This window comes from Paludibacterium purpuratum (genome assembly GCF_004363805.1).
In the GTDB taxonomy this organism is placed as follows: Bacteria; Pseudomonadota; Gammaproteobacteria; order Burkholderiales; family Chromobacteriaceae; genus Paludibacterium; species Paludibacterium purpuratum.
This window is the reverse complement of the sequence record NZ_SNZP01000020.1, coordinates 1-56,730: the sequence shown is the minus strand read 5'-3', so window position 1 is coordinate 56,730 and position 56,730 is coordinate 1. Positions and strand designations below refer to the sequence as shown.

Here is a 56,730-nt window from a genome sequence, read left to right as displayed (position 1 = left end):
TATGAAGACACAACTACGCAAGGGCACGCTGGAGATGTGCGTGCTGGCGCTACTGTCCCGGCAGGACAGCTATGTGTACGAAATCGTCGGACGGCTGGCGCAAAGCATGGAGATCGGCGAAGGCACGATCTATCCGCTGATGCGCCGTCTGCAAGCCGACGAGTGGGTGAGCACCTATCTGACCGAGTCGAACAGCGGGCCGGCGCGCAAGTATTACACCTTGACCGCTTCGGGCCGAAGCACGCTGGCGAGCATGCGCGGCGAATGGGACAGTTTCGTGGCGGAAATCAACGATGTGCTGGCGCAAAGCGGCGCACAAACTGGAGAAAACGAGCATGAAGCGTGATGAATTTCTCGAGCGGTTGGCACACGCGCTGGCGGGGCTGCCGCAATCGGAACGCGAAGAGATCCTGGCCGACTATCGGGCATACTTCGACGACGCCCTGGCCGACGGTCGCGATGAGGAGGCGGTTTGCCGGGCGCTGGGCGAACCCACGCGTTTGGCGCGCGAGTTGTGTGCCGAGCGCAAGCTCAAGCAGTGGGAGGCGCATAAGACGCCCGGTAATCTCGGGCAGGTGCTGTCGGCGTTGGCGGGCTTAAGCGTGCTCAACCTGCTGCTGGCATTCCCCTATCTGGTGGTGATGACGGTGTTGACCAGCCTGTGGCTGGGCGCTTTGATGCTGCTGTTGGCCGGCGTGCTGTGCACCGGCGCGTGGCTTAGCCATACGCTGACCGGTTGGCCGGCATTCAATCACATGATGTTCAATGACAGCATGACCGGGCCGATGATGATCGCCGGCAATACCAATATCACCATTGACGGCGACGGCGAAAACCGCGGTCATGTGTCGATTCGTACCGATGCCAGCACGGGGTCGGTGCAGATCGCCGTGCGCGACGACAACGGTAGTTTCGTGCTGCAGAACGCCTCCGACGGCTCGATCGCCCGGATGATGTCGAGCGATGCGCACGGCCGTGTCGTGTTGGGGCACATGCGGCCTGAGACGCCGTTCGGCATCCTGGTGGTCGGCCTGGTGCTGATGCTGATCGGCGGCCTGGGCAGTTTCTTCGGTTGGAAGGTGATCGTGGCGGTTTGGCGCGGCACCGGACAATGGTTGCGTTGGCAGTGGCGCTTGCTGCATGGAGAAAGCCGTCCATAATCAGCGGGATAGCTTGGCGTCGCGCGCCGGACACGGTTAAAGTCAAGATATTTTGAAGTAAAGATATTATTCGTTTATGATTCGATTTACTTCATATAAACATTATCTGATTTTGACAGTGTCCGCGCCGCGCGCGGCCAACCGGGTACCGCTCTCATGACTCAATCCTCCCCCGCTACCGTGCCGGGTTATCGTATCGCGCTGATTATTCTCGGTATTGCCATGTCGCCGGTGTTGTTGGCGGCTTCCACCCTCGGCAGTCATCTGGTGATGGGCGATGCGCTACGCGCCATCCTCAGCGGTTCGCTGGTGCTGTGCACCATCGGCTGCCTGACGGGGTGGGTCGGTGTCAGCGCGCGCATGAACACTTATCAGATCGTGCGTTTCGCCTTCGGTACCCAAGGTAGCAAAGCGATCAACGCGCTGTTCGCGCTGGCGCTGTTCGGCTGGACCTGCGTAACGGCCAATAGCTGTGGCCACGCACTGCAGGAGTTGTTGGCGATGTTCGGTTGGCAGGTGCCGATGTTGCCGCTGGTGCTGTTCGGCGGGGTGTTGTTCATCGGCGCGACGGCATTCGGTTTCGAGGTGCTGGACAATATCGCGCTGGTGGCGATTCCGGTGTTGATCCTGCTGCTGTCGTGGAATCTGCAGCGTTTCTTCAATGTGGCGCCGTTCTCCGGACGTAGCCACGTCGATACCATGAGCATGGGCGTGGCGACGTCTTCGGTGGTGGGCACCTTCATGATTCTGGCGACCACCATGCCGGACTTCGCCTCCATGGTGCACAACCGTCGCCATGCCCTGATCGGCGCGATTTTGGCGCTAGGCGTCGCGTATCCGGCGCTGTTCGTCGCCGGTGCCGTGCCGTGCGCGCTCAGCGGCAAGGTGACGTTGGCCGCCGCCATGGCACTGGCCGGCGCCGCGATGCCGGCGGTACTGATGCTGCTGATCGCCACGATCACCGGCAATGCCGGCAATCTGTTCCAGGCGACGCTGGTCACCTCGACCTTCGTCAAACTGCTGTCGCGGCCGAAGATCACCTTGCTGCTCGGTGTGCTGGCTTGCCTGATCGGCAGCCTGGACATCTTGTCGTGGTTCATTCCCTTCCTGGTATTCCTCGGCATCGCCGTGCCGCCGATCGCCGGTATCTATTTGACCGACTACGCGCTCTCGCGCCGCGGCGGTTACGACGAGGCCGTCCTGGCGCATCAGCCGGCCGTGCCGGTCGGTACCTTCGTGATCTGGGGCGTGGCCACGCTGATCGGCTTCCTGGCTTCGCGCCAATTGCTGACGTTGACGGCGATTCCCTCGCTGGATGCCCTGCTCACGGCGGCGGCGCTGTATGCGCTTAAAAGCAAAGTGGGGGTGCATCGGCGCGCCATGGCGCATTAAGCCGATACGGTGAGGGATGACAGGCCCCGGCCATTTGGCCGGGGCCTGCTCGTTTCAGGGGCCCGTCATCCGCGTCTGGAGCCAGACACCGGCCGGCCCCGGCGGCCGGTCGCGCGACCAGACCACGTCGACGGTCACTAGGCGCGGCCAACCGGCCAGGGGCAAGCGTTGCAGGCTCTCCGCGCCATAGCGCTCGACCAGCCAGCAGGGCAGCTCTGCCCAACCGAAGCCGCCTTGCGCCATTTCCATCAACATCAGATAGCTCGGCGCCGACCAGCTGTGTCCGCGCGGCCGTTGCGGCGTTTGCTGCTGTACCGTGGTCAGTCGTAGCGCGCGATAGTCGTCCAACTGTGCCAGCTCGACATGCGAACGTTGCGCCAGCGGGTGCCGGCGCGAGACGTAGACGTCCATGGCGCTGGGCTCGGCCGCCGGTGCGTACGCCAGTCCCGGCGGGTAGTCCGGCTGGCGTTCGACGAAGCCTAACTGGGCGCGGCCGCTCTCGATCAATGCCAGCAGGTCGGCGCACTCGGCGATCAGACACTCCAGCTCGATCTCCGGGTAGCGCGCGTCGAACTCGGCCTGCAAGGCTTCCAGCCGATCCGGTTGGTAAGTGTCGGATAAAGCGATGCTCAAGCGCGGTTCATAACCGCTCGCCAGTCCAGCGGCGGCGCGCAGCAGTCGATCCTGCGCCGTCAGCACCTGTTCCGCATTGGCCAGCAGGTGCTGGCCGGCGCCGGTCAGCACGGGCAGACGCGCATGGCGATCGAACAGCGCCACGCCCAGATCGATTTCCAGGTTGGCGATGCTGGCGCTGACGGTGGATTGGCTTTTGTGCAGGCGGCGTGCCGCTTCGGAGAAGGAACCGTGAACCGCCGCTTCGACAAAAATGCGTAGCGCTTCGATGGAAGGCATGATCTATCGCTTTTATCGATGGTATCTAATTTCATCATATCGGTTTTTGTCGCGAGAATGGGGGCATTCGAACGGGGTTGGCAAGGAGTTTGTCCATGATGGCGCACAAATCGACGCTGGAACGCAGCCTGCAGGCAATCGGTTTCGAAATGTTGGCGCTGGTGCTGGTCACGCCGCTGTTTGCCTGGCTGATGGGCACATCGCTGACCAGCATGGGGGGGCTGGCGCTGGCCAACTGCCTGGTGGCGCTGGCCTGGAACGTATTGTTCAACGCCGGATTCGATCGGGTGCTGTCGGCGTTGGGGTGGGAGAAGACCGCGCGCGTCAGGGTCGGGCACGCGGTCCTGTTCGAGGGGGGATTGGTGCTGGTCTGCATCCCGCTTGCCATGGCTTGGCTCTCGCTCGACCTGTGGGCCGCGCTGAAGCTGGACGTGGGGCTCAACTTGTTTTTCCTGCCCTATACCTACCTCTACCACTGGCTGTACGACGTTTGCCGGCAGCGGCTGGCCGGGCAGGCCTGATCGCCCGCCGCTTACGCCTGGGCGCAATACATCCTGGGTTGTGCGCCGCTTTGCTGCGGGAACGGGATATCGATACTGAACCGCTCGTTTTCCAGCCGTAAGCGGCCATCGCGCGAGGGCGACAGTTCCTCGGGCGTCAGCGCGATCGCATAAAACCGGTCGCTGCCGGGTGCGCAGTCGAAGGCGGCGCCGATCTGCGCCACGGTGGCGGACTTGATCCGGGCTCGGCCTCCGCTCAGCGCGAGGGTGGCGTCGAATCGATGGATCAACGTCCTGGGCCCATGGCTCAAGCTGAAAAACCCGGCTGACTGATAACTGCCGCGCAAGGCCGAGTCCGGGAGCAGCAAGATTCGACTATCGCTCGCTTGCCAAGTCTGGACGAATGGAGAAATCGCCAGACCGATCCAACCCAGCCGGCGTTGCACGACTTGGCGAATCCGCTCGTTCAGCGCCTGATCCGCGTCATTGACGATGGGTGGCTCGCCCTGTAACAACAGGTCCAGCGGCGTCGCTCCCGCGGCAACGCGCTGCCACCAGGAAACGCCGCGCCGATCCAGCAGGGCGCTGGCAAGCGCCCCCAGCGTATAGCTTTCTTCGTCCACGGAGATGCCCACTCGGTATTCCAGATCGTGATCGGCTTGCTTCAGCAGGATCCGCCGCCATTGCGCCGAGTAACGCGGGGCCCGGTTGGCGAGCAAGACGGCTAGCCTATCCACATACATGGCCACGCCTTCCATGCGGTCGGTGTCGGCGATGTTGCGCGCCTCTTCCGGATATTCCGCCTGCCAGCGCTTGAGCCAGTAACTCGCCTGGCCCAACGCCTGGGGCTTGCCGTCGATGGCATCGCGTAACCGTAACAGCAACTGGCCGCGGTATTGCCTGGGCGTCGTTTCGATGGGAAAGGGCGTGGCGCGCGATGTCTCCGCCTGTTCGTGCCAGTTATTCTGGCCGTAGAAGTGCAGGGCTTCGTGGGTGGCGAGCGAAAATAGGTCTTCCCAGGTATGACATGGCTCACGGGTCGGGCAGCGGTTTTTTGCGTCGGCGAGATCGCCGGCCATACCGAGATACACCGTGGGTTTCCCCTGCCACTCAAGCGGAGCGTACGTTCCGCCGTCAGGAGGGAGATCCAGGGCGCGCACCGCTTTGGCATCGATGGCCCGGTGGCCGTGCGCATCGATCAGCCAGGCGCGCCGGCCATCGCTGGCCAGTATCTGCGCCGAGCGATAAAAAGCCATATCCAGCTTTTCATCCGCCAGCGCCGGCCATGCCGCCGCGGTCGCCTTGGCGATTTGCTCGATCGTCCAGTCGGTTCGCACGCGGGGGGTATCGACGGCGGCTTGCGCCGTCAAGGGGGACAAGGCCGCGATCAGGCCAGCATAGGCCAAGAGATGTCTGGGCATATCCGTTCTCCTCTGCACATTCAAAGGTGGTGGATTGCGCGCCGCGTAGCGTGGCGCCGCGCGAGACAACATATAAGCGGTTTTCCCGCTTGTCACGGCATGGCGGTATTCGCCCCGCAGGGGGAAAAAATAAAACCCCGGCCAATGGGCCGGGGCAAGAGGGGGTGCGAGGGTGAATCGATTTAGAAGAAGCCCAGCTTGTCTTCCGAATAGCTGACCAGCAGGTTCTTGGTCTGTTGATAATGTTCCAGCATCATTTTGTGGGTTTCGCGACCGATGCCGGACTGTTTGTAGCCGCCGAAGGCTGCGTGCGCCGGGTAGGCGTGGTAGCAGTTGGTCCAGACACGGCCGGCCTCGATGTGGCGCCCCATGTGGAAGGCGGTGTTGATGTTGCGCGTCCATACGCCGGAACCCAGGCCGTATAGCGTGTCGTTGGCGATATGCAGCGCTTCCTCCATGTCCTTGAAGGTGGTGACCGAAACCACCGGCCCGAAGATCTCTTCTTGGAAGATCCGCATCTTGTTATTGCCGTGGAACACGGTCGGCTGGATGTAGTAGCCGTCCTCCAGCCCGCCGCCAAGGTGGGCGCGGCTGCCGCCGGCCAGCAGTTGCGCGCCTTCGTCGCGGCCGATCTGCAAGTAGCCCTCGATCTTGTCCATTTGTTCCCGCGAGGCCTGGGCGCCGATCATGGTCGACGGGTCGAGCGGGTTGCCCTGCTTGATGGCGGCCACGCGCTTCAAGGCGCGATCCATGAAGCGGTCGTAGATCGATTCGGCGATCAGTGCGCGGCTGGGGCAGGTGCAGACCTCGCCCTGGTTGAGCGCGAACATGACGAAGCCCTCGATGGCCTTATCGAAGAAGGCATCGTCGCGTTCGGCGACGTCGGCAAAGAAAATATTGGGCGATTTTCCGCCCAGCTCCAGCGTAACCGGAATCAGGTTTTGGCTGGCGTATTGCATGATCAGGCGGCCGGTGCCGGTTTCGCCGGTAAAGGCGATCTTGGCGATGCGCTTGGAGCTGGCCAGCGGCTTGCCGGCTTCCAGGCCGAAGCCGTTGACGATATTGAGCACACCCGGCGGCAGCAGATCGCCGATGAGTTCAGCCAGCACCAGGATCGACAGCGGCGTCTGTTCGGCCGGTTTGAGTACCACGCAATTGCCGGCCGCCAGTGCCGGCGCCACCTTCCAGGCCGCCATCAGAATCGGGAAGTTCCACGGGATGATCTGGCCCACCACGCCCAGCGGTTCGTGGAAATGATAGGACATGGTGTGTTGATCGATTTCGCCCAGCGTGCCTTCCTGGGCGCGGATGCAGGCGGCGAAGTAGCGGAAATGGTCGATGGCGAGCGGAATGTCGGCGGCGCGGGTTTCGCGGATCGGTTTGCCGTTATCCCAGGTTTCCACCTCGGCCAGGCGGGCCAGGTTGGCCTCCATGCGGTCGGCGATCTGGTTGAGGATGATGGCGCGCTCGGTCACCGGGGTGTGGCCCCATTTGAAGCGCGCGGCATGCGCGGCATCCAGCGCCAGTTCGACATCTTGTTCGTCCGAGCGTGCCACTTCGCACAAGACCTTGCCGGTGACCGGCGTCAGGTTCTCGAAGTAGCGGCCGTTGACCGGCGGCACCCACTTGCCGCCGATGAAGTTGTTGTAGCGGGACTTGATATCGATGCCGGGTTGCAACTGTGTCATGCCATTCTCCTTTGTGTCGCTTGTTGTCTTCGGTCCCGTCGGGACGTGCGCTTACTACTGCACAAGCCGTGCCAGAAATTTTCGTTCTTGCGGCGCAGCATGCGACGAAGCGCGTCATTTAAGCATTTACTCTAATTGTTTTTGCATAGCAGCACACCTGCCAAGCCTGACAGGGCTTGCGGCCACGACAACAGCATGCATACTCAAGCAAACAAACGGCCGATGACTGTGCCGACGTGCGACAACTGTCGCGCGACAATGACACATGGGAGGAATCATGAGCCTGACCCCGTCTTTGCCGTTGGCCGAGGCGCGCAAGCGCTTCTTCGATGGCGACGCGTTGCCGGAGGGGTGCGTGCCGGCGTCGATCCTGCATTCGTGGCGTCGCTGCCTGGGGCTCGGCCTGCCGCTCATCGGCCGCGGCGGCGAGCGGCTGACGGCCACGGCGCTCGCCGAGCGACGCGAGGCCAATGCCGACTGGCTGCATTTGGCGCGTCCGCAGATCGACACCTTGTTCGAAAGCGTGGTGGATGAGGGCCTGGTGGTGATCGTGGCCGACCGGCAAGGTGTGATTCTGGACGAGATAGGGCACCCGGCGTTTCTCGATAAGGCCGAGCGTGTGGCGTTGACGCCGGGCATGGATTGGAGCGAGACGCAACGCGGCACCAATGCCATCGGCACCGCGCTGTTGGCCGACCAGCCGACCCGGGTACGTGGCGGCGAGCACTATCTGGAGCGTAATCGGCTGCTGTCCTGCCACGCGAGTCCGATACGCGATCCGTTCGGCCAGGTCATTGGCGTGCTGGACGTGTCCGGCCCGCCACGCAAGCTCGGCGCGCCGCAAGCGGCCGGGGTGGAGGCGGCGGCACGGCTGATCGAACAGCGGCTGTTCGCGCAGGCTGCCGGCCATGCCCGCACATTGCTGTTTCATAGCGATCCGGCGCAATTGGCCACGCCGCGTGCCGCAAGGCTGGCATTCGACGAAGCCGAACGGCTATTGGCCGCCGACCGGCTGGCGTTGGCGACCTTGCGTTTGGGCTGGGATGCGCTGGGCAGGGTGACCTTCGGCGAGCTGTTCGGGGAGACGTTGGCGCACTGGCAGGCGCGTGCCGACGTGCATCGTGCGTTATTGGCGCACGGCGAGCGGCTGTTTTCAGCCCGCCTGCTGTCGCCTAGGCCGCCATCGCCTTCGCCTTCGCGCCCGGCAACCATAGCACCGCCGGTGCGTTTAACCCAGGTGGAGCCTTCGCCGCTTGACGCCGGCGGCTTGCCGTCCGAGTTGTTGACGACCGCCGGCAAACTGCTGCAAGCGGATATCCCGGTGCTGATTTTAGGTGAAACCGGTACCGGCAAGGATCAGTTCGCCCGGGCCTTGCACGCCAGAAGCAGCCGTCGCGGCGCGCCGTTCGTGGCGGTCAACTGCGCCGCCATTCCCGAAGGGCTGATCGAGGCCGAATTGTTCGGCTATGAGGAAGGCGCCTTTACCGGTGCGCGCCGCCAGGGCAGCCGCGGCCGCTTGCGCGAGGCGCATGGCGGCGTGTTGTTTCTCGACGAAATCGGCGATATGCCGCACGCCATGCAGGCCCGTCTGCTACGCGTGCTGCAAGACCGGGTGGTGATGCCGTTGGGCGGCGGCAGCGCCCACCCGATCGATATCCGCTTGGTGTGCGCCACCCACCGCGATCTGCGCGCCATGGTGCAGGCCGGGGCTTTTCGCGCCGACCTGTATTACCGACTGTGCCATTTCCCGCTGTGTCTGCCGCCGCTGCGCGAGCGTGGCGATGTGGCGCGGGTGGCGCAGCGGATCTTGGACGAGGCCGGCGCGGCAACGCGCGGCATCACCTTGTCGCCCGAGCTCGCGTCGGCGATCCGGCGCTACCGCTGGCCTGGCAATTTACGCGAGTTGGCCAACCTGCTGCAGACATTGCTGGCCTTGGTCGATGATGGCAGCGTGCTGACGCTTGCGCATTTGCCGGTCACCTTGCGTGAAGAGATGTCGGCGGCGCGCGCCGAAACGCCGCAAGCCGGTGCCGTGGCCAGCTTGCTGGCGCAGTTTGGCGGGAATGCCAGTGCCGCCGCGCGGGCTCTGGGTATCAGCCGCAGTACGCTGTATCGCAAATTGCGCCAGGGGGCGGAAACAGGCGATCCGTCCTCGACGCGACGGCCCCGCTGAACGGCGCTCAGGCAGGTCTGAATCCGCGATGCGATGTTGGCTGGGTATATATGAATATTATGTTATGATATAAAGATATTATTGATATAGGCATATGGCATAAATATATTCAAGACTCCTTGTTCGTATCTTGAAGGAGTCGATATGTCGATGAAAGCGTTGTTCAGATTGCTATGTGCCGCCGCAATCTCCATGCTGCTATCCCCTATGGCCCAGGCCGCCGGCGATGTGCATCGAGGTGTTGTGACCCTGCCGTTGCGCACCATCACCGCGCTTAACGAAACCGGCGCCCCGGACCCCGCCATGAATGCGGCCTGCCAGAAGGAGTTTCAGCCACTGCTCGGCAAGAAGGTCAGGACCGAGTATGTGATCAACACCAAAACGTTGATGATGAGCGCCAAGTCGTACTTCGAAGGCCATAGCTATCCGTTGTCCGCCCTGGGTATCGCCGGCGTCTACGCTTTCGCGAAGTATTTCAATCCGCCGCCGGCCTACCTGCCGTTGTATAGCGTGCAGTTCATGATTTCGACGCAGTTCACCCAGGCGCGTAGCCGCTTGGCGCTGCATCTGGCGCAGGATCCGAAGACGATGTGTCTGGTGAGCAGCATGGGGATGATGATGCCGCTCGATGCTTCCGTGCCGCTGCAAGCACCGGCCAAGTAATTCCCACGCAATGGCATAGGGGCGGCCTAGTGGCCGTTTCTATGCCCCGGGTCGATTCGCTTTCTGCCGTTCCAGCGGAATCGCCCGGCGGACATAGGCAATCAGCTTATCCAGGCTTTGCGCAATCGATTCATCCGAGGTGTCGATTGTGAGCTCGCAGCTTTCGGGCTGCTCGTATGGCGCATCGATGCCGGTGAAATCCGGCAGTTCACCCATTCTCGCCTTTCGGTACAACCCTTTCGGATCCCTCGATTCGCACACCGCCAAGTCGGTGGCGATATGCACCTCGTGAAATGTCTGACGGCAAGCGCCGCGGGCGCGCTCCCGGTCGGCGCGGTAGGGGGAGATGAAGGCGGTGATGCAGACGAGGCCGGCGTCGGCGAACAGTGCCGCGACCTCGCCGACCCGTCGGATGTTCTCGCTACGATCCTCGGGGCTGAAGCCCAGATTGGCATTGAGGCCATGGCGGAGATTGTCGCCATCGAGAACGTAGCAGGAATAGCCGTTACGCGTCAGTTCCTGCTCCAGAGCCATGGATAGCGTCGATTTGCCGGAGGCGGAGAGGCCGGTGAGCCAGACGACTGCGCCGGCATGGCCGTAATGGCGCAGCCGGTCTTCGGCGCCGAGCCGGTGGGTGACGTAGGTAAGATGCTGGGTCATGGGCGGTCGAAATCCAAACGCGGCCAAAGGCTGCTCCACTGTGCCGCCCAGCAGCAGCGATGGTCGAATAGCGGTTCGATGATCACGGTCGGGCGGCGACCGGGCGGAAAACGAGCGACAAAGGCGGTGACGAGATCCGGTGGGACGATCGTATCCTGCGCGCCGACAAAATGCCATTGCCTCACGCGCTGCAATGCGGCGACCTCGTCGACCGGATTGAGCGATCCCTCCAGAGGCTGGACGCGATGCTGAGCCGTCCAGGCCGAATGATCCAGGTTGCCTGCCACGGTCACCAGGCGATCGACATCGTTGCGCCGCGCCGCCACCAGCGCCGCAATCGCTCCGCCGCCGGAATAGCCCACCAAGGTGAGGTCGGTGGCGCCGGCTTCCTGCTTCAGCACGCCGATGGCTCGATCGGTGGCTGCGACGACCTCCTCGGAGAATCGCCGGTCAGTCCAATAGGCCACTGCGCAGTGTGTCGCTTCGGCATCGATGAACTGGCACGGGCGGGCCAGGTAGGCGACATTGCCGTTCGGTTGGGCGAGCGCCAGCTTGAGTGCGATCGGATCGAGCGGCGTGGGGTCGATGGCGGGCTGGGACGGGCTGGCCCAGGCGAAGCCATCGCCTTCGATGTAAATGGTGAGCCTAACATTGTTCGGCATCGGCGCCGGGCGCCAGGCCGCGAGCCGGAAGCGGCCTGCATCGATGTATCGGATTTCCCAGTTCTTGGCCCGAGCCAGTTGATCGGCCGCCGCCCGCCGCTCGGTCGGCGTCGGCATCGTCGAACAGGCGGCCAAGACCGCTGCAGCCAGGAGCAACGGAATCCGTGTCATCGCGGCGCCAACTCGCCGAGTGCGTCGAGCAATGGACCCAGGTGGCTTTGGTAATGGCGCCAGCGTTCGATCGAGCTCGAATAGATCGGCTGGCGAACCTGGGCGATGCTTGCCGTACGGACGGTGCGCTTCGTCGTGTGAAATGCCAGGCAGGCATCGTCCCATGGCAGGCCGATGAATTCGACCAGCCGTCGTGCCTGTCCTGCCATATCGGCCACGATGTCTTCGTATTGGACTTCGAGGAAACTATCCGATGGCAAGACCGCTCGCCAATGGTTCATGAGGCGAGCGTAATCGACATAGTGGCGCCCCAGTTCGGTCAGATCGTAGGTGGCGTCCTGGTATCGGTTGAACAGCCTCGTGAAGCAGGAGACGCAGGTATCGATCGGGTTGCGCCGCACATGGATGATTTTGGCGCGGGGCAACATGAGTGGAATCAGCCCAAGCGCCAGATAGTTGATCGGCATCTTGTCGGTGATGCGTTTTGCTTTCTGTGCGCGCCGACGCACGCCGGCCACATAGTCGCGTCCCCAAGCACTCAGCGTTTGGCTATCGAGGTCGATCAGATTTTCCGGGAAAGTCCGCCATTCCCCGCCCGCGCCTTGGCGCTGGCAGAGATCCATCAGGTCAGGCAATTCGCCGGCCCCATGCACGGCCGGGTGGCTGGCGAGAATCTGCTCGGTGAGCGTCGTGCCCGAGCGCGGCATGCCGAGAATGAAGACCGGCACGTCGGATGGATCGCCGGCGTGCCCGTGGCGTTCGATGAAGCGCTGATCGACCACATCGATGATGCGTTGGGTGCGGGCTGCCGCCAGCCCTGCGTCGTAGTCGAGTTGGGCGCGTTTCAGACGGGCGCCCGCCAGGAAGTGGGGGAAGGCGCGATCCCACTCCTCGAGATCGTCGTAGGCTTTGCCGAGCGCGTAGTGCAGGGAGATCAGGTGCTTGGTGTCGGATTCGCCGGCCAAGCGGGCTTCCAAGGCGGCGACATTTTCATCCCGGGAAGCCACTTTTCTAGCCTGAACCAGGTGGAACCGGGCATCGAGTTGATCGGGGTCGAGCGCAAGCGCCTCGCGCAAGATCGCCTCGGCCTCTTCGGTTCGGCCTAGCGCCATAGACAGATACCCCAGGCCGGTCAAGGCACCTGTGGCTTCCCGGTCGATGTCGAGCGCGCGGCGGTATGCCGCCTCGGCCTCGTCGGGCGCATCGCGTTCGACACAGACGGTGCCCAACAGCGTCCAGGCATCCTGCTTGTCGGGGGCGACGGCAATGGCCTCTTGGAGCAAATCGAAGGCGGCGGTCAGCTCACCTTGTTCATGGCGCACCGTGGCGAGCCCGATCAGTGCCTCGGGGTAATCCGGGCGAAGCTGCAGCGAACGTCGCAGGAGGGCCGCGGCGTCCCCTGGCCGATCCTGTTTGAATCGGGCCAGACCTAGATTGCACAGGGCTTCCGGATAGGCGGGCTGTAACTGCAACGCTCGTTCCAGCGGCGCGACCGCGTCATTGTATTGCTCGTTTTCCACCAGCGCCGCCCCCAGATTGGACAGCGCTTCCAGATAGTCGGGAGCGCTCGCCAGCGCTTTGCGGTACCAGTCGATGGCCGCGCGTTTGTCTTTGCGCGCCCGGGCGATGCTGCCCAGGTTGTTGAGCGACTGGACGAGCCTTGGCGCTAGGGCCAAGGCTGTTTGATGGCAGCGTTCGGCCCGCGCATAGTCGCCGGCGTCGTAATAGGCGATACCCAGGTTCGAGACCGCCGAAGCCATCGAGGGGTCGAGCGCGACCGCCCGTTCGCCATGGCGGATGGCCTCGTCAAGCCGGCCGGCTTGACGGCGCATTTCAGCCAGGTTGCTGTGGAATAGGGCGACATTCGGTTCGATCTCCATCGCCTGTCCGATGAGGCCGATCCCTTGTTCGCTGTTTCCCGCCTGGTAGGCGACCACGCCCAGCAGATGGAGGGCATGGGCATGACGCGGCTGGATCTGCAGTATTTGCCGCAAGACTTGCTCCGCTTCCATCAGGCGTCCGGCGCTCTGATGTTGTCCGGCCACGTGTAGAGCGGTCTCCGCCGTCATGCTGGCGGGTGGCGCAGCGCTGGACGGCACGCGTTGCCGGTTCGCCTTGGACGAAGAAGCGCGCTTCCCCGATTTTCGTGATCGGATGGGGCGGGATGATGCTAACTGGGCCAGTGCATCGGCCGCGTCGGCCAATGGCGTTGCCCAGTCGCCGAACTCGCTCTGCCGGAAGATGCGCAGGCTCGGATACCAGGGGCTGTGCGCGCGATGGTGCAGCCAGCGCCACTCGTTGTCGAAGCGGTCGAGCATCCATATCGGTCGGCCCAGCGCCCCGGCCAGATGTACCATGGCCGAGTCGATGGAAATGATCAGATCCAGGTTTCCGACCAGCGCGGCCGTGTCGGCGAAGTCCGTCAGCTCGTCGGTCCAGTCCAGCCAGTCGATGGCCTGCGGGATGTCCGGGCGCATGGCTTGCGGCGCCCACTTTTGCAGGCTGACCCAGGTGACGCGCTTGTTGTCGAAGAGGGGCGCGAGTTGTTCCAAACGCAGGCTGCGCCGCTGGTCGCACTGGTGGCCCTGGCGTCCGGCCCAGGCGATGCCGACGCGGAACCGTCCGGGCGCGGCTTGTTCCAGGCGTTCCCGCCAGTATGCCAAGGCCTTCTCCGGAATCCGTAAATAGGGTGTGTCCGCGGGGATGCTGTCGAGCCGGGTTCCGAATGCCCGCGGCAGCGACATCAGCGGGCACTGCAGATCCCAGGACTGCCAGGCATCCGGTGTCGCCGGCAGCCGTGTCAGCGTGATCAGCTCTTCGCCGAAGCTCCATTCCATCAAACGTTGGGTCGGCAGCGAGCAGGCGAAACCGAGTTTGGCGAAACGCCGGGCGGCTAGCGGCAGGTAGCGCGCCATCTGGAGGGTATCGCCAAAACCCTGCTCGGTGATCACGAGGAGCCGCAGCCCAGCGGTATCGGCTTCGCCGTTCCATTGCGGCAAAGGGCAAACGTGGGCTGCCAACTTGCCGGAATTCGCCTCGGCGGAGCCCGACCAGCGCGCCTCGTAGTTGTCCCAGCCCGAGGTGAAATCGCCGAGCTTCAACTGCGCCATGCCCAAATTGAGGCGGGCCATGGCCATTTCCGGCGCCAGCGTCACCGCGCGCGAGAAGTCCGTCAGCGCCTCATCCATCCGGTCGAGATCCTGCAACAGGAAACCCCGGCTATTCAGGGCCGCCGCGAAATCCGGCTTGATCGCCAGCGCTCGGTCGTAGCAGGCGAGTGCCTCGGCGAAACGGTTCTGGCGATAGAGGGCGATGCCGGTGGCGTGAACTTCTTCCGCGGTGGCGGGCGGTACTTCGCAGGCCGAGATTTCGGCTCCGTCTGCGGGACGGTGGTCGCGGACGATATCGAGCAGGGGTTGCAGGTGACGGGCGAAGTGCTTCCAGCGCGCGACCGAGCTCTGGTAGATGGGTTTGCGAACCTGGGCCACGCTGGCCGTTTTGACCAGGCGCTTGTTCTCATGGAACTTCAGGCAATTCTCGTCCCAGGGCAAGCCGATGAACGCCAGGACGCGGCGTGCCTGTCCTTCGGTATCCGCCACCATGTCTTCGTAAGGGAGGTCGAGAATGGTGCCCGGAGGCAAAACCCGGTGCCAATGCTTCATCAAGGTGATGTAGCGCAGGTAATAGCGCCCCAGTGTCCCCTGATCGTAGGCGAACTCCATGGTTTCGTTGAAGAGACGGGAGTAGCACGAGAAGCACGAGTCCATGGGGTCGCGCATGGCGTGAATGATCTTTGCCTGCGGCAGCGCCAGGTGGATGAGTCCCAGGTAGAAGAAATTGGCCGGCATCTTGTCGGTGATGTAAGCGCTTTCCGGCGAAAGCGCCCATACCCGCCGAAGGTAGTCGTCGCCGATGCGCTTCATTTCGGCTTCGGACAGCAACCGAACCCCCTCGGTAAACGAACGGTCGCCACCTGCGCCGGTTGCGGCGCCCACGCTCTCGCTCAGTTCGGTCAGCTCCCCGGCGCCGTGAACCGAAGCGTGGCTCGACAGGATCTGCTCCAGCAGGGAGGTGCCGGAGCGCGGCATGCCGACGATGAAGATGGGGGTGCGACTGGCATCGACGGCGCCTTGCCAGTGACGCCGTTCGGCGAAAAAGTCGGCGTCGAATACCGTCATGATCGCCCGCATCAGCCGATCGGCCCGGGACTCGTCCATCGGTAGCCCGGCGTGCTGGATGCGATTGCCTTCCTCGTAGGCCGCAAAGGCCCGGTCGTATTCCCCGATATCGTCCAGCGCCTTGCCCAGGGCGAAGCCATAGCGGATGCGGGCATGCTCGCTGAGTTGATTCCGCCGCGCATAGAGCTGTTCCAGCAAGGCCAGATGCGGGTCGTCGGGCGTATAGCTTTTCAAGGAAGAAAGGTTGTAATGCGCCTCGACGAAGTCCGGCCGGGCGGCGATGGCGGCGATGAAATGCGCGCGGGCCTCTTCCAACCTTCCCGCTTCGAAGCAGAGCGCGCCGGCGTTGTTCTGTGCTTCGGCGTGGCCGGGGTCGATGGCGATGGCCTGCTCGTAGGCCGCCAGCGCAGCAGTCTTGTCGCCTTTTTTCTCCAGGGTACTGCCGAGGTTGTTCCAGGAAAGGTTGTGCCGTTGGTCGATTTTTAGCGCTTTGCGGTACGAGACGATGGCATGCGGATAATCGCCGGCATCGGTGTAGGCCAGTCCAAGGTTGTAATGGGCGTCCAGGTCGCCCGGGGCCAGCCGTACCGCCCGGCGCCCGGCACGGATCGCACGGTCGAATTGTCCCTGGCGGCGATACAACTCGCCGATATTGCGCAGGTAGATCGCCACCTTGCCGTCGATGGCAATGGCGGCCTCGAGGCAGCGCACGGCCAGCGGCAGGTTGGCGGCCTGGAACGCGAGTAGCCCCAGGGCATGCCAGGCCGAGTGATGGTTGGGCGACTGCTGGAGCAGGCGGCGGTAGATGGCCTCGGCCTGTGCCAGGTCTCCCCGCTGCTCATAGGCTTGGGCCAAGGCCATGTCGTTTTCAGGACGTGTGGCAAGTGTCATGGACATTCAGGTGGCATCCTGTCGCTTGCGACGATAATACCTATAAGACTGCCAGATTTCCGGCTTGCAAAAAACTCCCGCGTATCGCCGATCAGAACGCCCAACGGACACGGGCCGAGACCGTTTGGTTGAGGTAGCCGGAGGTGCGGCCCTCGACGTCGTAGCGCAAGGAGTATTCCCATCCCTTGCGGTCTTCCTTGATCAAACCGAAACCGGCGCGGTATACCCATGGAGAGACCGACAAGCCATTGGTGACGAAGGCGGGCCCGCCGCCGGTAAAGGTCGAGGCGGTCTGCGCCTGCTTGTTGATGAAGTCGTAGCCGACGCTGATGTTGCCCACCAGTTTCAGCGCTGTCGACAGCTGGTGGGTTCCCTTCATGTCGCCGGTCAGCAGGAATTCGCGGTAGGTATTGCTCTGCACCTGCAGATTCATCGGGCCGGCGCCGCTTTCGCTATACCCATCCGTCTCCATCTGTGTGTAGTCCAGGCGGATCGATGGGGTGACAGTGGTTTGCGGGGAGAGGGTCAGCGTCCGCCCGATGCCGAGGCTACCGTGCCAGGCCAGGCTGTCAATGTCGGCCGAGGCGGTGGTGCCCATAAAATCGATCTGCCGGCGACTGGTCGCCTTGTTCTGACCGACGTCCAGCTGGGCATTGATATCGGTCGCTTGATCGAGGTTGTAGCTGGCGTATCCCGCCAATTCGTAAGTATCGACATCGGCATGGTTTTGCGCGGTGCCGGAATTGCCGGTGATGGTACTTCGCGCGTAAGTGAACGCGCCGCCCGCCCGTAGGCGGTCGGTCACCGGCGCATCGGCCCCGATGACCAGACCCCCGGTATTCGATTTGAAGCCGGGGACACCATTGCGGTCATCCTGGTCGCCGTGGTTGCCGAAGGCTCGCACCCACAGATATTTGTCCGGCACCGCGTCGCCCGAGGATAGGCCGTGGTTCGACTCGATCCTGGACTGGATGATCTTGTTCATGCTATGCAGCGCGCTCATGCCTGCCTGCGGCATGGCGCCCTGCAGCGCCGGCAGCATCTGGGAGACGGCATTGGACACCTGGGACGAGGTCATGGTGCTCAGGCGATCGAACACAGGTTGCATGCCCGTGGGGATGCCGGTGTTCAGCATGGTCTGCAGCGCCCCTGCCGCCCCGCCGCCCGCCGAATTGTTGTTGCTATCGACCGCCCCCGAGAAGGCGGTTGGATTCACGGCGGCGACCAGATCCACCTCCTTGGCGTTGCGTGTCGTGGACGCTGTAAAGTTATAAAGGGCGCTGTTGTCGGTGACGGTAATGTTGGCCGGCGTCGCCGTCAGTGTCCCTCCCGCCACCAGTACCCCTTGTACCGTGGTGCCGCTGGTGATCGCGGGGGATCCCGCGATGTTCACGTCGATGGTGGTACCGCTGGCCAGTGTCGCGTTGCCGGTGACGTGCAGTTTGCCGTAGTTGCTCGTGGGATCGACCAGGCCGATGCGATAGGCGCCGCCCGCGGCCTGGCTATAGGCGCCGGTGATGGTTTGGGACGTGGTGCCGACGTTAAGCACGCCGCTGTTGTTGAAGTGGCCGCCGCCGACGGTCACGCCGTTGGCGATGTTGAACAGGCCGCCGCTGGCGATGTTGAAGGTGTTGACGTTGAACGTGCCTTCGCTGGTGAATGTGCCGTTGACATTGACCGTACCGCTGGCCCCGGTGACATTGCCGATCACGCGGGCGCTCGTCCCATTCAGATTCAGGCTGTTGATGCCGATATTGGCGTCGCCCTGCAGCATGCCGCTGTTGGCGACGACAAAGCCGCTGACGGTGTTGTTCAGATCCAGGGATCTGGTCGTACCGGAGATCAGGCCGGCATTACTGATGCCGTCGGACAGGTGACTGCCGGTTTCGACATAAATGCCATTGGTGCCGCTGATGGTTCCGCCCGACAGGTTGGTGATGCCGCCGGATGTCAAGGTGGCCGTTCCGCTGAGGCGTATGCCGTCGCCGGACGTCGTATGGATGAACCCGCTGTTGGTGATGCCGCCGGTGAGCGTGGTGGTGTCGACCTCGAGCGCGTAGTAGTTGGCGCCCAGAATCGTACCATCGTTGCTGATGCCGCCAGTGATGGTGGATTGATAGATATCCAGCCCCGCACCCGCGGCGGAGGAAATCAGCCCGCTGTTATGGATGCCGCCATTGATGGTTCCCGCTTGTATCGACAGGCCGGACCCGCCGCCGGTGGCGATGATCTGTCCTTGGCGTTGATTGAAGATGCCGTCGTTGATCGACCCGCCCGTCAGCAGTTGAATCGCCGCGGTGGCGGACTGAATCGTGCCGGCATTGGTCAGGCCGCCACTGATCGTGGCATTTCCCTGAACCGTCACCCCGGCCTGGCCGCCGTTGACTGTACCGGTATTCGTGACGCCGCCGGCTATCGTTCCATGGCTGATGACGGCAATGCCATACGCACCGCCAGTCAGGGAGCCGCTATTGGTGACGCCGTCGGCAATGGCACTGTGGTTGACCACGCCGATCCCGACCGTCGTCCCCGAGATTAAACCGCTGTTGGCGATCCCCCCGGCAATGCTGCTGGCCGTGCTTCCCCCCACGGTCCCGGGGACATTGCCCACGCCAATACCCGCCGCTGCGCCGGTGACGGTGCCATGGTTGACGATGCCGCCGCTGATGGTGCTGTTTCTGTCGGCTTCGATGCCGGAGAACGTTCCGCCGCCCATGAGCGTGCCGTCGTTGACGATGCCGCCGGAAATACTGCTACCTACGGAGGCGTAGATGCTGTATTTCACCCCTGTAATGTTGCCGCCGGACAGGTTGTGGATGCCGCCGACCACCGTCGATGCCGTCAGGAGGACGCCGGAGCTGCTGCTGCTGGAGATGGTGCCGGCGTTCGTGATGCCGCCCGATACCGTGTCGTGGCTTCTGAGGAAGATGCCCGCCTGTACGCCGGCAATCGAACCGGAATTGGTAATGCCGCCTGCGATGCTCGAATAGGAACGCACCCTGATGCCCGTCGCGCCCGACAGATGCCCGGTATTCGCGACCCCTCCCGTGACCGTGCTGTGATTCTCGACATCGACCGCCGCGACGGTCGTCGACGTAATGGTACCGGTATTGAGGATATTCCCGACAACCGTCGAGGTGCGAAGGTTGATGCCATCGTGTTGGCCTTGAATCAGCCCGCTATTGACGATATCCCCGCTCACGGCCGAATGGAATTGCAGATAGATGCCATCGATCCCGGTGCCGACGATGGTGCCGCTGTTGGTAATACCGCCGCTTAGCGAGCCGCCGGAGCTGGTGATGCCGTAGGAAGCGCCGTTGATCGAACCGGCGTTGTTGATCGCGCCGAAAGACAAACCGTCCAAGCCGTCGGTACCGCCGGTGATCGATCCGCTGCCCGAGACGGTGACGCTGGCACCGTTGCTGACGGTGCACGGGCCGGTCACGGCGGAACTGATCGTCGTGTTGCTGCTGATGGGGCTACACACGGCCAAGGCATCGGATGCCCCGAGCGCGAGCAGCGCGGCGGTCACCGCCTGGAGGGCGGCTTTGTGCGTGTGCGAAGGTTTACCGCGTGTGGCGGCGTTTTCGTGAGTAACGACAAAGGACTGGCGTGCCTCGTTCCATACGGTACGATGGATGCGATTCATTCATTTCCCCCAGTGCTGGCACACGAAATGCTGGCATCTCATCCAGCAGTCCACAGCGTCGGAATAAACTCATTTATTTGGAATGCTTCATCATCGTAGTTGCCGACCGACTGGCATGGCCGCTGTACTTTAGGAGGGTTGAAATTCCAGGAATCCATTTTTGAACGCTGGCAAGCAGAAGGGCACCCGGGGCATTGCCTGCCTGGCTTTCAGCACTGCTTCATTGCAATGGGAAATTGGGGCCGGAGGCCGCCGGGCGACTCAGGGCCTTCACTAAGGCCGCCAGCGCGTTGCGAATGGTTTGGCTGATCTCGGGGGTGGCGAGCATGTCCTCTTCGGTCGTGCAGGCACCCAGTAAGGGTAGGGTGATCGAAGCTTCGGGGATAATGCGGGTCGACATGGTCAGCAAGACTTCCCGTAGCGCCTGATAGCCATGTTGCGCGCGCGGCGAGGTGTTGATCAGCGCGATGGGTTTGCCGACCGTGCCTTCGAAACTGACCAGCCAATCCAACGCATTCTTCATGACGCCGGAAATCCCGTGCGCGTACTCCGGGCTGGCAATGATCATGGCGTCCGCCTGTGCCACCGCGCGACGAAAATCCAAGACGGCCCTGGCAGGGGATGTTTCCAAGTCGGGATTGAATAGCGGCAGGTCGTTTAATCCCGTAAACACCTCGACCTGCAACGGTGGCGAGGCGAGGCGCGCCGCCGCGCGGCAGAAGGCCGAGTTGATCGAGGCCGCGCGTAGGCTGCCGGAGAGCGCAAGAATATTCATGGATGCTTGCGGCACGCGCACGCGAAATGCTGAAATCCCATCCTGCAGTCCGCTGCGTCGGAACCAACTTATTTGTTCGAAACTTTTATTATCGTAGTTTTCGAGAGTTGGCTATGACTCTGTACTTTTGTGCGGTTGAAAAACCAGAAATTGATATCGTTAATGGTATAACCTTGTGTCGGTCGAAGTACGAAAAAGCCCGCAAATGATTGCGGGCTTGAAGGGGCTGGCTACGGTAGGCGGCAGTTCAGCATCCACTGAACGCCGAACCGGTCGGTCAGTTTCCCGTAGTAATCGCCCCACGGCTGCATCCCGAGCGCAGTCGTCACCACGCCCCCCGATCCCAGCGCGCCAAACAGCCGATCCGTCGATTGCCTGTCGTCCATGGCCAGATGGTGCGCGGATCCTCTCATCGGTTCGGCGTCGTCGTTGTCGGAGGCGTAGAAGGCTACCCCGACTCCTTCAAACTTTGCGTGCCTGACTTTGCCGCGCATGGCCTCGTGCTTGAGGGGGATTTCGTCTGCGCCGTACCGTCGCATTTCGACAATTCTGCCGAGTCCGCATGCCTCATAGAAGCGCAGTGCTTCTTCGCAGGTATCGGTAAAAAACAAGTAGTTCGAAAGCTGCATCGAGTGCTCCAGATAAAAGGCAAGAAGGGGCGATCAGCCTCTCCTTGCCACTACTCGACTACGTGCCCGGCACTTAGCCGGTGAGCTGTGCGTTAGTCAACGCCACGCCGCCAATTCCCCAAGCGCCGTCCACCGCGTGAACCACGTTGACCCAGATGCGTTCCCTGGGCTGCTTTTCGCCCGACATCGAATGAATGATGTCGGTAGCCTCTTCGATGTATCCCAATTGAATCTCGCGGCTATTGAATGCGAAAGCCGGAACTTTCCACTCGATGAATACAACAGGCGCCTCCTTCGAGCCGGAGAACGTATGCTCCTTTGGCAAGACGTTGATCGAACCGACGATATTCGGCGTGATCGCCGAGTTTCCAGTCAACCCGTGCCATTTGATCATGGCATCCGAGAGACGGGCGAAGGCGATGCTTTCTTGCCCCTTGGGGAGAACGCCTTCGGTGAGCGTGAGCGTGAGTGGCATGAGATTCCTCCAGCCAGGTGGTTGAGGGGGATTGGCGGTCTTGCCCGCCGAGGATATTTAACATAACGATCGTGATGTCATATTAGATAACGATCGTTACTTGATCAAGTACAATGCGGATATGCCGACTTACCTGGAGGTTTCCATGTCACGAGCTGAACAGAAGGCGCACACGCGTCAGCGCATTCTCGAGGGATCGGGGCGTGCGTTTCGCAAAGGCGGATATGCCGGAACGGGCGTCGATGCGCTGGCCAAAGAGGCGGGCGTCACGTCCGGCGCCTTCTATGTCCACTTCGACTCCAAGGGCGAGGCCTTCCGCGAGTCGCTAAAACAAGGTATGGCCGATCTGCGCGAGGGCATCCTCTACTTCCAGGCACAACATGGGCACGCGTGGTGGCCGGAATTCATCAGGTTCTATCTCAGCGTCAAGCGGACCTGCGACCTGTCGGAAGGCTGCACGCTGCAGACGATGCCGATTGAAGTGTCTCGCTCCGATCTGGCGTCGCGAACGGCTTTCGAAATCGCGTTGCGCGAAGTGGCACAAGCTGTCGTCGACGGCCCTGCCTCTCCGCATGCGCCGCGGGGCGTTGACGCCGCTTGCGCGGCCTTGGCTTCATTGGTGGGGGCTGTCACGCTTGCGCGAGCAGTGGAAAGCGCGGCCTTCGCCGATCAGATCGCCGGCGCAACCGAGTTGGCGTTGCTGGGGCCGCTTCGGTCGGAGTAAGCCTCGGCGCTTCGACGGCAACGGGTCGGAGGGCTTCGCCCTCCGCCTCCTGGAAGGCCGTCAGTCGGCCGTCAGTACCAAGCACCCCGCCAAACTACGCGCCTGTGCGGCCTTGGGCAGAAACATCCACGACATATTGCTATCGAGCGGTTCGAGCGCCCAAAACAACCGGCTATCGACGATCAAACGGCACTCGTCGGAATTTGCGCGACTGCGACGCGGTGAGCTCAACACGGAAATCAGCGAAAACAACTGCTGCTGGCGGGAATCCTGGTTTGATGAAAATACAGGGGCTACTTTAACATGATCGGCAACCATACTAGCTCCTTGTCAGTTGGTGTGGCCAGCGGGTTCGGCGGTGTTACGAGCACCTCGAACCTGCGCCTCTACTCGCGGCAAAAGCCGCTCCTACAGGCGACCCACGTAAAAAAGGCCGACTTGAGGTCGGCCTTTCGTGGTTTATTCCCACTCGATCGTCGCCGGCGGCTTGCCCGACACGTCGTAGACCACGCGGTTGATGCCGCGCACTTCGTTGATGATGCGGTTCGACGCGCGGCCCAAGAGCGAGTAGGGCAGTTCGGCCCAGTGCGCGGTCATGAAGTCGCTGGTGACCACGGCGCGCAAGGCCACGACGTAGTCGTAGGTGCGGCCGTCGCCCATGACGCCGACCGATTTCACCGGCAGGAAGACGGCAAAGGCTTGGCTGGTCTTGTCGTACCAGGACAGGCCGTCTTCGTCGACGGTGTTGCGCAACTCTTCGATGAAGATGGCGTCGGCGCGGCGGAGCAAATTGGCGTATTCGGCTTTGACTTCGCCCAGGATGCGCACGCCCAGGCCCGGGCCCGGGAACGGGTGGCGGTAGACCATGTCGTGCGGCAGGCCGAGCGCCACGCCCAGTTCGCGCACTTCATCCTTGAACAGTTCGCGCAGCGGCTCGAGCAGTTTGAGGTTGAGGGTTTCCGGCAGGCCGCCCACGTTGTGGTGGCTCTTGATGGTGTGCGCCTTCTTGGTCTTGGCGCCGGCCGATTCGATCACGTCCGGGTAGATGGTGCCTTGCGCCAGCCAACGGGCGTTGCCGAGCTTCTTGGCTTCTTGCTGGAATACTTCGACGAATTCGGCGCCGATGATCTTGCGCTTTTTCTCCGGATCGGTTTCGCCCGCCAGCTTGCCCATGAAGTCTGCCGCGGCGTCGACATGCACGACCTTGACGCCGAGATTTTTGGCGAACATGTCCATGACCATTTGGCCTTCGTTCAGGCGCAGCAGGCCGTGATCGACGAAGACGCAGGTCAGTTGATCGCCGATGGCGCGGTGGATCAGCGCGGCGGCCACCGAGGAGTCGACGCCGCCGGACAGACCGAGGATGACCTCTTCGTTGCCGACCTGGGCGCGGATCTTGGCCACGGCTTCGTCGATGTAGTTGGGCATGGTCCAGGAGGGAGCGGCCTGGCAGATGTCGAGCACGAAGCGGTGCAGCATGGCGCTGCCGTGCTTGGTGTGAGTGACTTCCGGATGGAACTGTACGGCGTAGAAGCCGCGGTGTTCGTCGGCCATGGCGGCCACCGGGCAGGCGCGGTTGCTGCCGATGACGTTAAAGCCGGCCGGGAGTGCCGTGACCTTGTCGCCGTGGCTCATCCAGACCTCTTGCACATGCTCGCCGTTGGGGAGGGTTTTGCTCGGCAGGCCGTCGAACAGCCGGCTCGCGACGGTGGTGACTTCGGCGTAGCCGAATTCGCGCGTGTGGCCGGACTCGACCTTGCCGCCCAGGCTTTGCGCCATCCATTGCATGCCGTAGCAGATCCCCAAAACAGGGACGCCGAGCTGGAACAACTCGGCGTCGGCCTGGTAATCGCTTTCATAAACCGAGTTGGGGCCGCCGGACAGGATGATACCCTTGGGGGCGAAGGCTCGGATCTCGTCGATCGGCATGTCGAACGGGTGCAGTTCGCAGTAGACATGCGCTTCGCGCACGCGGCGCGCGATCAGTTGGGAGACCTGGGAGCCGAAGTCCAGAATGAGGATTTTGTCCATGCTGTTCCTTGATAGTGGCCCGCCGCAATTTCCGTTGCGTGCGGCGGGTGTTTCCGAATGCTTGATTAACCTTTATCGCGCATCAGGCGCTGTTTCTCGCGCGCCCATTCGCGGTCTTTTTCCGCGGCGCGTTTGTCGTGTAGTTTCTTGCCCTTGGCCAGGCCGATCTCGGCCTTGATGCGACCGCGGGTGTAGTGCAGATCCAGTGCCACCAGGGTGTAGCCGGCGCGCTCGACCTTGCCGATCAGTTTGTTGATCTCGGCTTGATTGAGCAGCAGCTTGCGGCTTCTGATCGGGTCGGGATGAATGTGGGTCGATGCCGACTGCAGCGGCGAGATGTGCGCGCCGATCAGCCAGAAGGCGCCGCGTTGCCAGACCACGTAGCTCTCTTTGATCTGCGCGCGTCCGGCGCGGATGGCTTTGACTTCCCAGCCCTCGAGCACGAGCCCGGCCTCGTGTTTCTCTTCGATGAAATACTCGTGAAAGGCTTTGCGGTTGTCGATGATGCTCATTGTTCGATGGCATGGCTGCTAATGGTGAATCCGCTATTTTAGCAGACTCCGGGGCTTCGCTGAATCCCTCGAAAATTCAGCGGCTTCTGGTCGGCGGACAGGCTTGATTCTTGTCTGGCCGGCGCTAAACGGGTAACGTTCAATTTTTTTGCCGTGCGTGCGCAATGAAGGTTGTCGAAAAGAATGTGCTGGTCGGGCATACCCCGAGCCAGATGTATGCGTTGGTGAACGATTTCGAACGCTACCCGGCGTTTCTTCCCTGGTGCTCGCGTGCCGAGGTGCTGTCGCGTGAGGACGGCCAGGTGCTGGCTCGTCTGCATATCGATTATTTCCGGGTCCGGCAGCATTTCTCGACACGCAATGTCTGCGTCGAGGGAGAGTCGATCACCATGTCGCTCGACGACGGTCCGTTCGAAACACTGTCCGGCAACTGGCGTTTCACGCCGCTGGGCGAACTGGGCTGCAAGATCGAGTTCAAGCTGAGCTATCAATTTTCCAGCCGCATCCTGGAAAAGCTGATCGGTCCGGTGTTCGACCATATTTCCGCATCGCTGGTCGATGCGTTCATCAAGGAAGCCGACCGGGTGTATGGCGATGACTGAGCTAATCGAGGTGGAAGTGGCCTATGCCACGCAGGCGGTACAGCGGCTGGTACCGCTCTCGGTGCCCGTTGGCACGAGTGCGGGCGAGGCGGCGGAACGCTCTGGGCTACTCGCCGAGTTCGCCGTGGCGGCGGAGGGGCTGCGCCTGGGGGTGTTCGGCAAGGCGGTGCCGGTCGAACACGTGTTGCGTGCCGGCGATCGGGTGGAGATCTACCGCCCGTTGCTGGCCGATCCGAAAGAAGTGCGCCGACGCCGGGCGCGTGCCGGCAAACCGTAGGGTGCGTTCGCGAAGCAACGCGCCAATCGTCATTGCGGGTGTGGCATTGCCTGCGGCGAATGCAACCTACGCCAACTGCCCCATCCCTTCCTCGGCGCTGCAGACTCGGTTCTTGCCGGCTAGCTTGGCCTGGTACATCGCCTGGTCGGCGCGTTCGATGACGTCGATGTCGCGTTCGCCCAGGCGCCATTGCGCCACGCCGGCGCTGAAGGTGATGACCAGGCGGTCGTTGTTGGCCAGGAAGAAGGTCTTGGTCAGTTCGCGCTGCAGGCGCCGGATGGTTTCCAGCGCTTCGTCGTGACTGGTGTCGGGCATCAGCAGGACGAACTCCTCGCCGCCGAAGCGGGCGACGACGTCGGCCGGCCGGATGTTGTTGCGGATGATGTCGACCAGGTAGATCAAGGCGTCGTCGCCGGTCAGGTGGCCGTAGTGGTCGTTGAGTTGCTTGAAGTTGTCGACGTCGATCAACGCCACGCACAAGGGGCTATGGGTGCGTTCGGTGCGACCGATTTCGCGCTGGAAGTGCTCGGCCAGGCCACGGCGGTTGTAGGCGCCGGTCAGTTGGTCTTCCTTGACCTTGGCACTGGCGGTTTCCAGGGCTTGTTCCAATTCCTTGATGCGCTGTTCGGCGGCCTCGACCTGATTGCGCGCAGTGACCAATTCGTCGCGCGAATGCGTTAGACCTTCCTGCATTTCCACTGTGTCTTCCACCAGGTCGGCGATGATGTGGTTGAGCTCGCCCACATCCGTCGTCTGCTTGATGCGCTGGCTATGCAGTGTGATCTTCTGCTGAAAGTCGTCGGTGCTGTCGGTGATGGCCGATAGGCGAGTGATGAAGCTATCGAGCAGGCTACGCAGCGAGTTGGCCGCTTCGTCCAGCGATTGCTTGAGGTTGCCTTGCTTGCGGATGACTTCGCGCAGGCTGGTTTCCAGCTGGTAGAGCTGCTGCATCGACATCGGTTGCTGCGCCAACAGTTCCTGCAGGCTGGCGACCTGGCCGAGTAGAAAGCCATCGGACTGGTTGAGTTCGGCGATGTTGTCGAGCATCAGCTTGAGCAGGCTGGAGAGACCGTTGACGAGACGGCCTTCTTGCTGCGTCTGCAGCTCGAGCTTGATCATGAAGGCGCGCAGGCGCGGCAGGTAGGCGTCCAACGCCGGGGCGTCGGCCAAGTCTTCCAGTTCGGCGATCAAGGCCTCGAGGTCTTGCTGTAGTTCCGGGCTATCCATGAGCCGCGGCTCGAGGCCATGTTTAAGGGCGTAAGCCAGTGTGCGCTGCCAGGTGATCCAGCTATCGTCCTGACATTGCGGCTGCCCGGTGCGCGCTTCCGGCTCGGCGCCGGATACGTCGTTATTGCCGCTCGATTCGCGTTGGCTGGGCGGCAACCCCCAGTTGGCGACCAGTGCGTTGAGCTTGCGATTGAGTTCTTCCGACTGATTGCCGTAGTTGATCAACACGCGCTCGAGCGCGGTCTGTTTGAAGTGTTGCGGCAGGTCGGGCACATGCCTTTCCCAGGCGCGAATCAGGTCGCCGATCAGCGTGCCCCAGCTTTGGGTCAGCTCGATGTCCTTCAGCGCTTCGCGCATGCAGTCGACCGCTAGTTGCGGGATTTGCTCCCAGTGTTCGGCGTCGGCGGCCTGCTGAAGTTTGACCAGCAACAGGCGCGATTGCACGGTGTTGACGGCCTGCGATTCGATGGCTCGCACCAGTTGCCCGGCCAGTCGCCCCTCGCGGGGTTGCGGGTTCTGGGTGAGTTCGTTGTACACCCGCTCGAAGTTTTCAGGGGTGGGAAGTAGTTTGCGCGTCGAGAGCTGCTTGAGCGTTTCGCGTGCGACTTCAATCGGATTGTTGGTCGTCATGGCCCATACCCTGGAGAACTTGTTGCCACGCATGCTCATCGGCCTTTCGGGAGAAAGGGCGGCCTCGCAAGATGGCTATTGTCGGTTTGCGCTTGCAGGGGCCAGCAACTGGAAAAATACCTCGCCGTTGCGGACCATGCCCAATTCGTTTCGGGCGCGTTCTTCAATGGCATCCGTCCCTTGCTTCAAATCCCGTACTTCGGCGTCCAGTGCAGCATTACGGGCAATCAGTTGTTGGTTGACCACCCGTTGCTGCTGTAACTGGCGATCCAGCTGCCAGACCCTGAACCAACTGCCCTTGCCAAGCCAAAGCGGCCATTGAAGAGCAACGAGCAGTGTTATCAGGGTCACGGTCAGCCAGCGCATATTTTATTTATATTATTTGATTTGATAAAAAGCTGTGCGGCCCGGGTAGGTCGCGGCATCGCCGAGTTCTTCTTCGATGCGCAGCAGTTGGTTGTACTTGGCCATGCGATCGGAGCGCGACAGCGATCCGGTCTTGATTTGCATGCAGTTAGTGGCCACGGCCAGGTCGGCGATGGTGCTGTCCTCGGTTTCGCCCGAACGGTGGCTCATAACGCTGGTATAGCCCGAACGCTTGGCCAGGTCGACCGCCTTCAGGGTTTCGGACAGGGTGCCGATCTGGTTGACCTTGACCAGGAGCGAGTTGGCGATACCTTGGCGGATGCCTTCGGCCAGAATGGTCGGGTTGGTGACGTAGATATCGTCGCCCACCAGTTGGACGCGTTTGCCCAGACGATCGGTCAGCGCCTTCCAGCCTGCCCAGTCGTGCTCGCTCATGCCGTCTTCGATGGAGATGATCGGGTATTGATCGACCAGCTTTTCCAGGTAGTCGACGAACTGTTCCGACGAAAGGGCCAGGCCTTCGGCGGTCAGGTGGTAATGGCCGTCGCGGTAGAATTCGCTGGATGCGCAATCGAGCGCCAGCATGACGTCCTGGCCGGCGATGTAGCCTGCGGCGTCCACGGCTTCGAGGATCAACAGGATGGCTTCTTCGTGCGAGGCCAGGTTCGGCGCGAAGCCGCCCTCGTCGCCGACGGTGGTGGCGAAGCCCTTGTCGTTGCAGATCTTCTTCAGGTGGTGGAAGATCTCCGCGCCGCAGCGCAGCGCTTCGCGGAAGCTTTGCGCGCCCACCGGCATGATCATGAATTCCTGGATGTCCAGGGTGTTGTTGGCATGCGCGCCGCCGTTGATGACGTTCATCATCGGTACCGGCAGCGACATCGGACCGGCGCCGCCCAGATAGCGGTACAGCGGCAGGCCGGCGTCTTCAGCCGCGGCGCGGGCCACGGCCATGGAGACGGCCAGGGTGGCATTGGCGCCCAGGCGGCCCTTGTTGTCGGTGCCGTCGAGCTCGATCATGGTCTTGTCGATGAAGGCTTGGTCGTTGGCGTCGAGGCCGATGATGGCTTCGCAGATTTCGGTGTTGATGTGCTCGACCGCTTTGAGCACACCCTTACCGAGATAGCGGCTCTTGTCGCCGTCGCGCAGCTCCAGCGCTTCCTTCTCGCCGGTCGAGGCGCCGGACGGCACCGCGGCACGGCCCATCACGCCGGATTCGAGCAATACATCGGCTTCTACCGTCGGATTGCCGCGGGAATCTAGGATCTCCCGCGCTACCACATCAATGATCGAACTCATAGTGTTATACCTATCCTGGTTTGGTTGATTTTATTGCCCCCGAAAGGGCGGGTCATGCAAAACGACAAAAACAAAATCAGCGATAGCGCTCAGGGAAAGGGACGGCCGCGGCCGTCGAATCGATTGCGTATTCGGTGCGGAGGCCGGGCGATGCCCGGCCCCTTTAGCCATTTTATCCCCGGCTTCCGTTCTTTTCTGCCTTATAGGTCAGGGCAGCTTGAATATAGGCGATAAACAGCGGATGGCCATCGCGCGGCGTCGAAGTGAATTCCGGGTGGAATTGGCAACCGAAGAACCAGCGATGTTCGGCGAGTTCGACGGTTTCGACCAGACGCTCGCGACCGGCGGACAGGCCGCTGATCTTGAGCCCGGCGGCTTCGAGGCGTTGGACGTAGTAGTTGTTGACTTCGTAGCGGTGGCGATGGCGTTCGACGATCTGTTCGGCGCCATATACCCGTGCCGCCAGCGAGCCGGGTACCAGGTCGCATTGCTGGCCGCCCAGGCGCATGGTTCCGCCCAGGTTGGAGTTCTCGTCGCGAGTCTCGATCTTGCCGTCGTGGTTGACCCACTCGTCGATCAGCGCCACGACCGGGAATTCGGTGTCGGGATTGAATTCGGTCGAGTTGGCGCCGGTCATGCCGGCCATGTCGCGCGCGTATTCGATCAGTGCGATCTGCATGCCCAGGCAGATGCCCAGATAGGGAATATTGTTTTCCCGTGCGAAGCGCACCGCCTTGATCTTGCCCTCGACGCCGCGTTTGCCGAAACCGCCGGGCACCAGAATGGCGTCCATGCTGGAGAGCGACTCGGCGCCGTCGCGTTCGATCTCTTCCGAGTCGATGTAATGGATGTTGACCTGGCTCTTGGTGTGCACGCCGGCGTGCTTGAGCGCCTCGGACAACGACTTATAGGATTCCGTCAGATCGACGTATTTGCCGACCATGGCGATGTCGACGCTGTCGGTCGGGTGTTCGATGGCGTCGACGATGCGATCCCAGGCGGACAAGTCGGCCTGCGGGAGCGTGAGCTGTAGTTGTTCGCTGATGATGTCGTCGATGCCCTGGGCGTGCAGCATGCTCGGCACTTTGTAGATCGAGTCGGCGTCGTAGCAACCGATGACGGCCTGTTCTTCCACGTTGCAGAACAGGGCGATCTTACGCCGCTCGTCTTCCGGCAGTTCGCGATCCATACGGCACAGCAGGACGTCCGGCTGAATGCCGATCTCGCGCAGTTCTTTGACGGAGTGCTGAGTGGGCTTGGTCTTGATCTCGCCGGCCGTTGCGATGTACGGCACATAGGAGAGATGCACATAGAGGGTGTTCTTGCGCCCCAGTTGGGTGCGCATCTGACGGATGGCCTCAAGGAAGGGCAGCGACTCGATGTCGCCGACCGTACCGCCGATTTCGACGATCGCCACATCGGCGCCGTTCGCACCTTCGTTGACCTTCAGCTTGATTTCGTCGGTGATGTGCGGAATGACCTGCACCGTACCGCCAAGGTAGTCGCCGCGGCGCTCCTTGGTGATGACCGATTCGTAGACTTGGCCAGTGGTGAAGTTGTTGCTTTTCTTCATCTTGGCGTGGATGAAGCGCTCGTAGTGCCCCAAGTCGAGGTCGGTTTCCGCACCGTCTTCGGTGACGAATACCTCGCCATGCTGGAACGGGCTCATGGTGCCCGGATCGACGTTGATATAGGGATCGAGCTTCAGCATGGTGACTTTTAGCCCGCGCGATTCGAGAATGGCGGCGATGGACGCGGCAGCGATGCCCTTGCCAAGGGAAGAGACCACGCCGCCGGTAACGAAGATGAACTTGGTCATGGATCTGCGACTCTGTTGGAATCCGGGATTGTACCCTGAAAGTGGGGAAAATTTGAACCGTCTCGATTCGGGAATGTCGCTTGGATCGCTGAAAAGCCCGCTTGATACGCGGGCGATCTGTCTCCATTGCCTATCCGTGCCTTGGAAAACCGGCTGGCAAAACTTGGCTTATGGCATACCGGTGCTTGCGGGCTGCGACAGGAAGCGCTGCAGTTCCTCGGTCGGAGAGGGCGACATCCATTCGCTGAGGTGGACGATGGGGGGTGCCGGAGCGAAATGCGCCTCGACGGGAAGGGGCGTCTGGCCGAGGAAGTCCAACACGTCCTGGACCCATGTGCCGCCACCGATGTTGTCGTCGCCGGCTGGCTCCGACAGCTTGGCGAGCATCGTGTCCAGGTTCCAACTGGTGGTTGCGTCGTGAAAAACAATGACCTCCACGCCACGGTTGAAGCCCGTGTAGTCCTCGCCGCGGAACATGTCCTTGAGCGTGACCGAACCGCCGTCATTGGCGCCGGGCGAGGATTCCCTGATGTGCACGATGTAGTCGTTGCCATTGCGCGCGACAGTCACCTCGTCCGGGTGAATGCCTTTGAGTTCCAAGTAATCAAAGCCCCCGTCCCGGTTTTCGATAATGGTGTCGTGGCCATCGCCGCGGTAATAGTAGTATTTGTCGTTTCCCGAACCTCCGGCGAGTACGTCGTTACCCAGGCCACCCTTCAGAATGTCGGGGCTGCTGAAACCGTTGATGGTGTCGTCGCCATCGGTTGAGGCCATGCTGAGCAGCTTCCTGCGTACGTCGGCCTCGTTTGCGCCGGAGAGAGTCCAGCGCTGGCCGTCGATGACGACGACGACGCCGTCGCCGGCATCGGCGCCGGAGGTGTTGTCGGCCTTTGCGAACGTGGCCCGCTTCGTGCGCAAGCCTGAAGAAGATTGTGTCGCGTCGGCGCTGCTGGCTGGGATATGGGTTTCCATTTGTTTTTTTCCTTGTGCGAGATGTTGTTTGCATGCGCGGTCAACCGGAAGTCGGATTGGCTCACCGAGCGGCTGTCAATTTGGGTGGCGCGTGCACAGCCCGTCAACGCACTAAAATCGGAAAAGTCATTAACTGTCTTGAGAAGAATCTTCTGCCGTCGGAGAAATAGGCCGACGATGTCGGGGTGTGCGGCAAGGGAGGGGGCTGACGCTGGATGGCGCTCGTGCGGGCATGCCACAAATATGCGACATGGGCGGCCTCTTTCGTGCAGAGGATTCGACTTGAATGCCGAATTGAGGGTATACTGCGCAATTCATCCATTTAAATAACGCGACGCCGCATTGCCCCGAATATTGGGCACAAGGCGTGCACTGGCTTGAATATAACGCAGATTTTGTGGTATAAAGCCAGTTTTACCGGTTTTGGGAGTTCAACATGGCGCGTGTTTGCAAAGTCACCGGCAAGCGTCCGATGACCGGGAACAACGTTTCCCACGCCAACAACAAAACGAAACGTCGTTTTCTGCCGAACCTGCAATATCGCAAGTTCTGGGTAGAAAGCGAAAACCGCTGGATCCGCCTGCGCATCTCCAATGCTGCGCTGCGCACGATCGATAAGCTGGGCATCGATGCTGTCCTGGCAGATCTGCGCGCTCGCGGCGAGATCTGATTCGGCGACAACACGGATAGCGACTGAGGTATACCATGCGCGACAAGATTAAGCTGGAATCGACTGCCGGCACTGGCCATTTCTACACCACCTCCAAGAACAAGCGCACCATGCCGGAAAAGATGGAGATCAAGAAGTTCGATCCCGTCGCCCGCAAGCATGTTCTGTACAAGGAAACCAAGCTGAAGTAAGCCTGGCTCCGGTGACGTGGCACACATGAAAAACCCTTCGAAATCGAAGGGTTTTTTGTTTTTTGCACTTGTTGCATTGCCTGCGGCGAATGCAACCTACGCCAATGTACGTTTCATGAGTAGGGTGCGTTCGCGAAGCAACGCACCATCCCGCTACGCCAACGTGCGTTTCGCCAGTACCCAGTCTTGCCAGGCCTTGGATTTATCGGGTGGATTGCGCAGCAGGTAGGCCGGGTGATAGCTGACGATCAGCGGATGGCCTTGGTAATCGTGCACTTTGCCGCGTAAGCGGCTGATGCTCAGTTCGGTCTGCAACAGGGTTTGCGCGGCGAACCGGCCCAGCGCCAAGATAATGTCGGGCTGGATGTGGGCGATCTGCTGCAGCAGGTATGGCTGGCAGGCGGCGATTTCGTCGCCCGCTGGGTTGCGGTTGCCCGGTGGGCGGCATTTCAGCACATTGGCGATGAAAACGTCGTCCTGCGGCGAGAGTCCGGCCGCGGCCAGCATGTTGTCGAGCAGCTTTCCTGCCCGTCCGACGAAGGGTTGGCCTTGTCGATCTTCCTGCTCTCCCGGGGCTTCGCCCACGATCATCCAACGTGCGTGGCGGTTGCCGCGACCGAACACCGGTTGAGTACGGGTGTTGCAGAGGCGGCACAGCTGGCACGAGCGCACGGCGCTCTCGAGCGCCTCCCAGCTTGGTTGCTCGGTCGACGACGGCGCGACGTTTGGCGCGGGCTGCTGGGTAAAGTCGCTTGCCGGCGGACTGGCGGGCTCGGGGGAGGGCATGGCGACCGCCATGTCCTGTTCTTGGGATGCGCACTCGATCATGGGGAGCGGCGCGGGCGCCTCGATCTGGGCGGGCGCCTGCAGCCAACTGCTGGCCGGATGCGCGGCGAGCCGCGCGTCGCGGACTTGCCAGATCGGCCCGAGTCCAAGTGCTTCGACGATCTGCGGCTTGCGGCTCACAGCTGAATCTCCATCAGAATGGCATGTTCCCGACCGGTTGCGGTCGGGTAGTAGTGCTTTCGCAACCCCGTTTCGACGAAGCCGCGGTGCTGGTACAAGCTCCGGGCTGCCCGGTTGCTCTCGCGCACCTCCAGGAAGACTCGGTGGGCGCCGAACTGGCGAAGCTGTGTCAGCAGTTCATCGAGCAACTGGCGTCCCCAGCCCTGGCCTTGATGAGTGGGGTCGATGGCGATGTTGAGAATTTCGGCCTCGTTCAATACCAACATGGCGAATGCCTGGCCGCACACCGTGTCGTCCTGCGTCATGACCAGGCAGAGATGGCCGGCGAGTAGCGAATCGCGATACTGCCCTATACGCCAGGGGTGCGCGGTGGCGCGTGCTTCCAGCGCCGCCATCTCCTCGACGTCGCCGGGTTTACCGGCGCGAAAGGCGATCATTTGCGCAGCGCCTGTTGTTCTTGGCTCGTCAATGCCACCTTGTCGCGCACATAGAGCAGGCTGGCCTCGCGCGCGTGGGTGGACGGGTAGCGACCGCTTGCGGCCAGTCGGATCAGATGGGTTGCGGCCGGCACGACCTGGTCGTCGACCGAAGCGAGTTGTGCCGCCAGGCGTTCTGTCAGCGCTTGACGGTATTGGCGGAATCCGGAGCCCACGCCGACCCAGTCGCACGCTTGGTCGGGGAGTGCGACATCTTCGGGGTTTTGCAGGGTGATCGGCGTCAGGCGTTGCCAGTGCTCGGTATCGTAGCAGGCGCAATACACCTGCTGCATGCGCGCATCCAGGCAAACCAGCACGCGCCCCCGTGCCTGGATCGCCATGGCGTCGAGCGTTGGAATGGCGATCACCGGCAAGTCGGCGGAGAACGCCAGGCCCTGGGCCAGGCCGCAGGCGATGCGCAGCCCGGTGAACGAGCCGGGGCCCTGGCCGAAAATCACGCTATCCAATTGCGATAGGCTGACGCCCATGTCGTCGAGCAATCGCCGTACGCCAGGCAGCGCACGCTCGGCGTGCGCCTGTCCGGCCGGTTCGTGCAGTACCGTCAGTTGTCCCTGCCACTGCAGTGCGAGCGACAGGAAGTCGGTGGAAGTGTCGATGGCCAGGCAGTTCATCAGCGCGCTCGAGTCGGGTCGGAACCGGGCATTATAAGCCGAGGCCTTCTACCCAGGCCAGCGCGGAGGTGTGGGCCAGGTTGAAACGCTCGCTGTTCAAGCCGAGTTCGGTACACAGTTCCGGGACTTCGGCCAACGATAGTTCCTCGCAGGCTCGCGCCAAGCGCAGATAAGGCGTGTAGTCGCTATCTCCGCCCAGTAGCGCCGCCTTGATGGTCTCGGGCAGATGCATGTGCGCGATGACGGCATCCATCGGCATGTCGAACAGTACGTTCAGCAGACTGAACATGCCGGTGATGAACAGATTGTCGCAGGTTTCCGGCGATAAGCCCTTGCCCTGACCCAGTAGCTCCATCAGACGGCCGCGGGTGACCACGGTTTTCTGCAGCGCCGGCGGCACGGCATCGCCGTCGTCGGCGGTGATCAGCAGCAAGGTCAGCCAACGGTATAGCTTCTTGTAACCCAGCACAGTCACGGCATGCGCGAAAGAGGTGATGGAGGTATTCAGGCCGGCCGCTGCCGAATTGACATAGCGCAGTAGTTTGAACGACAAGGCGACGTCGCGCTTGAGTACATCTTCCAGTGCGCGTATGTCCGCATCCTGACGCAGCAAATTGAGCAGTGTCAGCGTGTTGGCAAAGGTCGCATTGATGACCTTGGCGGACAGTGTTTCCGGCCGGGCGAAGTAAAAGCCTTGGAAGCCGTCCAGCCCCAGGTCGTGGCAACGATGGAATTGCTCGCGGGTTTCGACGCGCTCGGCAATGCGGCTGACCGGGAAGCTGCGCAGGCGTGCGGCGCACATCTGGAAATCGTTGGCAGGCGTGTCCTGCACATCGAGTTTGACGTAGCTCGCATGTTCGAGGAAGGCTGCCGATGGCGCCTCGAAGCGGAACTTATCCAGCGCGATGCTGAAGCCCATCGAGCGCAAGTGGCGCACGCGCGACTGTAGTTCGGCACTGAGCGGGATATCCGGCGGAATTTCCAGGATGATGCGGCGCGGCGGCAATAGTTCGAGGAAATCGCTCGTGAGCATCTCCTCGCCGACATTGATGAAGGCGAGCTTATTGCCGACCAGCCAGCTCGTGCCCATGTGGTTCAGCGTGTTGACCAGAACCTGGGTATCGGCTTCGAGAATGGCGGTCGGACCGGCGGCATCGGCCACGGCCGTGGGACGAAAAAGCAGCTCATAACCTATGAGCTGCTGATTTCGGTTTAAGACGGGTTGTCTACCAATGAATGCGTTCTTTGTTGTCATGCCTGCTTATATGGAAATTAATTCTGACATTCGGGTACCGCCGCCGGCCTCGTTGGCGGACAGGAGGTCTTCCATGTCCAGCACCAGAACCACCGAGCCGTCGCCGGAAAGCGTGGCGCCGGCAACGCCTTTGGGGCGGATGTTTTGCAGCGGCTTGATCACGACATCGTCTCGACCGATGAACGAATCGATCGCCAGGATGAACGCCTTTTCCGCCGACTGCATCAGCACCCCGAAGCAGGGCTTCTGAGTCGGTTCCCAGCCGAGTAGGCCGGCCAATGTCTTCAGCGGCAGGATCTCGTCGCGAACCACGATGGTCGGCTTGCCGGAGACTTCCTGGATGGCGTCCGGATCGATGGTGATGATTTCCCGCACCATCGCCAGCGGCACTGCAAAAGCCTGGTTGCAGACGCGTACCACCAGTACCGGCAAAATCGCCAGGGTCAGCGGCAGCGAGATGCTCATGCGCGTGCCTTCGCCCGGCACCGAGCTGATGTCGATGCGGCCATTGAGCTTCTGGATGTTGGTGCGCACCACATCCATGCCGACGCCGCGGCCGGAAACGCTGGAAATCTGATCCTTGGTCGAGAAGCCGGGCAGGAAGATCAACTGCAGACACTGCTTCTCGTCCAGCGAGTTGGCCGTTTCTACGTCGATCAGGCCCTTCTCGATCGCCTTGCGACGCAGGGAGTCGGCATTCATGCCGCGGCCGTCGTCGGTAATTTCGATCAAGATATGATCGCCGACTTGTTCGGCGGTCAGTTGCACGGTCGACTGCGGCTTCTTGCCGATGGCGATCCGCTCGTTGGGCAGTTCGCAGCCATGATCGACCGCGTTGCGCACCAAGTGCACCAGCGGATCGTTCAAATCCTCGATCATGGTCTTGTCGAGTTCGGTTTCCTCGCCCGAGAGCACCAACTCCACTTCCTTGCCCAACTGACGCGCCAAATCGCGCGCCAAACGCGGGTATTTCTGGAACAGTCGGCCAATCGGCTGCATCCGGGTCTTCATGACCGCGTTTTGCAGATCCCCGACCAGCAGATCGAGCTGGCTGATCGATTCGTCGAGCGAGCGCAGCGTATTGGTATCGTGATTGCCCTGCAGGATTTCGGTACGCAGGGTGGTCAAGCGGTTCTTGGTCAGCCCGATTTCGCCGGACAGGTTGAGTACCATGTCCAGGCGTACCGTATCGATACGGATGGTGTTTTCCTGCGGCCCGCTGACGTTGCCGCCGGCCTTGGCCTGCGCCACGGTGGGCTGTGTCTTGGCGGGCGACGGCGGCGGGACGGCCGCGACCGGTGCGGGAACGGCCGCCGGTGCGACGACCTCGGCCACCGGTGCGGGAGCCGGCGCGGGCGCCGCTGCTGGTGCCGGGGCGGCCTGGGCTGCCGGCTGGCTGCCGGTCACGCTTTGATGCAGCGCGTTCCAGTCCGGTCCGCCATCCGCCGGTGCGGCGGCGGGCTGTGCAGGAGCCGGTGCCGGGGCGGCGCTGGCTGGAGCGGGTGCCGGTGCCGGTGCGGCGGCTTGTGCGCTGCTCGGGCTTTCGCCGGCCAGTACGGCGTCAAGCGCGGCCAACAGCGCCGGATCGCACGGTTGCGGCATCAGGCCTTGTCCCAGCGTGCCGAACATATCCTGCACCACGCCGGTGGCGCTGAGGATCACGTCCATCACTTCGGGCGACAGGCTCAATTCGCTGTTACGCAGTTTGTCGAACAGGTTTTCCGTGCGGTGGCACAACGTGACCATGGCTGTCACGTTGAGAAAGCCGGCACCGCCCTTGATGGTGTGGAAACCCCGAAAGATATCGTTGAGCAGGGCCTTGTCGTCTGGACGTTTTTCCAGTTCGACCAATTTGTTGTCGACGTCCGACAGCAGGTCGTTCGACTCCATCAGAAAGTCCTGCAGCAGCTCTTCCATTCCGCCGAATTCACTCATGGTGACATCCTCGTACTCAATGTCTTACGACTCTTGTTAGAACCCCAGGCTTTCAAGCAGATCGTCAACCTGCTGCTGGCTGGTCACCACATCGGTGCGCCCTTCCGGGTTGACGACCGGGCCGTTGAGCAGGCTGGTATCGACCTGGACGTGCTTCACGGTCGGCGAGTAGGCAATCAGGAACGATACCAACTCATGCTCGATACCCTTGAACATATCCATCATCTTCTTGATGACTTGGCCGGTCAGATCCTGGAAATCCTGCGCCATGACGATTTCCAGCAGTTGCGTGCTGGTCGCCTGAGTCTGTTCCGGCACCGTGGTCAAGAAGCTGCGGGTTTCCTCCGCCAGTTGCTTGAAGTCGCCGACCGACATCTGGTTGGCGAAGACCATGTTCCAGCGCTTGGCCAGCGCATCGGCTTGCGTTTCCAGGCCATCCTGAATCGGCTTGGCGATGTCGGTGGCGTTGAGCACGCGTTCCGCAGCGGTCTCGGTTAGCGTTGCGATGTAGGTGAGTCGATCCTTGGCATCCGGAAGCAACTCCACCATGCTTTCCAACGACTTGTCGTAGCCCATCGACTGCATGGCGTCATGCAGCTTGCGAGTCAATTGGCCAATCTGTTCGTACATTATTACTGGATCGACCTGGCTTGGGTCGATGGGCGCGGTCGCCGCAGGCGTCGCAGGCGACTCTACGGCGGGGGCGGCGGGCTGTGCCTGCTCGGCCGCGGTAGTGTCCTGAACTTGATGCGCGATGGAGTTGAACAACTCCTCGAGCTCTGGCGAATCGCCGTTTTCCAAGATGTGATCCGGCACGATCATTCCTCCTGATACAGGCCCCTGGTGGGTCCGGTTCTTATTTGTTCATGGTCTGGAAGATTTTGTTCATCTTCTCTTCCAGCGTCGCCGCGGTGAAAGGCTTGACGATGTAACCGCTGGCGCCCGCCATGGCCGCTTCGATAATGTTCTCCCGCTTGGCTTCGGCAGTAATCATCATGAACGGCAGTCCCTTGAGGGTGGGTTCGGACCGTACCGCCTTCAAAAGCTCAATCCCGGTCATATTGGGCATATTCCAATCCGACACCACGAAATCGTAGTGCTGGGTCTTGAGCTTGTGTAGCGCAACCTGGCCGTCCTCGGCTTCGTCCACGTTAGTGAACCCGAGCTCTTTCAGCAGGTTGCGTACAATTCGGCGCATCGTGGAAAAGTCATCCACCACGAGAAAGCGCATATTCTTGTCTGCCATCAGGGTGTATCCCGAAATTATTCAGTCAATCCAAAAACGCTAATTCTAACCATTACCTTTGCAAGAAAGGAATCAAAGTTTCTGCCAATGCCACCGGATCGAACTTGGCGACATAGGCGTCGACCCCGACGCTCGAGCCCATGGCCCGGTTGGCGTTCGAGGAGAGCGACGAGTGCATGATGACCGGAATGCCGTTGAAGCGATGATCGGATTTGATCAGTCGCGTCAGGACATAGCCGTCCATCTCCGGCATCTCGGCGTCGACCAGAATGACCTTGAGATAGTCATGCAGCGATTCGCCCTCGACCCAATTGCGCGAGGCGAACATTTGCAGGCGTTCCCAGGCTTCGCGGCCATTGGTCGCTTGCTGGAATTTGATGCCCATCTTTTCCAATACGCTGGAAATTTCCTTACGCGCCACCGCCGAGTCGTCGACGAAGAACATGTACTGATCGGTGCCGAGCTGGGCTTGCGGCACATCCGGGACGCGTGCTTCGCCGACCACGCTGGCCAGGATCTGCTCGACGTCCAGGATCGAAACCAGCTTGCCGTCTTCCAACTCTGTGATCGCCGTGATCAGATTTTGCTGCACGGCGGCGCTGGTAATCATCATATTGTCCGGCGCGCGCACCTTGTCCCAATCGACGCGAATGATGCGATCGACCGAATCGACCAGGAACGCCTGGGTGCTCTTGTTGAATTCGGTCACGATCATCGTGTCGAAACGTCGCGCCGAATTGTCCGGGCAGATGAATTTGGCCAGCGAAATCACCGGAATGATATTGCCGCGCAGCGACAGCACGCCGGTCACGCCGATCGGCATGTTGGGCGATTTGGTAATGGCGGGGGTCTGCGACACTTCGCGGACCTTGAAAACGTTGATGCCGAATGTTTCGCGCGTGCCAAGCGAGAACAGCAGGATTTCCATTTTGTTGGAACCCGCCAGCTTGGTGCGAGCATCGACAGTTGCCAGCAAGGAGGCGTCGTTGGCTGCCATCTTCTGTCCCTTCCCGATTCTGTTCGATTTTTATTCGTGAATATTCAGCATTTCGCGCAGTTTCATCGACAGCTTCTGCGGCTCGAATTTCGATACATAGGCGTCCACACCCACCGACTCGCCGAGCTTCTGGTTCGAAGCGCCGGACAAGGAGGAGTGCATCAGCACCGGAATGCCTTGGAAACGCGGGTCGCTCTTGATCATCTTGGTCAGCATATAGCCGTCCATTTCCGGCATTTCCACGTCGGTCAGCACCAGGTGCAGAATGGTGTTCAGCTTTTTACCGGCCAGGTCGGCTTGCATCGCCATGCGCTGCAGCTCTTCCCAGGCCTTGGCGCCGTTGATCGCCTGGGCAGAATGGATGTTCATGACCTCGAGCGTGCGCTCGATTTGCTTGCGCGCCACCACCGAATCGTCGGCGAAGAAAATCATTCGTTCTTCGCGGATCGGCTTGACGTTGATGTATAGGTGGGCGTCGTCGTTGAGCGTGGTTTCCGCCAGCACCTTTTCCACGTCCATCATCATCACCAGCGTACCGCCGTCCAGTTCGGTGACGGCAGTCACCAGGCCGGCCATGCGATTGGTGATCATGTCGGGTGGCATGCGCATCGCCGACCAGTCCAGGCGTAGGATGGTATCCACCGATTCGACCAGGAAGCCCTGGGTATGGCCGTTGTACTCGGTGACGATCATGATCTCGGGTTTGCTGTTGGTCACGATGCCGGAATACTTGGCCAAGTCGATCACAGGAACCAGCGAGCCGCGCAGGCTGACCATGCCTTCCACCGAGGAGGGCATTTCCGGCGCAGTGGTAATCTCGGGCGTGCGCATCACCTCGCGCACCTTGAAGACGTTGATGCCGAAAACTTCCTTGCGGTTGGTTCGCTGATCAAAACCTAGCGAAAACAGCAGGATTTCGAGTTTATTGGTACCAGCCAGCTTGGTTCGGGCATCGATTTTTTTTAGAAGCTCTGACACAGCAACCTCCGCAGCATCTTGTTGTGTGGCGTATACACTCCCTTTATACGCCAGTTATGGGGAGTTCCCGATATTTTTTAACGAATGCGCTATGGCATACGTCTAGTATACCCAGATTACGTGGTCTCATTATCATACTGATTAACCGCTTTTTACAAATACCGCAAAGCAAATGCAAAAAAATGTTTCAAAGTTACCTGATCAACAGCAACTCGAAGCGGCTTTCGAGCAATTCAACGCCGTTTCGGATCAGTTGATCGGCGCCTACCGCCAGCTCGAAGGCCAGGCGGCAGTGCTCAATCAACAGCTGGACGAGGCCAATAACGCGCTGCGTCGCCAAGTCGAAGCCAACGCCAACCTGGCCGAACGCCTGGGGATGCTGCTTGAGGCGCTGCCGGCCGGGGTGATCGAGCTGTCGGACGAGGGCCGGGTGATTTCCGAAAATCCGACGGCCATCCAGATGCTGGGCCGGCACGTGTTAGGCGCCGACTGGCAGGATATCCTGCCCTTGTTACAGCCCACCGAGCTCGATCAGTCCTTTCGACTGGAAAACGGGTGCCACCTGACCCTGCAATACAAAGATCTGCCCGGGTCGGGCGGGCGGATTGCCCTATTGCACGATGTGACCCGGCTCAATCAACTGTCGGGCGAATTGGCGCGGCAGGAAAAACTGGCAGCGATGGGCAGTATGGCCGCCTCGCTGGCGCATCAATTGCGTACGCCATTATCTACTGCAATGTTGTACGCATCTAATCTTAAAAAAACCGATTTGAAAGAGGAAGATCGCAGTCGTTTTATTGACAAGATATTGACGCGCCTCAAGGCTTTGGAGGGGTTGATTCAAAATATGCTGGGCTTTGTGCGGGGACAGGTGACCGAGCGGGAACCGCTTGATCTGGCGAGTGTTTTAGACGATTTGCATGCGGTTTTTCTTCCACAATGCCAAGCGCGTGGTATTTATTTCGTTTGCGCTTCCGTACAACCTTCTGCCATAACGGTGATGGGAGATCGCAAAGCATTGGTCGGCGCCATGACTAATCTCTTGGAAAATGCCGTGTTTTTCTCCCCGGAAGGCAGTTGCATCGAACTGGATCTGACCCAGGTGGACGGCATGGTGCGTCTACGGGTCGCGGACGCCGGGCCGGGTATTGTGCAGCAGGAGCGCGAGCGGCTTTTCGAGCCGTTCTATACCACTCGATCCGGTGGCACGGGTTTGGGGTTGGCAATCGTCAAGAAAGTGGCCGAAGAACTGGGTGGCCGTGTCGATTGTCACAACCGGGCGGAAGGGGGGGCGTGTTTCGATTTCTTTTTGCCTCTCGGTTAACGGATATACCAACGGAGAACACGATGAAGCCGGTAGTGAAAGTCGAAGGAAATATCGGCAGACTGGTTTTGCTTGGCCAGTTTGATTTCAATATGCACAAGGACTTCCGCCAAGCGAGCCAAGAGCTGCTCGACAACGAGCACGTTGTCGAAATTCAGGTCGATTTCGATCAGGTTCCCTTTCTCGACAGCTCGGCGCTGGGTATGCTGCTGCTCCTGAAGGAGCGGGCCGCCTTGCAGAAGAAGTCACTGTCGCTCGTCAATTGCCATGACACCGTGCAGCAAGTTCTGGAGATTGCCTGCTTCAATAAGATGTTCAATATTCAGTAGTCCCCTTAGGGGCTGTGTCATGCAACTGTATGCGTTGGTCAGCGAGGCCACGCGCCGTCGCATGGGCGTGGATCCCTGGTTGTCGTGTTTCGAATGGCATTTCATCGAGCACCCGGGAGCCGTGCCGACGACGGGCATGGCCGCGCTTTTTGTCCTGGAGGGCGATCTGCTGCCTTCCGGCCAGGCTCTGCGGGATATCGCTTGTCCGTGCTGGTGTTTCGCCGTCAGCGCCCGTGTTTGGGATCTGCCTCCACATTTCGACCTGTTCGAGTCCCCGTTGGATATCGCGCGGCTCGGCGACCGCCTGCTGGCCTGGATGTGGGTCGAGGGCGAATTGTCGCCGGCTTGCGTCGCCGGTTTGACGCTGTCTTTGCTTAACGGCTGCATGAGCCTGACCACCCGGGAACCCGATAGCGACCAGGTGCAGATGGCCGTCAGCCCGACCGACGCGGTCGGCGGCGATATGGCGCTGTATTGGCAGAGGCCCGGACGCGATTTGGCGGTGTTGGCCGATGCCATCGGGCATGGCGATACCGCCGCGCTCGACGTGGCGCAATTCATGCTCGACGTATTGCGGCTATTGCGCGATGCCAGCCTGTCATCCACCTCGCTGGCGCAGCTTTGCCATAGTCAGACGGCACGGCTGGCCTGGGGACGTTTCGTCGCCGTCGCGGTGGTCGAACTCAATCGCGAAGCCGCCACGCTGACGCTTGCCAATGCCGGTATGCCGGCCATTCTGGTTCTACAATCCGGCCGGCCGATGGCCACCTATGCCTCCATGCAGCCGCCGCTCGGGCTGGCTGCTTGTCCCGAGCCGCCGTTGTACACCGTACCGCTCTTGCCCGCGACGCAATGGGTGCTGACCAGCGATGGGGTGGATGCCGCGGCGCTATGCGATTCCCTGACCGATTTTGATCTTACTCAACAATCCGACAATCAATCTGTGTCATTGCTCTTTCAGGGTATTCCACTAAAAAAATCAACAGGCATTCTCGATGATGCCTCGCAAATCGTCTTATTTATTTTGCATGATCAGTGATTTTCACTGGTGCCGGCCAAATTTCGGTGTGTTGCTACTATATTGTCATTATGCATAACCATAAGATATTGGTTAAACATCTTGCATTAAGTCGGGTTATGTATGATCAAGAGATAAGACGACAATCCATAATCATTCATAGGGCATGAAAATGTCTCCAGGCAGCGTGTTCGTGCAAACTCGTACTGTCTTGGTAGTGTTGGCGGGATGTGCGCTGATGCTCCTGATGCCGGTATTGTTCGATTCGGCCTGGATTGCCGCTATCGTCGGCGTCGTCCTGCTGCTGGCCGGCTGGTTTGGGGCCACGCGGCTTGCCGCTAGCCACGCTCGCACGCTGAAGGCCGTGCCGGATGATCTCCTGGCGGTGCAGGCCGAGTGGCGCTTGGCGCCGCGCCATTTCGCCATCGAACAGACCTCCGAAGCGCAGACGGAACTGGCACGCACCAAAACTTTGATCGGCGATGCGGTCGCCACTTTGGTGCAAAGCTTCGACGGGCTGGCGCGCGAAGCAGAAGCGCAACTGTACTTGGCGCAGAGCCTGGCCCGAGGCGAATCGACCGAACAACAGGCGACTGTCTACGGCATCTCCTTCAAACAGTTCGTCGACGAAATTGCGCAAACCATGGAGACCTTTGTCGCCAAAACCGTGGAAAACAGCAAATCGGCCATTCTGTTGGTGGAGCAGATGGAGCGCATCGTGACCGAAGTCAACTCGGTCAACACCTTGCTGGACGAAATCGGCAGCATCAATAACCAAACCAATATGCTGGCGCTCAATGCCGCCATCGAAGCCGCCCGTGCCGGCGAGCTCGGTCGCGGCTTCGCCGTGGTGGCCGACGAAGTCCGCAATCTCTCCGGACGCACCGAGTCCTTCAGCGGGCAGATTCGCGAACTGATCGCCAAGGTGGGGCATTCGGTCAACGATGCCGAGAGCCTGATCAACCAACTTGCCTCGCAGGACATGATGTTCACCTTGCAGGCCAAACAGCGCCTATCCGAAACCTCTTCCCGCATTGCCCAGCTCGACGACAGCATGACGCAATCGCTGCAGAGCCTGCAGGTCGGTGTGGCCAAGCTCTCGACCGAGGTCGGCGATGCGGTGCGCTGCCTGCAGTTCCAAGACATGACCTCCCAGTTGCTCGACCACATCCGTCGCCGCCTCGGCGGTATCGAAGAAGCACTGGATCTGCTGGGAGACGCCCCTCCCGCGGATGTCCAGCAACAGCTGCGGGAAATTGGCGAGCGGCTGTCGCATTCTCCGGTACTGCAGACTGCCATGGGCAGCGGCAGCGTCGATCTCTTCTGACGGGATGCATCATGGCAAAGAAGATTCTGGCTGTGGATGACTCGGCCTCGATCAGGCAAATGGTGAGTTTCACGCTAAAGAGTGCCGGCTACGAACTCGTTGAGGCGGTCGATGGGCAAGCCGGGCTGGCCGCCGCACAAGCCGCGCGCTTCGATCTGGTACTGACCGATCAGAACATGCCCGGTATGGACGGGCTAACGCTGATTCGCGCCTTACGCAAGTTGCCGACCTATGGTTCCACGCCGATCCTGATGCTGACCACCGAGTCGAGCGAACAAATGAAAACCATGGGCCGTGCCGCGGGTGCCACCGGCTGGCTGGTCAAGCCGTTCGATCCCCAGAAACTGTTGGACGTGGTCAAGCGGTTAGTCGGTTGAGCTAAATCCAGGCTCGATCTCGTATCCCGACAAGCGAGGGCTTCCAGTGTCGATCGATATGTCGCAGTTTCATCAGGTGTTCTTCGATGAGACAGACGAACACCTGGCCTCGATGGAGTCCCTGTTGCTGGAGCTGGATCTGAATGCCCCCGACCCGGAGGCGCTCAACGCCATCTTCCGTGCGGCGCATTCCATCAAAGGCGGTAGCGCCACGTTCGGTTTCGGCGATCTGGCCGCGTTGACCCATGTGCTGGAAAACCTGCTGGACCGGATCCGCAAGGGCACGCTGGCCTTGACCGCGCCGATGGTCGACGCTTTTTTGCGCGCCAAAGATGTGTTGGCCGCGTTGTTGGCGGCGCATCGTGGCGGCGCGCCAATGGCCCCCGAGGAGGTCGACGCGGTCAAACGGCAGCTCGACGGTTTGGGGCAGGGCGACGAGGGCCCCGCCGCCCCGGAACCCGCGCTGCCGGCCGAACCGACGACGCATGCGCTGGTCATCGAGCTTGACCCGGTCGAGGGCGTCGATTTCCCGGCGCTGGTCGAGGAACTGGGCCATCACGGCGCGCTGACCGTCATCCAGGAAGGCTGCGCCGAGCCGGCGCAGCCATGGGTACTGCAATTGGTCGGCGACCTGGATCTGACCGAGATGTGCGAAACGCTGGCTTTCGCCCTAGATCCGGCGACCTTCCGCGTTTCGCGCGATCAAGGCACCGAGGAGAGCGATGGCTTCGGCCTGTTTCTCGGCGCGCCGGCGGCGCCCAATGCCGATGTGATGCTGGAGGAGGAGGGGTTCGGGCTGTTTTTGCCGCTGGAGGCGAGCCAGGAGCCGATCGAGGACGCCGGCTTCGGTCTATTTCATCCCTTGCCGCCGAACCTGGCGCTTGACGCCGTGGCCTCCCCGTCGACGGCGCCCGCCGTTGTGCAGCATGCCGAGCGCACGGTGCAGCAAGCCAGCGCGACGGGCGCGGAAAACTCGATCCGCGTGAACATCGAAAAGGTCGACCTGTTGCTGAATCTGGTCGGCGAATTGGTCATCACCCAGTCGATGCTGATGCAGTCAGGCTCGGTGCTCGATCCGGTGGCGCACGAACGGTTGATCAACGGCATCGGCCAACTGGAGCGCAATTCGCGCGAGCTGCAAGAAGCGGTGATGTCTATCCGCATGACGCCCGTGGCCTTCGTTTTCAACCGTTTCCCGCGCGTGGTGCGCGATATGGCACAGAAACTCGACAAGCAGGTCGAGTTGAAGATGGTGGGCGAGAACACCGAACTGGATAAGAGTTTCATCGAGAAACTCGCCGATCCGCTGACCCATTTGGTGCGCAATAGTCTGGATCACGGCATCGAGTCGCCCGAGGCGCGCGCGAGCAAAGGCAAATCGCCGCAAGGGCAGTTGACGCTGCGCGCTTTCCACCAAGGCGGCAGCATCGTCATCGAAGTGACCGACGACGGCGCGGGCCTCTCCCGCGAGCGGATTTTGGCCAAGGCGCGCGAGCGCGGCATGCCGGTCTCCGATGGCATGAGCGACACCGAGGTGTGGAACCTGATCTTCGAGCCCGGTTTTTCCACCGCGGCTCAAGTGACCGATGTTTCGGGTCGCGGCGTCGGCATGGATGTGGTCAAGCGCAACATCCAGGGGCTGGGCGGCCGGGTAGAGATCGAGTCGTTGCGCGATTACGGCACCACGATCGGCATCCATCTGCCGCTGACCTTGGCCATCATGGACGGCATGTCGGTACGCATCGGCCAGGAAACCTACATTCTGCCGCTGTCGTTCATTCTGGAATCGTTGCAGCCGCAGCCGCAGGACGTGCGCACTGTCGCGGGCCGTGGCCGAGTGGTCAACGTACGCGGCGAATATCTGCCGATCGTGGCGCTTGGCGCGCTGTTTCATGTGCCGGACGCGCGCGGCGAGCCGACTGAAGCCATTCTGATCATCGTCGAGAGCGACGATACCCGGCTGGCGCTGATGGTCGACGATCTGATCGGCCAGCAGCAGTTTGTCGTGAAGAATCTGGAAACCAACTACCACAAGGTCGAAGGTCTATCCGGCGCCACCATCATGGGCGACGGGCACGTGGCGCTGATCCTGGATGTGACCACCATCGTGCGGCGCAACCAGAAGCAGGCCCAGAACCACGCGGCGATGCTGACGACCGAATGAGCCGCGCGGGGCGGCGTGACAAGAGGTGAATGCATGGAACAAACCGACATTGCCGACCCGGTGCGTAGCACGGTGAGAGAACTGCTGGTCTTCACGCTCGGTACCGAACAGTATGCGATCGATATCCTCAAAGTGCAGGAAATCCGCGGCTACGAATCGGTGACGCGCATCGCCGGCGCGCCGGCTTTCATTAAAGGGGTGGTCAACCTGCGTGGCAGCATCGTGCCGATCGTCGATATGCGTCTCAAATTCGACTTGGGCGAGGCCAGTTATACCCCGTTCACCGTGGTCATCATTCTGAATGTGCTCTCGCGCACCGTCGGCATCGTGGTCGACGGCGTATCCGATGTGATCCAACTCAAGCCCGACGCCATCCGGCCGGCGCCGGAGTTCGGCGCCGCAGTGGATACCGCCTATATCGAAGGACTGATGCCGGTGGGCGACGGCATGGTGATCGTCATGGACATCGAACGCCTGATGAGCAGTGCGGAGATGAGCTTGATGGAAGTCGAGCGCCATGCCCAGAACGGACAACAACAGGGAGGTGTGTCAAATGGTTAGCATGAAAGTGAAACACCGGCTGACGCTCGGCTTTGGCCTGGTGATCGTGGTGATCGCCGCTAGCATGGGCATTGCCGTGACACAGATCGGCAATTTACGGGCCGGTATCCTGGAAACTTCGACCGTACACGTGCCGCGCGCCAAGGCGGCCAACGACATCATCGACGCGGTCAATCTCCATGCCCGCTCGGTGCGTACCGCGCTGTTGGCCGACTCGCAGGAGCTGATCGACAACCAGCTTCAGCAAGCCGGCACGGCCAGCCAACTGGTGAGCGACGCCATGGATCGGCTGAACGCCATCCAAGGCAGCCCGGAGAGCATGCGTATTCAACAGGATGTCGCGACCGCGCGTAGCGCCTATCGCGCCGATTACATGACTTTCCTGCAGTTGTTCAAAGCCGGCAAGAAGGACGAAGCGCGCCAGTTTTTGCTCAAGCAGATGCGCATTACCCAACTCAGTTACATGGATCTGGTCGAGAAGCTGATCCATTTGGAGGAATCGCAGTCCCAAAGTATTGCCTCTCAAGCGGCCACCGATGCCACACAGGCCGAACGCATCTTGACCATTTCGGCGATCGTTGCCTTGCTGCTGGCCCTGCTGGCCGGTTGGCTGATCACCCGTTCGCTGATGCGCGAGTTGGGCGGCGAACCGGATGATGCGCGCAAACTGATGCAGGAATTGGCCAACGGCGAGGTCACCACCACGCTGACGTTGAAGAAGGGCGACGAGCGTAGCCTGTTCGCCTTCATGAGCAAGGCGGCGCAGAAGGCCGTCGAGAATATCCGCATTCGCAGTGCGCTCGACAATGTCGGTACGAGCGTGATGATCGCCGACCCGAACGGCAACATTATTTACCTGAACCGTAGCGCGCAGGACATGATGCAGGCCGCCGAAGCCGATATCCGCCAGGAGCTACCCAGTTTCGAGGCGCGCAGCCTGCTTGGGCGTTCGTTCGATTCCTTCCACAAGAATCCCTCGCACCAGCGCAATCTGCTGGCCAATTTGCGGGGCACTTATCGTAGTCAGGTGGTTGTCGGCGGCCACACCTTCGCCCTGGCGGCGAGCCCGGTGTTCAATACCGGTGGCGACCGGCTGGGCACGGCGGTGGAATGGCGCGACCGCACGCTGGAAGTCCACATCGAAGAAGAAGTGGCGGAAATCGTCGCCGCCGCCGCACGCGGCGATTTCGAGCATCGCGTCAAGCTGGAAGGCAAGGATGGCTTCTTCAAAATGCTGAGCGGGACCCTCAACCAGCTGTTGGACGTCACCAGCAGCGGTCTGCAGGATATTGCCACGGTGCTCTCCGCCGTGGCGCGCGGCGACTTGACCCATACCATCCACAGCGACTACCAGGGACTGTTCGGCACGCTCAAGCAGGACACCAACACCACGGTCGAGCGCTTGCGCGACATCGTGCAGAACATCAAGGAGTCGACCGACTCGATCAATACCGCTTCGCGCGAAATCGCCGCCGGCAATGCCAACTTGTCGAGCCGCACCGAGCAGCAGGCCGCAAGCCTAGAGGAAACGGCCTCCAGCATGGAAGAAATCACCAGTACCGTGCGGCAGAATGCGGATAACGCCAAGAAGGCCAATACGCTGGCGATCGGCTCGTCCGATATCGCCTCGCGCGGTGGGCAGGTGGTCGGCCAAGTGGTCTCGACCATGAGCGAGATCAACGACAGTGCCAAGAAGATCGTCGACATCATCAGCGTGATCGACGGCATTGCCTTCCAAACCAATATTCTGGCGCTCAACGCCGCCGTGGAGGCGGCGCGAGCCGGCGAACAGGGGCGCGGTTTCGCCGTGGTGGCCAGCGAAGTGCGTAACCTGGCCCAGCGTTCCGCCGGCGCCGCCAAGGAGATCAAGGAGCTGATCGGCAACTCGGTGGAAAAGGTCGAGTCCGGTTCGCGCTTGGTGGACGAGGCGGGTCGTACCATGAAGGAAATCGTCACGGCCATCACTCGGGTGACCGACATCATGAGCGAGATTTCCGCCGCCTCGGCCGAGCAGAGCTCCGGCATCGAGCAGGTCAACCTGGCGGTGACGCAGATGGACGAGAACACGCAGAAGAATGCCGCCTTGGTCGAAGAAGCGGCGGCGGCGGCCGAATCGCTGGAAGAGCAGGCGCGCAACCTGTTCGACGCCGTATCGCTGTTCAAATTGAAGGACGCGGACAAGATGACCGCACGTCGCGAATCGGCCGCGCCAATCGGCAAACCGGTCGCGACCCCGATCAAGCCGGCTTCGATGGCTCAGCTTGGCCGTGCGGCACCGGCAGAACGGGTACTGCCGCGCGTCGAACCGCGAGCCGTGGCCTCGCCCATTCGTCTCGCGCCCGAAACGACGCCGCGCGACGTGGAGGGGGAGTGGGAGGAGTTTTAAACGATTGACCGTGGTTGGGGACGGTGCATGGCGGCCGTTCCCCCTTTTCCCCTTTAGAGTATGCCCATCGACGACCGAGATCTGACCTTTACCGCCGCGGATTTTCGCCGGGTGCGCGATATGGTGTACCGCCATGCCGGCATCGCGCTGTCGGATGCCAAAAGCGACATGGCCTATGCCAGGCTGGCGCGCCGCGTGCGCGCCATGGGTGAAAAGCGCTTCAGCGTCTATCTCGACGTGTTGTCGGCCGACCCCGCGCATCCGGAGTGGCAGGCGTTCGTCAATGCCCTGACCACCAACCTGACGGCGTTTTTCCGTGAGCCGCACCATTTCGAGATGCTGGCCCAGCATTACCGCATGCACGCCGACGGGCAGATTTACCGAGTGTGGAGCGCCGCCGCCTCCACCGGCGAGGAGGCCTATTCGGCGGCGATGACACTGGCCGAGACACGCTCTGCGGGATGGTGTCGCTTTGAGCTCTTGGCGACCGATATCGATACCAATGTACTGAAGACGGCCGCGGCCGGGGTCTATCATGAAGAGCGGATCGCCCTATTGAATGAGCGCCAAATCAAGGCGCACTTCTTGCGCGGCAAGGGGGGCAACGAGGGGAAAGTACGCATCAAACCCGAACTCAGTTCGGCCATCCGGTTCGGCCAACTCAATTTGGCCGCCGAACGCTGGCCGGACATCGGTGTGTTCGATGCGGTGTTCTGCCGCAATGTCATGATCTACTTCGACGGTCAGACCCAGAGGGCCATCCTGCAGCGGCTGGCCGAACACATGCAGCCGCATGCCCTGTTGTTTCTCGGGCATTCGGAGAACATTCAACTGATTACCGATGCATTCACGCCTTGCGGCAGGACCGCCTACCGCAAAGCAGGGTAGAGGCTCATGACGCTTGCTGTTGCCAAAACAAGAGTGGTGGTGGTGGACGATTCGGCGCTGATTCGCAGTCTGCTGACCAGCATCATCAACGAGGCCGATGATATGGAGGTGGTGGCCACCGCTTCCGACCCGTTAGTTGCGCGCGAGCGAATCCGCGCCACCAACCCCGACGTCATCACCCTGGACGTGGAAATGCCGCGCATGGACGGCATCGAATTTCTGCGGCGCCTGATGCGCTTGCGCCCGACGCCGGTATTGATGATCTCCACCCTGACCCGGGCCGGTTCGGAGGCCGCGCTGACCGCCCTGGAGCTTGGCGCGGTCGATTTCATCGCCAAGCCGGACAATAACGTCAATGCCGGCATGCAGGCCTATGCCGACGAGATCCGGGACAAGATCCGCGTGGCCGCCGCGGCCAAGAGCCGACTGCCGCGCCGTGTTGCCGTGCCGGCATCTACGCCTGTGCCTGCGCTGGGACAGCCGCGGATCAATCCGAACGCGCTGCTGTTCGTCGGTGCCTCCACGGGCGGCACCGAAGCGATCCGTACTTTTCTCGGCGGCTTGCCGGGCGAGTGCCCGCCCATCCTGATCGTGCAGCACATGCCGGAACACTTCACCTTATCCTTCGCCGCCCGGCTCGACGGGCTGTGCGCCATGCACGTCAAGGAGGCCGTCGATGGCGAGCCGGTATGTCGCAATACCGCCTATATTGCGCCGGGACATTCCCACATGCGCATTCGTCGAGCGGGCGCCGGTTGGTATATCGGCCTCGACCGCGGCGAACTGATCAATCGCCATCGGCCGGCGGTGGACGCGCTGTTCGATTCCGCCGCCGAGCGAGTCGGCAAGGATGCCATTGCCGTGATCATGACCGGTATGGGTAAGGATGGCGCGCGCGGCATGTTGGCCATGCGCCGCGCCGGTGCGTACACCCTGGCGCAGGACGAGGCGACCAGCATCGTCTACGGCATGCCGAAGGAAGCGGTGGCACAGGGCGGCGTCGACGAGATCTGCCCGCTCGATCAACTGGCGCCGCGCGTGCTGGAACGATTGCGGACCGGGTGACCCTGCCATGGCGCACAGCAGGCACGGGCTCGACTACTTCGATCAGCAGTTCCATCTGCCGGCAGTCAAGCTGTTGCCGGGCGACTTCGTGGCAACCCACAACGACAAGCTGCTGGTGACGGTTTTAGGCTCCTGCGTGGCGGCCTGCCTGCGCGACCCGACCGTCGGCGTGTGCGGCATGAACCATTTCATGTTGCCGGATGGCGGCGGGACATCGACGGTCGAAAGCCTGTCCGCACGCTACGGCGTACAAGCCATGGAGCTATTGATCACCGATATGCAGAAACGCGGCGCCCGGCGCGACCGGTTGCAGGCCAAGGTATTCGGCGCCGGCAAGGTGCTCGACGGCATGAATGTGGTCAATGTGGGCGAACTCAATGCCGCCTTTGTGCGCCGCTACCTGGAGGTCGAGCGTATCCCCATCGTCGCCAGCGATCTTCTGGGCGATACGGCGCGCAAGGTCTATTTCTTTACCGAAAGCGGCAAGGTGATGATCCGGCGTCTCAATACCGACAGGCTAGCCAAACTGGCGCAACGCGAGCGGCAGTATCGCGACAGCCTCGCCTCCGGGGAGGGGCCGGAGGGTGGGGTCGATTTGTTCGATTAAATGGTCGCGAACATTCGCGAAGCAATGCGCCGTCCCGCGACATGTCGCATTGCCTGCGGCGAATGCGACCTACGTAAGGGGCGTAGGATGCGTTCGCGAAGCAACGCATCATCCTCATAAGCTATTTTTCCAGAAGATCCAGTTTGTCCTGTACGGTTGCCCAGTGCGCATGCTCGGGTAACGGATCCTTTCTCTGGATGATGACCGGCCATGTCTTCGCCAGCTCGGCATTCAGGGCGATGAAGGGTTTTTGCCCCGCAGGCACGTCGTCCTCGGCATAGATCGCTTCGACCGGGCATTCGGCCACGCACAAGGTGCAGTCGATGCACTCGTCCGGGTCGATGGCCAGGAAATTCGGCCCCTCGTGAAAACAGTCGACCGGGCAGACATCGACGCAGTCGGTATATTTGCATTTGACGCAGGCTTCCGTTACAACATAGGCCATCTCGTTTTTCTCCTTGTGAATGTTCTGATAGTCATTTTAATCGATGTTGCGTCATTCCGAATTTTCCCCGTATCGCGGGCGTTTCGCGCCTAGCCCTACCGGGCTCATGCATGCCGGTTCGCTGATGACCGCCGTCGGCAGTTTTCTCGAAGCCAAGGCCCATGGCGGCCAATGGTTGGTGCGCATCGAGGATCTGGATACCCCGCGCATGGTGCCGGGCGCGGCGGATGAAATTCTGCGCACACTCGAACGCTTCGGCTTCGCCTGGGACGGACCTGTCGAGTACCAAAGCCGCCGCCATGCGTTGTATCGCGAGGCGCTCGATGGCTTGATCCGCCAGGGGTTGGCTTATGGCTGCCGCTGCTCGCGGCGCGAAATCCAAGCCGAGGCCCCGCGCGGCGTCGATGGCTTCGTTTATCCCGGTACCTGTCGCGAGCGTGGCTTGACCGGCGCATCCGCACTGGCTTGGCGTCTGCGTGTCGACGGCGCTGGCGAGGTGGCCTTCGACGACCGCTTGCAGGGACACTATGCGCAGCGGCTGGCGTGCGATATCGGCGATTTTGTTCTGCTGCGCGCCGATGGCTATTGGGCCTACCAACTGGCGGTGGTGGTCGACGATGCCGAGCAGGGGGTGACCGATGTCGTGCGCGGTGCCGATCTGCTGGTGTCGACGCCCAGGCAGATCTGGTTGCAGCAGTGCCTGCACGCGACGACGCCGGGATATTGCCATCTGCCGCTGTTGGTCAACGCGGCGGGCGAGAAGCTGTCCAAACAGACGCTGGCGCCATCGATTTCGGTCGGCGATGCGCTCGATGAGTTGCGTCTGGCGTTGTCCCGGCTCGGTCATCGTCCGCCTGTCGAGCTTCATTCTCTCTCCGATGTGTGGTCTTGGGCACACAAGCACTGGCGCCTGGCGCAAGTGCCAAAAGGTCCGGTTTTGATGTGAATATGTCGTGGATATAAATCGACTTGCGTGAATGCGACGCAAAATTTCGCCTAATACCGCTTGCAAGAAGGTTTGTCAATAAAACGCAATATAGATAAATTGATTTTTATCAAGTATTACATAAATCTTCTTTGCTCGAACGTCCTCTCCTTACTATGATTGCAGCTCAGTAAATCGGAATGTTAATATTAAAGTGTTTTAGAATATTCTAATCTTCACCTCTAATGACATTTCCAGTGACTGAGCATCAGGGTTTCTAATTTCAGTTTCCAGACATGTGCCGATGCTCGCGGCGCATGCGGCGAATCGGGTTTTCCCCGAGAGGCCGGGCGCTGGATCCGCTCTTGGCGGTGTCCGCGCACAATTTCACAATATGGCGATAAGAAGGAAGCAAGATGACCAAGTTTGGTGTCCATTCTGAATGCGGCAAGCTCCACAGTGTGATGGTTGCCCGTCCTGGCCTGGCTCACAAACGTCTGACCCCGGGCAACTGCGACAGCATGTTGTTCGATGACGTGATCTGGGTTGAACGTGCGCAGAAAGACCATGATTACATGGTGGAACAGATGCGTGCCCGCGGTGTGCATGTCATCGAATTGACCGAGGCACTGGCCAAGGTGATGGATGACAAGGCCGGCCGTACCTGGCTGCTGGACCGCAAGGTCAAGCCCGACAATGTCGGCATCGGCATGCAGAAGGAACTGCGTGCTTGGCTGGACGAAATGCCGTCCGCGCAACTGGCCGAACATATGATCGGCGGTATCGCCAAATTTGAATTGCCGTTCGACGCCAAGGGTCTGTTCGGCGGCTATCTGGAACATTCCGATTTCGTCTTGCCTGCTGTACCGAATATCCTGTTCCAGCGCGACCCGAGCTGCTGGATGTACGAAGGCGTGACCCTCAACCCGATGTACTGGCCGGCTCGCCGCCAGGAAACCCTGCTGCAGCAAGCGGTTTACCAATTCCACCCGTACTTCGCCGGCAAGGTGAACGTATGGTGGGGCGACAGCGACAAGGATTACGGCCTGGCGACGCTGGAAGGCGGCGACGTAATGCCGATCGGCAACGGCGTGGTCCTGATCGGCATGGGCGAACGCACCAGCCCGCAAGCCGTGGTACAAGTAGCGCGCAATATCCTCGGTAAGCAAGGCGGCGCAACCCGCGTCATCGCCTGCCAGATGCCGAAGAGCCGCGGTGCGATGCACCTCGACACCGTCTTCAGCTTCCTGGATATTGACCTGTTGTCGGTATTCCCGGACGTGGTCGACGCCATCATCTGCACCAGCATGTACGCTGGCGACAAGCCGGGCGAAGTGCGTTTCGAGCGTCACGAAGGCAAGCACTTGACCGAAGTGGTGCGCGAGGCGCTGGGCCTGAAGGAAATCAACATCATCCAGACCGGCGGCGACGCTTACCAGCGCGAACGCGAACAGTGGGACGACGGCAATAACGTGGTGGCGCTGGATCGCCGCGTGGTGGTGGCCTACGACCG

52 protein-coding genes are annotated in these 56,730 nt (G+C 61.3%); 24 read left to right on the top strand and 28 right to left on the bottom strand.

The genetic code is table 11. The annotated features are described in order from the left end of the window. Position 1 precedes the first annotated feature (1 nt). From DFP86_RS18495 to DFP86_RS18485, 3 genes are all read left to right on the top strand, one after another. Positions 2-346: a PadR family transcriptional regulator gene (locus DFP86_RS18495; RefSeq protein WP_133684067.1), complete on the top strand. Its 345-nt coding sequence runs from the start codon at positions 2-4 to the stop codon at positions 344-346. Next, on the top strand, positions 336-1,160 hold the full coding sequence (locus tag DFP86_RS18490; RefSeq protein WP_166642333.1) for a DUF1700 domain-containing protein: 825 nt from the start codon (positions 336-338) through the stop codon (positions 1,158-1,160). The genes DFP86_RS18495 and DFP86_RS18490 overlap by 11 nt, the downstream gene beginning before the upstream one ends. A gap of 156 nt (positions 1,161-1,316) precedes the next feature. Next, complete coding sequence (locus DFP86_RS18485; RefSeq protein WP_133684063.1) at positions 1,317-2,552, top strand: cytosine permease; 1,236 nt, start codon at positions 1,317-1,319, stop codon at positions 2,550-2,552. A gap of 54 nt (positions 2,553-2,606) precedes the next feature. On the opposite strand, the gene DFP86_RS18480 is transcribed toward DFP86_RS18485, so the two are convergent. Continuing rightward, positions 2,607-3,464 carry a LysR family transcriptional regulator gene (locus DFP86_RS18480; RefSeq protein ID WP_133684061.1) on the bottom strand — a complete coding sequence of 286 codons (858 nt, stop codon included), beginning with the start codon at positions 3,462-3,464 and terminating at the stop codon, positions 2,607-2,609. A 95-nt stretch (positions 3,465-3,559) separates the two neighbouring features. On the opposite strand from DFP86_RS18480, the gene DFP86_RS18475 reads away from it, so the two are divergent. Then, positions 3,560-3,985, top strand: coding sequence for a PACE efflux transporter (locus DFP86_RS18475; RefSeq protein ID WP_133684059.1), 426 nt, complete (start codon positions 3,560-3,562; stop codon positions 3,983-3,985). An 11-nt stretch (positions 3,986-3,996) separates the two neighbouring features. On the opposite strand, the gene DFP86_RS18470 is transcribed toward DFP86_RS18475, so the two are convergent. Both DFP86_RS18470 and adh read right to left on the bottom strand, forming a co-directional pair. Beyond that, positions 3,997-5,385: a hypothetical protein gene (locus DFP86_RS18470; protein ID WP_133684056.1), complete on the bottom strand. Its 1,389-nt coding sequence runs from the start codon at positions 5,383-5,385 to the stop codon at positions 3,997-3,999. Between the two features lie 182 nt (positions 5,386-5,567). Further along, a complete protein-coding gene (gene adh, locus DFP86_RS18465) occupies positions 5,568-7,073 on the bottom strand; it encodes an aldehyde dehydrogenase (protein ID WP_133684054.1) in 1,506 nt (501 codons plus the stop codon). A gap of 277 nt (positions 7,074-7,350) precedes the next feature. Between adh and DFP86_RS18460 the strand changes: the two genes are divergently transcribed. Together DFP86_RS18460 and DFP86_RS18455 are read left to right on the top strand one after the other, a co-directional pair. After that, complete coding sequence (locus tag DFP86_RS18460) at positions 7,351-9,246, top strand: sigma-54-dependent Fis family transcriptional regulator (protein ID WP_133684052.1); 1,896 nt, start codon at positions 7,351-7,353, stop codon at positions 9,244-9,246. A 144-nt stretch (positions 9,247-9,390) separates the two neighbouring features. Beyond that, complete coding sequence (locus tag DFP86_RS18455; RefSeq protein WP_208108399.1) at positions 9,391-9,909, top strand: hypothetical protein; 519 nt, start codon at positions 9,391-9,393, stop codon at positions 9,907-9,909. Between the two features lie 39 nt (positions 9,910-9,948). Here DFP86_RS18455 and cysC read toward each other — a convergent pair whose 3' ends face one another. The 7 genes from cysC to DFP86_RS18420 form a co-directional block, all read right to left on the bottom strand. Further along, complete coding sequence (cysC, locus tag DFP86_RS18450) at positions 9,949-10,569, bottom strand: adenylyl-sulfate kinase (protein WP_133684047.1); 621 nt, start codon at positions 10,567-10,569, stop codon at positions 9,949-9,951. Continuing rightward, complete coding sequence (locus DFP86_RS18445) at positions 10,566-11,402, bottom strand: alpha/beta hydrolase (RefSeq protein ID WP_208108398.1); 837 nt, start codon at positions 11,400-11,402, stop codon at positions 10,566-10,568. Before DFP86_RS18445 ends, cysC begins: the two co-directional genes overlap by 4 nt. Further along, positions 11,399-16,477, bottom strand: coding sequence for a sulfotransferase (locus tag DFP86_RS18440; RefSeq protein WP_133684045.1), 5,079 nt, complete (start codon positions 16,475-16,477; stop codon positions 11,399-11,401). The genes DFP86_RS18445 and DFP86_RS18440 overlap by 4 nt, the downstream gene beginning before the upstream one ends. A gap of 85 nt (positions 16,478-16,562) precedes the next feature. Then, on the bottom strand, positions 16,563-20,120 hold the full coding sequence (locus tag DFP86_RS18435) for an autotransporter domain-containing protein (protein WP_133684077.1): 3,558 nt from the start codon (positions 20,118-20,120) through the stop codon (positions 16,563-16,565). A 220-nt stretch (positions 20,121-20,340) separates the two neighbouring features. Beyond that, positions 20,341-20,895, bottom strand: a complete 555-nt coding sequence (locus DFP86_RS18430; protein ID WP_133684043.1) for an NADPH-dependent FMN reductase — start codon at positions 20,893-20,895, stop codon at positions 20,341-20,343. A 230-nt stretch (positions 20,896-21,125) separates the two neighbouring features. Continuing rightward, positions 21,126-21,524, bottom strand: a complete 399-nt coding sequence (locus tag DFP86_RS18425) for a VOC family protein (RefSeq protein WP_133684041.1) — start codon at positions 21,522-21,524, stop codon at positions 21,126-21,128. 73 nt (positions 21,525-21,597) lie between these two features. Next, a complete protein-coding gene (locus DFP86_RS18420) occupies positions 21,598-21,999 on the bottom strand; it encodes a 4-oxalocrotonate tautomerase (RefSeq protein WP_133684039.1) in 402 nt (133 codons plus the stop codon). Between the two features lie 100 nt (positions 22,000-22,099). On the opposite strand from DFP86_RS18420, the gene DFP86_RS18415 reads away from it, so the two are divergent. Continuing rightward, positions 22,100-22,723, top strand: a complete 624-nt coding sequence (locus tag DFP86_RS18415) for a TetR/AcrR family transcriptional regulator (RefSeq protein WP_208108397.1) — start codon at positions 22,100-22,102, stop codon at positions 22,721-22,723. A gap of 60 nt (positions 22,724-22,783) precedes the next feature. On the opposite strand, the gene DFP86_RS18410 is transcribed toward DFP86_RS18415, so the two are convergent. The 3 genes from DFP86_RS18410 to smpB all read right to left on the bottom strand — a co-directional run bounded on the left by DFP86_RS18410 (position 22,784) and on the right by smpB (position 25,266). After that, on the bottom strand, positions 22,784-23,041 hold the full coding sequence (locus tag DFP86_RS18410; RefSeq protein ID WP_133684037.1) for a hypothetical protein: 258 nt from the start codon (positions 23,039-23,041) through the stop codon (positions 22,784-22,786). Between the two features lie 141 nt (positions 23,042-23,182). Then, the gene (gene guaA / locus DFP86_RS18405; protein ID WP_133684035.1) at positions 23,183-24,754 is read right to left on the bottom strand and encodes a glutamine-hydrolyzing GMP synthase; all 1,572 of its coding nucleotides are present in this window, start codon (positions 24,752-24,754) and stop codon (positions 23,183-23,185) included. 65 nt (positions 24,755-24,819) lie between these two features. Beyond that, a complete protein-coding gene (smpB, locus tag DFP86_RS18400; RefSeq protein WP_133684033.1) occupies positions 24,820-25,266 on the bottom strand; it encodes an SsrA-binding protein SmpB in 447 nt (148 codons plus the stop codon). 164 nt (positions 25,267-25,430) lie between these two features. Between smpB and DFP86_RS18395 the strand changes: the two genes are divergently transcribed. Together DFP86_RS18395 and DFP86_RS18390 are read left to right on the top strand one after the other, a co-directional pair. Beyond that, positions 25,431-25,868 carry a type II toxin-antitoxin system RatA family toxin gene (locus DFP86_RS18395; RefSeq protein WP_133684031.1) on the top strand — a complete coding sequence of 146 codons (438 nt, stop codon included), beginning with the start codon at positions 25,431-25,433 and terminating at the stop codon, positions 25,866-25,868. Next, positions 25,861-26,145 (top strand): RnfH family protein, encoded by a 285-nt coding sequence (locus tag DFP86_RS18390; RefSeq protein ID WP_133684029.1) that lies wholly within the window; start codon positions 25,861-25,863, stop codon positions 26,143-26,145. The genes DFP86_RS18395 and DFP86_RS18390 overlap by 8 nt, the downstream gene beginning before the upstream one ends. Positions 26,146-26,211: 66 nt before the next feature. On the opposite strand, the gene DFP86_RS18385 is transcribed toward DFP86_RS18390, so the two are convergent. The 5 genes from DFP86_RS18385 to DFP86_RS18365 form a co-directional block, all read right to left on the bottom strand. Beyond that, positions 26,212-28,002, bottom strand: a complete 1,791-nt coding sequence (locus DFP86_RS18385; protein WP_133684028.1) for a GGDEF domain-containing protein — start codon at positions 28,000-28,002, stop codon at positions 26,212-26,214. 75 nt (positions 28,003-28,077) lie between these two features. Further along, complete coding sequence (gene ftsB, locus DFP86_RS18380; RefSeq protein ID WP_133684026.1) at positions 28,078-28,368, bottom strand: cell division protein FtsB; 291 nt, start codon at positions 28,366-28,368, stop codon at positions 28,078-28,080. 12 nt (positions 28,369-28,380) lie between these two features. Beyond that, a complete protein-coding gene (eno, locus tag DFP86_RS18375) occupies positions 28,381-29,664 on the bottom strand; it encodes a phosphopyruvate hydratase (RefSeq protein ID WP_133684023.1) in 1,284 nt (427 codons plus the stop codon). Between the two features lie 172 nt (positions 29,665-29,836). Further along, positions 29,837-31,483: a CTP synthase gene (locus tag DFP86_RS18370; protein WP_133684021.1), complete on the bottom strand. Its 1,647-nt coding sequence runs from the start codon at positions 31,481-31,483 to the stop codon at positions 29,837-29,839. Between the two features lie 168 nt (positions 31,484-31,651). Further along, entirely contained in the window at positions 31,652-32,455 is an 804-nt protein-coding gene (locus tag DFP86_RS18365; protein WP_133684019.1) for a calcium-binding protein, read from the bottom strand. 436 nt (positions 32,456-32,891) lie between these two features. Between DFP86_RS18365 and rpmB the strand changes: the two genes are divergently transcribed. Both rpmB and rpmG read left to right on the top strand, forming a co-directional pair. After that, complete coding sequence (rpmB, locus tag DFP86_RS18360) at positions 32,892-33,125, top strand: 50S ribosomal protein L28 (protein WP_133684017.1); 234 nt, start codon at positions 32,892-32,894, stop codon at positions 33,123-33,125. Between the two features lie 35 nt (positions 33,126-33,160). Beyond that, a complete protein-coding gene (gene rpmG / locus DFP86_RS18355; protein WP_133684015.1) occupies positions 33,161-33,316 on the top strand; it encodes a 50S ribosomal protein L33 in 156 nt (51 codons plus the stop codon). 153 nt (positions 33,317-33,469) lie between these two features. Here the strand turns inward: rpmG and DFP86_RS18350 are convergent, their stop codons facing one another. Genes DFP86_RS18350 through DFP86_RS18310 form a run of 9 tightly spaced genes read right to left on the bottom strand, consistent with a single transcriptional unit; the run spans position 33,470 to position 41,801 of the window. Continuing rightward, positions 33,470-34,282, bottom strand: a complete 813-nt coding sequence (locus DFP86_RS18350) for a uracil-DNA glycosylase (protein ID WP_133684013.1) — start codon at positions 34,280-34,282, stop codon at positions 33,470-33,472. Continuing rightward, positions 34,279-34,719, bottom strand: coding sequence for a ribosomal protein S18-alanine N-acetyltransferase (gene rimI, locus DFP86_RS18345; RefSeq protein WP_133684011.1), 441 nt, complete (start codon positions 34,717-34,719; stop codon positions 34,279-34,281). The genes DFP86_RS18350 and rimI overlap by 4 nt, the downstream gene beginning before the upstream one ends. Next, the gene (gene tsaB, locus DFP86_RS18340; RefSeq protein ID WP_133684009.1) at positions 34,716-35,390 is read right to left on the bottom strand and encodes a tRNA (adenosine(37)-N6)-threonylcarbamoyltransferase complex dimerization subunit type 1 TsaB; all 675 of its coding nucleotides are present in this window, start codon (positions 35,388-35,390) and stop codon (positions 34,716-34,718) included. The genes rimI and tsaB overlap by 4 nt, the downstream gene beginning before the upstream one ends. Positions 35,391-35,421: 31 nt before the next feature. After that, positions 35,422-36,645, bottom strand: coding sequence for an EAL and HDOD domain-containing protein (locus DFP86_RS18335; RefSeq protein WP_133684007.1), 1,224 nt, complete (start codon positions 36,643-36,645; stop codon positions 35,422-35,424). A gap of 6 nt (positions 36,646-36,651) precedes the next feature. After that, the gene (locus DFP86_RS18330) at positions 36,652-38,580 is read right to left on the bottom strand and encodes a chemotaxis protein CheA (RefSeq protein WP_133684004.1); all 1,929 of its coding nucleotides are present in this window, start codon (positions 38,578-38,580) and stop codon (positions 36,652-36,654) included. 36 nt (positions 38,581-38,616) lie between these two features. After that, positions 38,617-39,402: a protein phosphatase CheZ gene (gene cheZ / locus DFP86_RS18325; RefSeq protein ID WP_243729442.1), complete on the bottom strand. Its 786-nt coding sequence runs from the start codon at positions 39,400-39,402 to the stop codon at positions 38,617-38,619. A gap of 34 nt (positions 39,403-39,436) precedes the next feature. Further along, complete coding sequence (gene cheY / locus DFP86_RS18320; RefSeq protein ID WP_133684000.1) at positions 39,437-39,826, bottom strand: chemotaxis response regulator CheY; 390 nt, start codon at positions 39,824-39,826, stop codon at positions 39,437-39,439. 52 nt (positions 39,827-39,878) lie between these two features. After that, positions 39,879-40,823 carry a chemotaxis protein gene (locus DFP86_RS18315; RefSeq protein ID WP_133683998.1) on the bottom strand — a complete coding sequence of 315 codons (945 nt, stop codon included), beginning with the start codon at positions 40,821-40,823 and terminating at the stop codon, positions 39,879-39,881. Between the two features lie 30 nt (positions 40,824-40,853). Then, complete coding sequence (locus DFP86_RS18310; protein WP_133683996.1) at positions 40,854-41,801, bottom strand: chemotaxis protein; 948 nt, start codon at positions 41,799-41,801, stop codon at positions 40,854-40,856. A 172-nt stretch (positions 41,802-41,973) separates the two neighbouring features. On the opposite strand from DFP86_RS18310, the gene DFP86_RS18305 reads away from it, so the two are divergent. From DFP86_RS18305 to cheD, 11 genes are all read left to right on the top strand, one after another. Continuing rightward, positions 41,974-43,125 carry an ATP-binding protein gene (locus DFP86_RS18305; RefSeq protein ID WP_133683994.1) on the top strand — a complete coding sequence of 384 codons (1,152 nt, stop codon included), beginning with the start codon at positions 41,974-41,976 and terminating at the stop codon, positions 43,123-43,125. Between the two features lie 23 nt (positions 43,126-43,148). Beyond that, the gene (locus DFP86_RS18300) at positions 43,149-43,454 is read left to right on the top strand and encodes an STAS domain-containing protein (protein ID WP_166642332.1); all 306 of its coding nucleotides are present in this window, start codon (positions 43,149-43,151) and stop codon (positions 43,452-43,454) included. 19 nt (positions 43,455-43,473) lie between these two features. Continuing rightward, entirely contained in the window at positions 43,474-44,493 is a 1,020-nt protein-coding gene (locus DFP86_RS18295) for a PP2C family protein-serine/threonine phosphatase (RefSeq protein ID WP_166642331.1), read from the top strand. Between the two features lie 172 nt (positions 44,494-44,665). After that, a complete protein-coding gene (locus tag DFP86_RS19780; protein WP_279526910.1) occupies positions 44,666-45,799 on the top strand; it encodes a methyl-accepting chemotaxis protein in 1,134 nt (377 codons plus the stop codon). An 11-nt stretch (positions 45,800-45,810) separates the two neighbouring features. After that, entirely contained in the window at positions 45,811-46,176 is a 366-nt protein-coding gene (locus DFP86_RS18285; RefSeq protein WP_133683988.1) for a response regulator, read from the top strand. Positions 46,177-46,234: 58 nt separating this feature from the next. Continuing rightward, entirely contained in the window at positions 46,235-48,340 is a 2,106-nt protein-coding gene (locus DFP86_RS18280) for a chemotaxis protein CheW (RefSeq protein ID WP_243729441.1), read from the top strand. A 33-nt stretch (positions 48,341-48,373) separates the two neighbouring features. Next, positions 48,374-48,901, top strand: coding sequence for a chemotaxis protein CheW (locus DFP86_RS18275; protein ID WP_133683984.1), 528 nt, complete (start codon positions 48,374-48,376; stop codon positions 48,899-48,901). Next, positions 48,894-51,287: a methyl-accepting chemotaxis protein gene (locus DFP86_RS19800; protein ID WP_208108396.1), complete on the top strand. Its 2,394-nt coding sequence runs from the start codon at positions 48,894-48,896 to the stop codon at positions 51,285-51,287. The genes DFP86_RS18275 and DFP86_RS19800 overlap by 8 nt, the downstream gene beginning before the upstream one ends. 60 nt (positions 51,288-51,347) lie before the next feature. Beyond that, positions 51,348-52,175, top strand: coding sequence for a CheR family methyltransferase (locus DFP86_RS18265; protein ID WP_133683982.1), 828 nt, complete (start codon positions 51,348-51,350; stop codon positions 52,173-52,175). Positions 52,176-52,181: 6 nt separating this feature from the next. Beyond that, positions 52,182-53,240, top strand: coding sequence for a protein-glutamate methylesterase/protein-glutamine glutaminase (locus tag DFP86_RS18260; protein ID WP_133683980.1), 1,059 nt, complete (start codon positions 52,182-52,184; stop codon positions 53,238-53,240). Positions 53,241-53,247: 7 nt separating this feature from the next. Continuing rightward, the gene (cheD, locus tag DFP86_RS18255; protein WP_133683978.1) at positions 53,248-53,847 is read left to right on the top strand and encodes a chemoreceptor glutamine deamidase CheD; all 600 of its coding nucleotides are present in this window, start codon (positions 53,248-53,250) and stop codon (positions 53,845-53,847) included. A 121-nt stretch (positions 53,848-53,968) separates the two neighbouring features. Here cheD and fdxA read toward each other — a convergent pair whose 3' ends face one another. After that, positions 53,969-54,292 carry a ferredoxin FdxA gene (gene fdxA / locus DFP86_RS18250; RefSeq protein WP_133683976.1) on the bottom strand — a complete coding sequence of 108 codons (324 nt, stop codon included), beginning with the start codon at positions 54,290-54,292 and terminating at the stop codon, positions 53,969-53,971. A gap of 43 nt (positions 54,293-54,335) precedes the next feature. On the opposite strand from fdxA, the gene gluQRS reads away from it, so the two are divergent. Continuing rightward, on the top strand, positions 54,336-55,238 hold the full coding sequence (gene gluQRS, locus DFP86_RS18245; RefSeq protein ID WP_133683974.1) for a tRNA glutamyl-Q(34) synthetase GluQRS: 903 nt from the start codon (positions 54,336-54,338) through the stop codon (positions 55,236-55,238). A gap of 395 nt (positions 55,239-55,633) precedes the next feature. Then, a partial coding sequence (locus DFP86_RS18240; RefSeq protein WP_133683972.1) for an arginine deiminase occupies positions 55,634-56,730 on the top strand: 1,097 nt, incomplete at its 3' end.

Bases quoted from the DNA above. Each gene is read 5' to 3' on its own strand.
- DFP86_RS18445 (WP_208108398.1), bottom strand. From the start codon at position 11,402: ATGACACGGATTCCGTTGCTCCTGGCTGCAGCGGTCTTGGCCGCCTGT.
- DFP86_RS18495 (WP_133684067.1), top strand. From the start codon at position 2: ATGAAGACACAACTACGCAAGGGCACGCTGGAGATGTGCGTGCTGGCG.
- DFP86_RS18370 (WP_133684021.1), bottom strand. From the start codon at position 31,483: ATGACCAAGTTCATCTTCGTTACCGGCGGCGTGGTCTCTTCCCTTGGC.
- DFP86_RS18330 (WP_133684004.1), bottom strand. From the start codon at position 38,580: ATGAGTGAATTCGGCGGAATGGAAGAGCTGCTGCAGGACTTTCTGATG.
- DFP86_RS18305 (WP_133683994.1), top strand. From the start codon at position 41,974: ATGCAAAAAAATGTTTCAAAGTTACCTGATCAACAGCAACTCGAAGCG.
- DFP86_RS18395 (WP_133684031.1), top strand. From the start codon at position 25,431: ATGAAGGTTGTCGAAAAGAATGTGCTGGTCGGGCATACCCCGAGCCAG.
- DFP86_RS18435 (WP_133684077.1), bottom strand. From the start codon at position 20,120: ATGAATCGCATCCATCGTACCGTATGGAACGAGGCACGCCAGTCCTTT.
- DFP86_RS18430 (WP_133684043.1), bottom strand. From the start codon at position 20,895: ATGAATATTCTTGCGCTCTCCGGCAGCCTACGCGCGGCCTCGATCAAC.
- DFP86_RS18490 (WP_166642333.1), top strand. From the start codon at position 336: ATGAAGCGTGATGAATTTCTCGAGCGGTTGGCACACGCGCTGGCGGGG.
- rpmB (WP_133684017.1), top strand. From the start codon at position 32,892: ATGGCGCGTGTTTGCAAAGTCACCGGCAAGCGTCCGATGACCGGGAAC.
- DFP86_RS18390 (WP_133684029.1), top strand. From the start codon at position 25,861: ATGACTGAGCTAATCGAGGTGGAAGTGGCCTATGCCACGCAGGCGGTA.
- smpB (WP_133684033.1), bottom strand. From the start codon at position 25,266: ATGAGCATCATCGACAACCGCAAAGCCTTTCACGAGTATTTCATCGAA.
- cheD (WP_133683978.1), top strand. From the start codon at position 53,248: ATGGCGCACAGCAGGCACGGGCTCGACTACTTCGATCAGCAGTTCCAT.
- DFP86_RS18410 (WP_133684037.1), bottom strand. From the start codon at position 23,041: ATGGTTGCCGATCATGTTAAAGTAGCCCCTGTATTTTCATCAAACCAG.
- DFP86_RS18335 (WP_133684007.1), bottom strand. From the start codon at position 36,645: ATGACAACAAAGAACGCATTCATTGGTAGACAACCCGTCTTAAACCGA.
- rimI (WP_133684011.1), bottom strand. From the start codon at position 34,719: ATGATCGCCTTTCGCGCCGGTAAACCCGGCGACGTCGAGGAGATGGCG.
- DFP86_RS18455 (WP_208108399.1), top strand. From the start codon at position 9,391: ATGTCGATGAAAGCGTTGTTCAGATTGCTATGTGCCGCCGCAATCTCC.
- DFP86_RS18275 (WP_133683984.1), top strand. From the start codon at position 48,374: ATGGAACAAACCGACATTGCCGACCCGGTGCGTAGCACGGTGAGAGAA.
- DFP86_RS18295 (WP_166642331.1), top strand. From the start codon at position 43,474: ATGCAACTGTATGCGTTGGTCAGCGAGGCCACGCGCCGTCGCATGGGC.
- tsaB (WP_133684009.1), bottom strand. From the start codon at position 35,390: ATGAACTGCCTGGCCATCGACACTTCCACCGACTTCCTGTCGCTCGCA.
- guaA (WP_133684035.1), bottom strand. From the start codon at position 24,754: ATGGACAAAATCCTCATTCTGGACTTCGGCTCCCAGGTCTCCCAACTG.
- cysC (WP_133684047.1), bottom strand. From the start codon at position 10,569: ATGACCCAGCATCTTACCTACGTCACCCACCGGCTCGGCGCCGAAGAC.
- DFP86_RS18425 (WP_133684041.1), bottom strand. From the start codon at position 21,524: ATGCAGCTTTCGAACTACTTGTTTTTTACCGATACCTGCGAAGAAGCA.
- DFP86_RS18485 (WP_133684063.1), top strand. From the start codon at position 1,317: ATGACTCAATCCTCCCCCGCTACCGTGCCGGGTTATCGTATCGCGCTG.
- DFP86_RS18475 (WP_133684059.1), top strand. From the start codon at position 3,560: ATGATGGCGCACAAATCGACGCTGGAACGCAGCCTGCAGGCAATCGGT.
- cheZ (WP_243729442.1), bottom strand. From the start codon at position 39,402: ATGATCGTGCCGGATCACATCTTGGAAAACGGCGATTCGCCAGAGCTC.
- DFP86_RS19800 (WP_208108396.1), top strand. From the start codon at position 48,894: ATGGTTAGCATGAAAGTGAAACACCGGCTGACGCTCGGCTTTGGCCTG.
- DFP86_RS18285 (WP_133683988.1), top strand. From the start codon at position 45,811: ATGGCAAAGAAGATTCTGGCTGTGGATGACTCGGCCTCGATCAGGCAA.
- DFP86_RS18365 (WP_133684019.1), bottom strand. From the start codon at position 32,455: ATGGAAACCCATATCCCAGCCAGCAGCGCCGACGCGACACAATCTTCT.
- ftsB (WP_133684026.1), bottom strand. From the start codon at position 28,368: ATGCGCTGGCTGACCGTGACCCTGATAACACTGCTCGTTGCTCTTCAA.
- DFP86_RS18440 (WP_133684045.1), bottom strand. From the start codon at position 16,477: ATGTCCATGACACTTGCCACACGTCCTGAAAACGACATGGCCTTGGCC.
- fdxA (WP_133683976.1), bottom strand. From the start codon at position 54,292: ATGGCCTATGTTGTAACGGAAGCCTGCGTCAAATGCAAATATACCGAC.
- eno (WP_133684023.1), bottom strand. From the start codon at position 29,664: ATGAGTTCGATCATTGATGTGGTAGCGCGGGAGATCCTAGATTCCCGC.
- DFP86_RS18315 (WP_133683998.1), bottom strand. From the start codon at position 40,823: ATGGCAGCCAACGACGCCTCCTTGCTGGCAACTGTCGATGCTCGCACC.
- DFP86_RS18265 (WP_133683982.1), top strand. From the start codon at position 51,348: ATGCCCATCGACGACCGAGATCTGACCTTTACCGCCGCGGATTTTCGC.
- DFP86_RS18260 (WP_133683980.1), top strand. From the start codon at position 52,182: ATGACGCTTGCTGTTGCCAAAACAAGAGTGGTGGTGGTGGACGATTCG.
- DFP86_RS18470 (WP_133684056.1), bottom strand. From the start codon at position 5,385: ATGCCCAGACATCTCTTGGCCTATGCTGGCCTGATCGCGGCCTTGTCC.
- DFP86_RS18300 (WP_166642332.1), top strand. From the start codon at position 43,149: ATGAAGCCGGTAGTGAAAGTCGAAGGAAATATCGGCAGACTGGTTTTG.
- DFP86_RS18480 (WP_133684061.1), bottom strand. From the start codon at position 3,464: ATGCCTTCCATCGAAGCGCTACGCATTTTTGTCGAAGCGGCGGTTCAC.
- DFP86_RS18280 (WP_243729441.1), top strand. From the start codon at position 46,235: ATGTCGCAGTTTCATCAGGTGTTCTTCGATGAGACAGACGAACACCTG.
- DFP86_RS18385 (WP_133684028.1), bottom strand. From the start codon at position 28,002: ATGACGACCAACAATCCGATTGAAGTCGCACGCGAAACGCTCAAGCAG.
- rpmG (WP_133684015.1), top strand. From the start codon at position 33,161: ATGCGCGACAAGATTAAGCTGGAATCGACTGCCGGCACTGGCCATTTC.
- adh (WP_133684054.1), bottom strand. From the start codon at position 7,073: ATGACACAGTTGCAACCCGGCATCGATATCAAGTCCCGCTACAACAAC.
- DFP86_RS18460 (WP_133684052.1), top strand. From the start codon at position 7,351: ATGAGCCTGACCCCGTCTTTGCCGTTGGCCGAGGCGCGCAAGCGCTTC.
- DFP86_RS18420 (WP_133684039.1), bottom strand. From the start codon at position 21,999: ATGCCACTCACGCTCACGCTCACCGAAGGCGTTCTCCCCAAGGGGCAA.
- gluQRS (WP_133683974.1), top strand. From the start codon at position 54,336: ATGTTGCGTCATTCCGAATTTTCCCCGTATCGCGGGCGTTTCGCGCCT.
- cheY (WP_133684000.1), bottom strand. From the start codon at position 39,826: ATGGCAGACAAGAATATGCGCTTTCTCGTGGTGGATGACTTTTCCACG.